The 57,671-nt window shown below is 59.1% G+C and carries 46 protein-coding genes and 1 pseudogene (2 of these 47 only partly in view); 30 read left to right on the top strand and 17 right to left on the bottom strand.

What is annotated here, in order from left to right; genetic code table 11:
* Positions 1 to 289, bottom strand: the 5' portion of a protein-coding gene (locus GH722_06030) for a heme-binding protein (GenBank protein ID MRG71316.1). The gene continues 203 nt to the left of window position 1, outside the view; only the first 289 of its 492 coding nucleotides appear in the window; its start codon is at positions 287 to 289; its stop codon lies off the left edge, out of view.
* A gap of 179 nt (positions 290 to 468) precedes the next feature.
* Here GH722_06030 and GH722_06025 point away from each other — a divergent pair, with 179 nt between their 5' ends.
* The 6 genes from GH722_06025 to GH722_06000 all read left to right on the top strand — a co-directional run bounded on the left by GH722_06025 (position 469) and on the right by GH722_06000 (position 8,875).
* Positions 469 to 2,463 (top strand): TRAP transporter fused permease subunit, encoded by a 1,995-nt coding sequence (locus tag GH722_06025; GenBank protein ID MRG71315.1) that lies wholly within the window; start codon positions 469 to 471, stop codon positions 2,461 to 2,463.
* Positions 2,463 to 3,425, top strand: coding sequence for a TAXI family TRAP transporter solute-binding subunit (locus GH722_06020; protein ID MRG71314.1), 963 nt, complete (start codon positions 2,463 to 2,465; stop codon positions 3,423 to 3,425). Before GH722_06025 ends, GH722_06020 begins: the two co-directional genes overlap by 1 nt.
* A 193-nt stretch (positions 3,426 to 3,618) precedes the next feature.
* The gene (locus tag GH722_06015; GenBank protein ID MRG71313.1) at positions 3,619 to 4,320 is read left to right on the top strand and encodes a response regulator; all 702 of its coding nucleotides are present in this window, start codon (positions 3,619 to 3,621) and stop codon (positions 4,318 to 4,320) included.
* 88 nt (positions 4,321 to 4,408) lie between these two features.
* A complete protein-coding gene (locus GH722_06010) occupies positions 4,409 to 6,097 on the top strand; it encodes a HAMP domain-containing protein (GenBank protein MRG71312.1) in 1,689 nt (562 codons plus the stop codon).
* A gap of 44 nt (positions 6,098 to 6,141) precedes the next feature.
* Complete coding sequence (locus GH722_06005) at positions 6,142 to 8,058, top strand: sensor histidine kinase (GenBank protein MRG71311.1); 1,917 nt, start codon at positions 6,142 to 6,144, stop codon at positions 8,056 to 8,058.
* 46 nt (positions 8,059 to 8,104) lie between these two features.
* The gene (locus GH722_06000; GenBank protein MRG71310.1) at positions 8,105 to 8,875 is read left to right on the top strand and encodes an FCD domain-containing protein; all 771 of its coding nucleotides are present in this window, start codon (positions 8,105 to 8,107) and stop codon (positions 8,873 to 8,875) included.
* Positions 8,876 to 8,890: 15 nt separating this feature from the next.
* On the opposite strand, the gene GH722_05995 is transcribed toward GH722_06000, so the two are convergent.
* The 4 genes from GH722_05995 to GH722_05980 form a co-directional block, all read right to left on the bottom strand.
* Complete coding sequence (locus GH722_05995; GenBank protein ID MRG71309.1) at positions 8,891 to 12,301, bottom strand: acyl-[ACP]--phospholipid O-acyltransferase; 3,411 nt, start codon at positions 12,299 to 12,301, stop codon at positions 8,891 to 8,893.
* Positions 12,301 to 12,915: a TetR family transcriptional regulator gene (locus tag GH722_05990; GenBank protein ID MRG71308.1), complete on the bottom strand. Its 615-nt coding sequence runs from the start codon at positions 12,913 to 12,915 to the stop codon at positions 12,301 to 12,303. The genes GH722_05995 and GH722_05990 overlap by 1 nt, the downstream gene beginning before the upstream one ends.
* 122 nt (positions 12,916 to 13,037) lie before the next feature.
* Entirely contained in the window at positions 13,038 to 13,661 is a 624-nt protein-coding gene (locus GH722_05985) for an ABC transporter substrate-binding protein (GenBank protein ID MRG71307.1), read from the bottom strand.
* A gap of 3 nt (positions 13,662 to 13,664) precedes the next feature.
* Complete coding sequence (locus GH722_05980) at positions 13,665 to 14,489, bottom strand: VacJ family lipoprotein (GenBank protein ID MRG71306.1); 825 nt, start codon at positions 14,487 to 14,489, stop codon at positions 13,665 to 13,667.
* A gap of 265 nt (positions 14,490 to 14,754) precedes the next feature.
* Here GH722_05980 and GH722_05975 point away from each other — a divergent pair, with 265 nt between their 5' ends.
* From GH722_05975 to GH722_05955, 5 genes and pseudogenes are all read left to right on the top strand, one after another.
* Positions 14,755 to 15,759, top strand: coding sequence for a metalloregulator ArsR/SmtB family transcription factor (locus tag GH722_05975; GenBank protein ID MRG71305.1), 1,005 nt, complete (start codon positions 14,755 to 14,757; stop codon positions 15,757 to 15,759).
* The gene (gene metF / locus GH722_05970) at positions 15,756 to 16,709 is read left to right on the top strand and encodes a methylenetetrahydrofolate reductase (protein MRG71304.1); all 954 of its coding nucleotides are present in this window, start codon (positions 15,756 to 15,758) and stop codon (positions 16,707 to 16,709) included. Before GH722_05975 ends, metF begins: the two co-directional genes overlap by 4 nt.
* A pseudogene (gene metH / locus GH722_05965) lies at positions 16,706 to 20,415 on the top strand (methionine synthase). The gene metF and the pseudogene metH overlap by 4 nt, the downstream one beginning before the upstream one ends.
* Before the next feature lie 97 nt (positions 20,416 to 20,512).
* Positions 20,513 to 21,481 carry a response regulator gene (locus GH722_05960; protein MRG71303.1) on the top strand — a complete coding sequence of 323 codons (969 nt, stop codon included), beginning with the start codon at positions 20,513 to 20,515 and terminating at the stop codon, positions 21,479 to 21,481.
* Between the two features lie 58 nt (positions 21,482 to 21,539).
* The gene (locus GH722_05955; protein MRG71302.1) at positions 21,540 to 22,703 is read left to right on the top strand and encodes a M24 family metallopeptidase; all 1,164 of its coding nucleotides are present in this window, start codon (positions 21,540 to 21,542) and stop codon (positions 22,701 to 22,703) included.
* On the opposite strand, the gene GH722_05950 is transcribed toward GH722_05955, so the two are convergent.
* Positions 22,694 to 23,599, bottom strand: a complete 906-nt coding sequence (locus GH722_05950; protein MRG71301.1) for a hypothetical protein — start codon at positions 23,597 to 23,599, stop codon at positions 22,694 to 22,696. The two genes, GH722_05955 and GH722_05950, sit on opposite strands and share 10 nt — an antisense overlap.
* A 94-nt stretch (positions 23,600 to 23,693) precedes the next feature.
* Here GH722_05950 and GH722_05945 point away from each other — a divergent pair, with 94 nt between their 5' ends.
* The 11 genes from GH722_05945 to GH722_05895 all read left to right on the top strand — a co-directional run bounded on the left by GH722_05945 (position 23,694) and on the right by GH722_05895 (position 35,953).
* Positions 23,694 to 24,176: a thioesterase-like protein gene (locus GH722_05945; protein MRG71300.1), complete on the top strand. Its 483-nt coding sequence runs from the start codon at positions 23,694 to 23,696 to the stop codon at positions 24,174 to 24,176.
* A 112-nt stretch (positions 24,177 to 24,288) separates the two neighbouring features.
* A complete protein-coding gene (locus tag GH722_05940; GenBank protein MRG71299.1) occupies positions 24,289 to 25,350 on the top strand; it encodes a diguanylate cyclase in 1,062 nt (353 codons plus the stop codon).
* Positions 25,351 to 25,489: 139 nt separating this feature from the next.
* Positions 25,490 to 27,193 (top strand): CBS domain-containing protein, encoded by a 1,704-nt coding sequence (locus GH722_05935; GenBank protein MRG71298.1) that lies wholly within the window; start codon positions 25,490 to 25,492, stop codon positions 27,191 to 27,193.
* Positions 27,147 to 28,622, top strand: coding sequence for a DUF1800 family protein (locus GH722_05930; protein MRG71297.1), 1,476 nt, complete (start codon positions 27,147 to 27,149; stop codon positions 28,620 to 28,622). Before GH722_05935 ends, GH722_05930 begins: the two co-directional genes overlap by 47 nt.
* 4 nt (positions 28,623 to 28,626) lie before the next feature.
* Positions 28,627 to 29,784 carry a DUF1501 domain-containing protein gene (locus GH722_05925; GenBank protein MRG71296.1) on the top strand — a complete coding sequence of 386 codons (1,158 nt, stop codon included), beginning with the start codon at positions 28,627 to 28,629 and terminating at the stop codon, positions 29,782 to 29,784.
* Between the two features lie 83 nt (positions 29,785 to 29,867).
* The gene (locus GH722_05920) at positions 29,868 to 32,120 is read left to right on the top strand and encodes an AAA family ATPase (protein ID MRG71295.1); all 2,253 of its coding nucleotides are present in this window, start codon (positions 29,868 to 29,870) and stop codon (positions 32,118 to 32,120) included.
* Complete coding sequence (locus GH722_05915) at positions 32,117 to 33,010, top strand: 50S ribosomal protein L11 methyltransferase (GenBank protein MRG71294.1); 894 nt, start codon at positions 32,117 to 32,119, stop codon at positions 33,008 to 33,010. The genes GH722_05920 and GH722_05915 overlap by 4 nt, the downstream gene beginning before the upstream one ends.
* A gap of 6 nt (positions 33,011 to 33,016) precedes the next feature.
* Entirely contained in the window at positions 33,017 to 33,583 is a 567-nt protein-coding gene (locus tag GH722_05910; GenBank protein ID MRG71293.1) for a sigma-70 family RNA polymerase sigma factor, read from the top strand.
* Entirely contained in the window at positions 33,568 to 34,302 is a 735-nt protein-coding gene (locus GH722_05905) for a hypothetical protein (GenBank protein ID MRG71292.1), read from the top strand. Before GH722_05910 ends, GH722_05905 begins: the two co-directional genes overlap by 16 nt.
* Positions 34,303 to 34,489: 187 nt before the next feature.
* A complete protein-coding gene (locus GH722_05900; protein ID MRG71291.1) occupies positions 34,490 to 34,906 on the top strand; it encodes a hypothetical protein in 417 nt (138 codons plus the stop codon).
* A gap of 177 nt (positions 34,907 to 35,083) precedes the next feature.
* On the top strand, positions 35,084 to 35,953 hold the full coding sequence (locus GH722_05895; GenBank protein ID MRG71290.1) for a helix-turn-helix domain-containing protein: 870 nt from the start codon (positions 35,084 to 35,086) through the stop codon (positions 35,951 to 35,953).
* A 7-nt stretch (positions 35,954 to 35,960) separates the two neighbouring features.
* Here the strand turns inward: GH722_05895 and GH722_05890 are convergent, their stop codons facing one another.
* From GH722_05890 to GH722_05845, 10 genes are all read right to left on the bottom strand, one after another.
* On the bottom strand, positions 35,961 to 36,785 hold the full coding sequence (locus GH722_05890) for an extracellular solute-binding protein (protein MRG71289.1): 825 nt from the start codon (positions 36,783 to 36,785) through the stop codon (positions 35,961 to 35,963).
* A gap of 28 nt (positions 36,786 to 36,813) precedes the next feature.
* Positions 36,814 to 37,566 (bottom strand): ATP-binding cassette domain-containing protein, encoded by a 753-nt coding sequence (locus GH722_05885; GenBank protein MRG71288.1) that lies wholly within the window; start codon positions 37,564 to 37,566, stop codon positions 36,814 to 36,816.
* A complete protein-coding gene (locus GH722_05880) occupies positions 37,553 to 38,260 on the bottom strand; it encodes an ABC transporter permease subunit (protein MRG71287.1) in 708 nt (235 codons plus the stop codon). Before GH722_05880 ends, GH722_05885 begins: the two co-directional genes overlap by 14 nt.
* A gap of 122 nt (positions 38,261 to 38,382) precedes the next feature.
* Positions 38,383 to 39,615, bottom strand: a complete 1,233-nt coding sequence (locus GH722_05875; protein MRG71286.1) for an AMP-binding protein — start codon at positions 39,613 to 39,615, stop codon at positions 38,383 to 38,385.
* Positions 39,616 to 39,661: 46 nt separating this feature from the next.
* Positions 39,662 to 40,474, bottom strand: a complete 813-nt coding sequence (locus GH722_05870; GenBank protein ID MRG71285.1) for an ATP-binding cassette domain-containing protein — start codon at positions 40,472 to 40,474, stop codon at positions 39,662 to 39,664.
* Positions 40,475 to 40,517: 43 nt separating this feature from the next.
* Positions 40,518 to 41,828 carry an ABC transporter substrate-binding protein gene (locus GH722_05865; protein ID MRG71284.1) on the bottom strand — a complete coding sequence of 437 codons (1,311 nt, stop codon included), beginning with the start codon at positions 41,826 to 41,828 and terminating at the stop codon, positions 40,518 to 40,520.
* A gap of 86 nt (positions 41,829 to 41,914) precedes the next feature.
* Positions 41,915 to 42,991: a branched-chain amino acid ABC transporter permease gene (locus tag GH722_05860; protein MRG71283.1), complete on the bottom strand. Its 1,077-nt coding sequence runs from the start codon at positions 42,989 to 42,991 to the stop codon at positions 41,915 to 41,917.
* Positions 42,992 to 43,005: 14 nt separating this feature from the next.
* Entirely contained in the window at positions 43,006 to 43,902 is an 897-nt protein-coding gene (locus GH722_05855; GenBank protein ID MRG71282.1) for a branched-chain amino acid ABC transporter permease, read from the bottom strand.
* A gap of 33 nt (positions 43,903 to 43,935) precedes the next feature.
* Positions 43,936 to 44,730 carry an ATP-binding cassette domain-containing protein gene (locus GH722_05850; protein MRG71281.1) on the bottom strand — a complete coding sequence of 265 codons (795 nt, stop codon included), beginning with the start codon at positions 44,728 to 44,730 and terminating at the stop codon, positions 43,936 to 43,938.
* Positions 44,727 to 46,682 carry an AMP-binding protein gene (locus tag GH722_05845; GenBank protein ID MRG71280.1) on the bottom strand — a complete coding sequence of 652 codons (1,956 nt, stop codon included), beginning with the start codon at positions 46,680 to 46,682 and terminating at the stop codon, positions 44,727 to 44,729. The genes GH722_05850 and GH722_05845 overlap by 4 nt, the downstream gene beginning before the upstream one ends.
* 258 nt (positions 46,683 to 46,940) lie before the next feature.
* Between GH722_05845 and GH722_05840 the strand changes: the two genes are divergently transcribed.
* On the top strand, positions 46,941 to 48,272 hold the full coding sequence (locus GH722_05840) for a hypothetical protein (protein MRG71279.1): 1,332 nt from the start codon (positions 46,941 to 46,943) through the stop codon (positions 48,270 to 48,272).
* Here the strand turns inward: GH722_05840 and GH722_05835 are convergent.
* Positions 48,226 to 49,494 carry an MFS transporter gene (locus GH722_05835; GenBank protein MRG71278.1) on the bottom strand — a complete coding sequence of 423 codons (1,269 nt, stop codon included), beginning with the start codon at positions 49,492 to 49,494 and terminating at the stop codon, positions 48,226 to 48,228. The genes GH722_05840 and GH722_05835 overlap by 47 nt on opposite strands.
* Before the next feature lie 85 nt (positions 49,495 to 49,579).
* On the opposite strand from GH722_05835, the gene GH722_05830 reads away from it, so the two are divergent.
* From GH722_05830 to chrA, 7 genes are all read left to right on the top strand, one after another.
* A complete protein-coding gene (locus tag GH722_05830) occupies positions 49,580 to 51,148 on the top strand; it encodes a 2,3-bisphosphoglycerate-independent phosphoglycerate mutase (GenBank protein MRG71277.1) in 1,569 nt (522 codons plus the stop codon).
* Complete coding sequence (locus tag GH722_05825) at positions 51,135 to 52,358, top strand: peptidoglycan DD-metalloendopeptidase family protein (protein MRG71276.1); 1,224 nt, start codon at positions 51,135 to 51,137, stop codon at positions 52,356 to 52,358. The genes GH722_05830 and GH722_05825 overlap by 14 nt, the downstream gene beginning before the upstream one ends.
* A complete protein-coding gene (locus GH722_05820) occupies positions 52,358 to 53,662 on the top strand; it encodes a PDZ domain-containing protein (protein MRG71275.1) in 1,305 nt (434 codons plus the stop codon). The genes GH722_05825 and GH722_05820 overlap by 1 nt, the downstream gene beginning before the upstream one ends.
* A 25-nt stretch (positions 53,663 to 53,687) precedes the next feature.
* Entirely contained in the window at positions 53,688 to 55,253 is a 1,566-nt protein-coding gene (locus GH722_05815) for a hypothetical protein (protein MRG71274.1), read from the top strand.
* A 12-nt stretch (positions 55,254 to 55,265) separates the two neighbouring features.
* The gene (locus GH722_05810) at positions 55,266 to 55,781 is read left to right on the top strand and encodes an RNA pyrophosphohydrolase (GenBank protein ID MRG71273.1); all 516 of its coding nucleotides are present in this window, start codon (positions 55,266 to 55,268) and stop codon (positions 55,779 to 55,781) included.
* Positions 55,768 to 56,259 carry a peptidylprolyl isomerase gene (locus tag GH722_05805; protein ID MRG71272.1) on the top strand — a complete coding sequence of 164 codons (492 nt, stop codon included), beginning with the start codon at positions 55,768 to 55,770 and terminating at the stop codon, positions 56,257 to 56,259. Before GH722_05810 ends, GH722_05805 begins: the two co-directional genes overlap by 14 nt.
* A 257-nt stretch (positions 56,260 to 56,516) precedes the next feature.
* Positions 56,517 to 57,671, top strand: the 5' portion of a protein-coding gene (chrA, locus tag GH722_05800) for a chromate efflux transporter (GenBank protein ID MRG71271.1). Its footprint extends 162 nt past the window's final position; only the first 1,155 of its 1,317 coding nucleotides appear in the window; its start codon is at positions 56,517 to 56,519; its stop codon lies beyond the right edge, outside the window.

Here is a 57,671-nt window from a genome sequence, read left to right as displayed (position 1 = left end):
CAATGGCGCCCTGAAATGCCGGGCGGTCTTTCAGCCGGTCACGGAGTTCCCGGCTTGAAACACCCATGCCGAGAGCCCCATGCGCCTTGCCCAGCGCGACTGCCGAGCGGGCGGTGCCGCAGCCATCTTCCCGTTTCAGAGCCACAATATTGCCACCGGAATCCAGCACGGCAATTGTCAGCGGCAGCAGATCAGCCTCACGGGCCGCTGCGCGCGCACCGTCCAGTATGTTCTCGGCTTCCTGAAGCGTCAGGCTGGAGACAATATCTACCAGAAAATATCCACTCATGCTCAGAGGCTCCTGTCATTTGGCATGTGATTCGGCCGTGATCGGGACAACAGCCTACCGGTCGTCCCCTGATCAGCCCACCGATTATATATCGACGAATAAAACATTGGACCAGATAATATCGATATTATAGGGTTATGTAATAATAATCGATAAAATATCGTTGGGCCAGGAAACAGATGAGATCGAATGACCACCCGGGCAGAGCTATTTCCGATGGTGAAGCGGAGACACTGACGCCCGTCAGATGGCCCGTTCTGTCTGCAGTGGCAAAGATTCTGACCGGGACGATGGTGCTGCTCAGTCTGCTCTGGGCCTTGCAGATCGCGCCGGAAGTGGGGCTTGAGATATCCCGCGAACAGTTTCTGTCTGCGGTGCTTGGCTGTGCGCTGGCGGCTGCCTTTTTTCAGGCGGCGGCACAAAATGACAGTGGGCTCCGGATGGCGCTGCTGTCTGTCATTGGCCTTGCTGCCGTGGTGCTGCTGTTTCTGATCAGCTTTGGCTACCCGAAATACCAGATGAGCTTTGCCTTCCGCACCGTCGAGATGCAGGCCATCAGTATCGTGGTGACCTCGGTGGTCATGATTGCCCTCTGGCGGCTGACCGGGATGATGATGTTCATCGTTGTCTCTTCCTTCATGCTTTACGCGCTGATCGGACATCTGGCGCCGTCTCCCCTGACCGGGATTGAAACCAGCCTGCAGGACCTGCTGCTCTATCTCACCTTTGATCCGAACGCGATGCTGGGGACACCTCTGGCGGTTGTGGCCGAGATCGTCATTCTGTTTGTCTTTTTCGGCGGTGTTCTGGTCGCCAGCGGCTGCGGCGAATTTTTCATCGAACTTGCCAGCGCCTGCCTGGGCCGTCAGGTCGGCGGACCGGCGAAGATTGCAGTGATCGCCTCTGCCCTGTTCGGGTCTGTTTCCGGCAGTGCTGTCTCCAACGTGGTGACGACCGGGGTTATCACCATTCCCCTGATGCGTCGTTCCGGCTACAGCCCGGAGGATGCGGGCGGAATCGAATCCGTGGCCTCTACAGGTGGTCAGCTGATGCCGCCGATCATGGGTGCAGCGGCATTCCTGATGGCGACCTTTCTGGAAGTGCCATATGCGGATGTGGCGCTGGCGGCCCTGCTTCCGGCAGCTTTCTATTTCATCGCAGCGTTCATGCAGGTTGATCTGCTGGCCCGCCGCGACCGTTTGCGCCCGATGGACAGCCAGCCGCGCCCGGTCGGCACCATCCTGCGGGAGGGCTGGCATTTCATCGGGGCCTTTGCGGTTCTGCTGGGGTCGCTGTTCATTCTGCGCATTCCGACGGAGGTCTCGGCGATCTACGGCACGATCGCGATTGCGGTCCCGGCCCTGTTCAAATCCTATCGGGGACAACGCCTGACCCTGCGGGGTTTTGTCGACTGTATCTCGGCTGCGGGCAAAACCGTCGTTGACCTGGTTGTCATTGTGGCCTGTGCCGGTTTCATCATTGGCATTCTGAACATCACGGCCGGCGGGTTCGCCGTTACCATGGCTCTGGCCGAACTGGGTGAAGGACAGATTGCCCTGCTGCTGCTCATGGCGGCACTGGTCAGCATCGTGCTGGGTATGGGCATGCCGACAACCGGCGTCTATGTGCTGCTGGCAGCACTGGTGGCACCGGCGCTGGTGGCCGCCGGTATCCAGCCGATGGCGGCGCATCTGTTCATTCTGTATTTCGGCATGATGTCGATGATTACCCCGCCCATTGCGCTGGCGGCGTTCGCGGCCTCGACAATCTCCGGGTCTGACCCTGTCCGTACCGGGTTCAGTGCCATGCGTTTTGGCTGGATCGCCTATGTGGTGCCAATCGTCTTTGTCGGAAATCCGGCCCTGCTGGGTGACGGCACAGCGACTGAAATCATCATGGTCTGCGCCAGCCTGATCGTCGCTGTGCTGCTTATCGGCAGCGCGCTGGCGGGCTATTTCGTACAGAACTTCTCCCCCGCCCTCCGGATGATCTGGGGTGTGGCTGGTCTGGGGGTCGCCCTCGCTGCAGCCGGGGTGGCTGGTGAGGATCATCTGATGACCGGACAACTGCTGGCCTGCGTTGTGGGCCTGACGGTCATTGCTGTCGAACTGCTTCTGTTCTTCCGCTCAGGCGGCAGGGCCAAACTATATCATAACTGGATGAGGAATCGATAATGTCAGTCAGAAACACAGTCCTGGCAGCTTTTGCCGGGGTCATCGCACTGGGCGGTCAGGCTTTCGGTCAGACCGTTACAATTGGCACCAATCCGCAGGGTGCGCTGTTCTATTCGATGGGTTCTGCCATTGCCAAGGTGGTCAGCGAGAAGACCGGGAAACAATATCGCGTGGCACCGTTTGCAGGGTCGTCCACCTTTATCCCGATGATCAATCAGGGCCGGCTGGACTTCGGTCTGGCAAATGGTGGTGAAGCCGCTTTCGCTCATAAGGGTGAGGGTGTGTTTGACGGTCTTGCCAACCCGAACATTCGTATGGTTGGTGTTGCGTTCCCGACGCAGACTTCCTTTGCGGTTGCTGCCGGTTCACCCTTCAAGTCACTGGCCGACCTGAAAGGTGCGAAGATCGCCAGCGGCTATGCCTCGGGCCGGATTTTCCATTATTATACGGATGCGGCACTGGCCAGCGGTGGTCTGACGCAGGACGATTTCAAGAAAGTCCCGATGCCGAATTTTGTCTCCGCGATCAACGCCTTGTCACAGGGCAAGATTGATGCGGCGCTGATCCCGATGAATGTCGGTGTCGGCAAAAAGGCCATGGCGGAAATGTCCGGTGGCTGGCGCTATCTGTCGCTGGGTGATGAAGCGGGTGCGGCGGAGGCTGTCTCGAAAGCCCTGCCGTCGGGCCGCATTGTTGCCAAATCCCCGTCGAAGGCACTGACCGGGGTCGTTGATGACCCGACCCGTATGATCGAGGTCGACTTTTTCGTCATCGTTGGTGCGCATGTGTCCGAGGATACGGTCTATGAGCTGACCAAGGTGATGTACGAAAACAAGCCGGACCTTGCCGCCGCTTTCGGCGCGTTCAATCGTTTTGCGCCGAAGTCCATGCATGAAGCCAACCCGGTTCCCTACCATCCGGGTGCTCTGAAATTCTATAAGGAAGTCGGTCTGGTGAAGTAGCCGGACAGCAGATAACAGCTTCTGTCCCGAACTGTAGCGGGGCGTGGTTTTCCCACCGCGCCCCGTTCTTTTTTATCTGAAACGGCCAGTTTCAGCCGGAATTCTCCGAATAACCCCATGGTTGCTTTATTTCAGCCATATTGCGGGGCGACAGACTATACTCATATGAAGGGCCTGTTCAGGAGGATTTCCCATGGCGCATACAGTTGCACTTGTCGATGACGATCAGAATATTGTCGCTTCCGTGTCGATGGCACTCGAAGCCGAAGGTTTCAAGGTGGACACCTATGCAGATGGTGAGGAAGCGCTGGCCGGTCTGATGCGCAAGCCGCCGGAGCTGGCGGTCCTTGATATCAAGATGCCGCGGATGGATGGCATGGAGCTGCTTGGCAAGCTGAAGCAGAATTCCTCCCTGCCGGTTATTTTCCTGACCTCGAAAGATGATGAGATTGATGAACTGCTCGGCCTGCGTATGGGGGCTGACGACTATATCAAGAAGCCGTTCTCCCAGCGCCTGCTGATCGAGCGTATCCGGGCGGTAATCCGTCGTTATGAAACGCAAAGCGTCGCTGATGCGGAGGAAAGCTCGAAGAACGTCATCCGTCGTGACGGGCTGATGATGGATCCGGGTCGTCATCTCTGCACCTGGAACGGTGAGCAGATCGATCTTACGGTAACCGAATTTCTGATTCTGCAGGCGCTGGCCCGCCGGCCCGGTCACGTCAAGAACCGTGACCAGCTGATCGATGCGGCCTATGGCGAACATATCTATGTTGATGACCGGACCATCGACAGTCATATCAAGCGGCTGCGGAAGAAGTTCCGGGTGGTGGATGACGAGTTCGGCCAGATTGAAACCCTGTACGGGGTCGGGTATCGCTACAAGGACAATTGACGCGACGGAATAGTCACGTCGCCGGGGAAGGGGCAGTTGTTTGAGCGGACTGGAACGAACGGAATCGGGACGAGGGAAGGTGCGGCGTATGCCGTCCCTTGGTCGTAACCGTTCGGCTGAACCGTCGCTTGCCGCCAAACCGGAAGACCGGCTCTACAGCTCCCGCTTCAAGTCACGCCCGCGTGGTCCCGGGCGGCGGGGTGCCTTTTCGCCTCTGACCCGGCGTATTCTCTATGTGAATGCGGTAGCCCTTTGCCTGCTGGCGGCGGGCCTGCTCTATCTGGATGAATATCGCGACAGCCTGATTGCCTCGGAAACCGAGGCATTGCGGGTGCAGGGCGAACTGTTTGCTGCCGCCCTTGGTGAAGGTGCTGTCACCACGGATGCCGCCGCCGTCCAGGAATTCCGCTCTGATATTGTCAGCGGCATGGTGCGGCGTCTGGTGCAGACGACGAAAACCCGTGCACGCCTGTTTGCAACCAATGGTGCGCTGATCGCCGACAGTCAGGATCTGCTGCGGTCGGGCCGGCTGGTGGTCATTGAGGATCTGCCGCCGCCGGAACGGGAATCCGTGCTCGAACTGACCTTGCGGTTTTTCTATCACATCATCGCCATGCTGGTGCCGGATGAAAAACAGCTGCCGGTCTTCGTCGACCGGGGGGATGTCAGTCTGGATGACTTCGCGGAGGCAGAACGTGCCCTGCGGGGAGAACCGGCCGAGGCACTCCGTCAGACTCCGGCAGGCCAGCTGGTGATCAGTGTCGGTGTGCCGGTCCAGCGCTACAAGAAGGTGCTGGGTGTGCTGGTACTGACCAAGGGCGGGGCCGAGATCGAGCATAATCTGTTCGAGGTGCGGACCACCATCCTGCAGGTATTTGCCGGTGCCTTCGGTATCACGGTGCTGCTGTCGATCTATCTCGCCAGCACCATTGCCCGCCCGATCAAACGCCTGTCATCCGTTGCCGAGGCCGTGCGCCGCCAGCAGGGCGGGCGAATGGAAATACCCGACCTGACCGCGCGGGGTGATGAAATCGGCGATCTGTCCGGTGCCCTGAAAGACATGACCGAGGCGCTCTGGCTGCGGATGGATGCGATCGAGAGTTTCGCCGCCGATGTGGCGCACGAGATCAAGAATCCGCTGACCAGCCTGCGCAGTGCCGTCGAAACGGCGGCACGGGTGAAAGATCCGGAACAGCAGAAACGCCTGATGTCGATCATCATGGCGGATGTGAAGCGGCTGGACCGGCTGATCAGCGATATTTCCGATGCCTCGCGGCTGGATGCGGAACTGTCCCGGGCGGAAAGCGAGCCGGTTGATATCGGCCGGATCCTGGAAACCCTTGTCGATGTCCATCAGTCCAGCACTGAAGACGGTGGTCAGCGTATGGTGCTGCATCTCCACAGCAACCGCCTGATGGTCTCCGGCATGGAAGGCCGGATTGTGCAGGTGCTCCGCAATCTGATCGGCAATGCCATTTCCTTCAGCCCGCCGGATGGTGTGATCGAGCTTTCCGCCCGTATGGAAGGCGGCGAGATTGTCATTCTGATCGAAGATGACGGGCCGGGCATCCCGGAAAACAAGCTGACCGGTATTTTTGACCGGTTCTATTCCGACCGCCCGGAGGGTGAGGATTTCGGGAACCATTCCGGTCTTGGCCTCAGCATTTCCCGGCAGATCGTCGAAGCTCATGGTGGCAGGATTTACGCCGAGAACCGCCGGAATGAGGAAGGGGCGACATCCGGTGCGCGTTTTGTAGTCCGCCTGCCGGCAATCTGAGAAATGCCGCATGCGTCAGGGCATAACTGCGCTATCATGATGCCATGAGCAGACGTTTCAGCCTTTTTGACTCGGTCCGTGGCAATGCGCCGGAGACTTCCCTGCCGGAAGACAGGGATAACACCGTTCCTGACGAGGCCGCACCGCAGGCCGCGCCGGACCGCGCGCCCCTGCGTCTGGCGCTGGCCGCAAACATGAATCCGGCCTGGGCGATGGACCTGACCGGACGGATGGTTGTGGAAAATGATGCCTTTGTCGCGCTTTCTCCGCAGATGGCAGAGGGCCTGCGATTGTTGTCGGCTGATCTGCTGGGGACAGATGACGAAGATATCTTTGATCTCGCTGGTGGCGAGGGAACGCTGAATCTGCTCTGGCGTTCTGATGGTGAGGTGACCGTGTTCAGTGCCCGCTTTGACCGGCCTGCACCCGAGTCTCTGCCGCAGACGGCACCAGTCATGCAGCCTGCCAGTGCCGGTGATTTATCCCCGGCCCTGCAGTTCGATGCAGTTGATCTGGCCTGGGCCCGGTATGACGAAACCACAAACCTGATCGACGCAAACCAGACATTTTGCAGCATGTTCAGTCTGGACGAGACATTTGTTGCGGCAAAACCGCGTTATTTTAAGGTTCTGGAGCATTTCCGCTCAACCCGGCAGATCGAGGAACAGGTTGATTTCAGGGCCTTCCGGGATGGCGAGCTCGCTTTGTTTCAGCCCGGTGCGGTTCCCCGGGATCAGAATTTCTATCTGCCGGATGGGCGGGTGCTGCGCCGGCTGGTGGTTGATGGCGGAGATGGCGGGCGGTGTTTCCTGTTCGAGGACCAGACCGCGCGGCTGGATCTCCAGACCTCCCTGAACGCGGTTGCTGCGGTTCAGCAGAAGACGCTGGATAACCTGTTTGAAGGGGCGGTGCTGTTCGGTGAAGACGGCCGGGTCTTGCTGACCAACGCCCGCCTGCGTGAATCCTGGCCGGATTTCGGGGCGTTACTGGAAGCCGAAGGTCTGTCGCCGCATATCGATGACTTTCTGCACAGCCTGCAGACGGGCATGGCGGATGCGGATGACCATGAAGCCCTGCGCCAGTTGTTGCTGTCCTGCCTGTCCGGACGACAGGATGGCCGCCTCCGGCTGAACTTTACAGACGGGCGTTCCTTTGATGCGCTGGCCGTGCCGTTACCGGATGGCGCGATCCTGCTGTCGTTGCTGGATGTTACCAGCGATGTGCAGATGCAGGCGGCGCTGGAAGATCGGGCAGAGGCATTCGCGGCGGCAGACCGGCTGAAGTCGGAATTCATTGCCAATGTCTCGCATGAAGTCCGGACCCCGCTGACCGCTCTGCAAGGTTTTGCAGAGGTTCTGCGCGGCGGCATGTTCGGTAAACTGCAGGGGCGTCAGGTTGATTATGTCGATGCCATTCTGCGGTCTGGCCGTGAACTGACGTCGCTGGTGGACGATATTCTTGATCTTGCGATTGTTGAGGCCGGACAGGTTGATCTGGAGATCAGCCGCGTTGATATTCACGCTCTTGTCGTTGGTGTTCTGAACCGGACCCGGGCACTGGCTGACCGGCGGCGGATTGCCCTGAACTTTGATGTCATGCCGGATATCGGCTGGCTGAAGGTGGATGAACGCCGGATGCAGCAGGCGCTGTATAATCTTGTCTGTAACGCCCTGGCACTGACGCCTCCCGGCGGTCGCGTTTCGATTACGGCCTGGCGAGATGAAGACGGCGACGGATCGCTGGTTCTGGCTGTTGGCGATACGGGACTGGGGCTGCAGGGGCGCAACCCGGAAGATCTGTTCGGCAGCTTTACCGGCCCCCGGGATGGCGCGGGCGACAGCCCTGCCACGGGTCTGGGCATGACCATTGTCCGCAAGTTCGTCGAACTGCATGGCGGCACTGTCACGGTGCGCGACCGTGAACGCCACGGGCTGATGGTCGAATGCCGTCTGCCGGCATGATGGCCGCTATGTACCTGATACTGAATCGCGTGGGACAGAAAGAAAGATGACCTCTTCAGCAGAGACCCGGCAGTCCGGTGATCGTGGCGGAACGAACCTTGAATTCGTGACCCTGAAGCTGCGTGACATGATCTTGTCCGGCGCGTTTCAGCCGGGAGAGCGGATCGCGGAAATTCCGGTTTCGGCGCAGCTGGGTGTCTCGCGGACACCGGTGCGACTGGCGCTGAACATTCTGGAACAGGAAGGCCTGCTGACCGGCGCCAGCCGTCGCGGTTTTGCGGTTCGCGCCTTCTCCATCGACGAGGTGGCGGATGCCATTGATACCCGGGGCGTGCTGGAAGGCATGGCGGCAAGGCTGGTGGCTGAAAAAGGCCTGTCCGACGCGCACCGGGAGGAACTGGAAGCCTGTATTACCGGCAGCGACGGGATTATGGAAAAAGGCTACCTGTCCTATGAGGATACGGCGGAATGGACGCAGCTGAATGTCAGCTTTCACGACATCATTGTCGAAGCCAGTGGCAATGCGGCCCTGGCCAAGGCAATCGAGACCAATGACCGGATCCCTCTGGCGTCGGCCGGTGCGCTGGCTTTCAACCTGCACGCACCGGACCTGATGCTGTCGGCGGTGCGGACCAGCCATGACGAACATGTGAAAATTCTTCAGGCCCTGATCCGTGGCGAAGGGGCCCGGGTTGAGGCCCTGATGCGGGAACATGCCTACCGCTCCCGGGAGGCCAAACGCCGGGCCTTTGATGACATGAAAGCCCGTCGGGGATTTACCGAGATTCCGGGACTGGATCTGGTGACGTCGGACTAGCCGGATATCCGGCCTTCATTTCTGCTCCTCTCCGGCGGCAATCTTGCCCAGCGAGACGTAATCCAGTTTGCCGGTGCCGAGGACAGGAAGTTCATCGCGCTGGATGATCTGCTTCGGGACCATCAGTTCGGTGCCCCCCTGCTTGCGGATGAAGTCGGAGAGGGTCTTTTTTCCGGCGCGCTTTTTCTCGGTGATCAGCACCAGCGCCTCGCCTTTTTTCGGGTCACTGATGCTGACGACGGCATGGGCGTGATCAGGCCACAGCTTCGATACATGATTCTCCACGGCGTTCAGCGAGATCATCTCACCGGCAATTTTGGCGAAGCGCTTGGCACGGCCGATGATGGTGACGAATCCGTCATCGCTGACCGTGACGATATCACCGGTATCATATTCATCCCCCGGCGGCGGTTGCAGATCACCGGGTTTGTCGGATTTCAGATAGCCGAGCATGATGTTGGGTCCGCGGACATGCAGTTTCCCGCCTTCCTCAACACCGGGGACCTCTTCCAGCCGCCAGTCTATACCGGGCAGCACGCGGCCAACCGATCCGGCACGGTGATGCATCGGCGTGTTTGCGGCGATGACCGGCGCGGTTTCTGTGGCACCATAGCCTTCAAGAATGCGGATGCCGAAGCGTTCAGACCAGGTCCGGCGTGTTTCATCCTTCACTTTTTCCGCGCCGGCGAAAACATATCGCAGGCTGTAGAAATCATAGGCATGTGCAGAACGGGCATAGCCATTGAGGAAGGTGTCGGTTCCGAACATGATCGTCGCATTGGTGTCATAGACCAGTGCCGGGACGATCCGGTAATGCAGGGGTGAGGGATAGACGAAGGTTTTGACCCCCGACAGCAGCGGCAGCAACATCCCTCCGGTCATGCCGAAGGAATGGAACAGCGGCAGGGCGTTGAACACGATGTCCGTCGGGTTGAAGTCCAGCACGGCCCCCATCTGGTAGCGGTTGGCCAGCAGGTTCCGGTGCGACAGAACAACTCCCTTGGGCGTGCCTTCCGAGCCGGATGTGAACAGGATGACAGCAGGATCGTTGGCCGCAGCCCGGCTTTTCCCGATGCCGAGACGATAGAGAGTGGAACGGATGGCGGCCTTCAGTTTCGCGGCTTTGCCGATCAGTTTTGCCAGATCTTCCAGATAGACGATGCGAACTTCTGCCTCCAGACCGGCGACGGTTTCTTCCATCTTTGCCATTTCAACAAAGCGACGGGAGGTGATGACCACATCAATTCCGGCAGCCTTGCAGCCATGCAGCATGTTGGTCAGGCCGGTCGAGAAGTTCAGCAAGGCCGGGGTCCGGCGAATAGATTGCAGGGCGAAGAAGGTGACGACCGCAGCGGAGGCATTTGGCAGCATGACACCAACAGATTTTCCCGGACCGGCCAGACGGGACAGCGGCTGGCCAAGCGCCAGCGCGGCGGTGGTCAGACGGCGGTAGCTCATGGGCCGGCGTTCTGTATCTTCCAGAATTTCGTGTTTGCCGCCATGAATCCGGCGGGCGGTCAGCAGGGCATTGAACAGATTGCTGTCGGTGTCACAGGTCTCGAAGACCATGCGCGACATCACGTCATAGAGTTTGTCTGCTGCGGCCCGCCTGCGATTCCGCCCAACCAGATCATCGGCCAGCTCAAACCTGCGAGGTTCCAGAACAACAAGACGGACCTTCGGAAACCAGCGCAACCGCATCTTGCCCTTCAGCCGTGACAGAGGCGTGTACTGGGCGCCATCGATACGGACGGGAATAACCATGGCATCGGCCTTGTCGGCGATCAGCCCCGGCCCTTCATAGACTTTCATCAGGGCGCCAGTGACGGTAATCCGGCCTTCCGGGAAGATGACGCAATGACGGTCTTTCTTTACCTCGGCAACCAGGGCCTTCATCGCCATCGGATTGGTCGGGTCCAGCGGGAAGGCATCCACCAGTGCAAGGAACGGTTTCACCCACCAGCGGCGGGCGATATGCGTGTTGATGGCAAAAACCGGATTGCCGGGCAGGAAAGTCGCCAGCAGCAGACCATCAAGGAACGAGACATGATTGACCACGATGACGGCCCGGGGGCCGGCTTTCCCGATATTGTCGAGACCGCTGGTTCGCACCCGGTAGAGTATCTTGAGGATGCCCTGCATGACGGCCCGCAGCATTTCAGCGGGCATCAGCCGGCAGACATAAAGGGCGACAACGGCATTGAGGACGGCGATACCCAGGAAGAGGTCGGTGATGCCATGCCCGGCGGCCAGTGCGGCTCCGGCCGCCAGCGCCCCGGCAACCATGAACAGGGCATTCAGAATGTTGTTGGCGGCAATCATCCGGGCCCGGTCGGCATTGCTGCTGCGGGCCTGCAGAATGGCGTAGAGCGGTACAATGAAGATACCACCGGCAATGGCGATGCCGGTCAGGTCGACCAGCAGCCGTATGCCGCCGGTGGCACGAATAAACTCTGCGGCAGAGATCAGGCCTTCGTCGGGGAGGGAGAGGCCGCGTGCTGTCAGCCAGAGATCAATAGCGAACAGCGTAATGCCGATCGCACCGAAGGGAGTCAGACGGGCGGATATCTCGCCGCGGGTCAGCCGGCTGCAGAGGGCTGATCCAATGGCGATACCGACAGAGAAGGTGGTCAGAAACAGGGTAACGACGGTTTCATCACCGCCGACAATATCGCGGGAGAATGCCGGGAACTGGGCAAGGAATGTCGCGCCGACCAGCCAGAACCAGCTGATGCCGAGGATCGACAGGAAGACAGACCGGTTACGCGCGGCCTCCCGCAGGATGCGGAAGGTCTGGCCAGCCATGTCATAGCTGACCTTCATGTCCGGGTTCTGCGCGGCTGTTGCAGGGATGGCACGGCTGGCCGCCCAGCCGGCAACGGCCAGTATCATGATGATCACGGCAAACAGGGTGAGTCCGTCATCCGTCAGGATAATCAGTCCGGCGGCAATGGTCCCGGCAAGGATCGCAAGAAAAGTTCCGGCCTCAATCAGGGCATTGCCTGCAACCAGTTCCTTCTCGGCCAGCAGCTCTGGCAGGATGGCGTATTTCGCCGGTCCGAAGAAGGCAGACTGTGTTCCCATCAGAAACAATACGGCCAGCATGATCCGTATATCACCGGAGAGGAAGGCGGCGACGCCCAGTCCCATGATCAGGATTTCAGCAAGTTTGATCCAGCCGATCAGGCTTGATTTTGATATTCTGTCAGCCAGTTGCCCGGCAAGGGCGGAGAACAGAAAAAACGGCAGGATGAACAGGGCCGCGGCAATATTGACGATCTCGCTGCCGTTCACCCCGGCTTCTCCGGCAAGCCGGAAGACCACCAGAACAAGCATGGCATTCTTGAAGAAATTATCGTTCGCCGCACCGAGGAACTGGGCGATGAACAGCGGCAGAAACCGCCGGGTGTTAAGGAGTGTCGGCATCAGCGCGTCTCCGTATCCGTGGTTGCCATGCCCTGAAGAAGGACTGTGATCAGCCTGTCGACGGTTTCCATGAGCGGAACATCACTCACAATGCCCAGTTTGCCGCTGGTCGACAACGAGCAGACACCATGCACCGCACTCCAGAGCATTCGGGCAGAAGAACGCCGGGTCTCGAAGGCATCGATGGGAAACAGGGGAGAGAGGGCGTCTTCCACCATGGCCATCATCCGGTCGATCCGGGCAACATACCAGTCCGGCAGTTCCAGACCGTCCGCAAGCCGGTGATCAAACAGGACATGCCAGAGTTCGGCATTATCGTTGATGAAGCTGACATAGGCACGACCGAGCGCCAGGATATCAGTCCGGGGATTTCCGGACAGTCCGACCTGTCGCATTTCCGCATCGAGGCGACCCAGTGTGCGGGCGTTCAGATGGATGATGAGGTCATCCTGATTGTGGAAAATGTTGTAGAGTGTACCGGCGGCATAGCCGATTCTGGCCGCGACCTTGCGGGCTGTCAGTGCGGGGAAGCCGTCTTCGCGGACAATGCTTTCGGCTGCGTCGAGCGCCATGACATAGAGTTCGTCACGGCTGTGATCAGATCTTCTTCCCATGAAGCTATCCTTAAATGAACAATGTTCAATTTAGCGATATATGATTTCCGATCAAGTAAATTCTCTCCCGGTATCCGGGGATGTCCTGGTCGCCTGGGGTTATTTGTGAAATTCCGGCGGCTTTATATGTTCGCCAGAATTTTTTTCAGGGCGTCGATAATGGTTTCAACCTTACCACCACCGCGCCGGATGACGGAGGCAAACTCCGACCGCTGGGTGACGCCCATGCTGACCCCTTCGACGACAACATCAACCACCTGGTAACTGCTGCCGGCGGGCTGGAGCTGCCAGTCGATCCGTACCGGTTCACCACCGCCCGGTGATTGAAGGACAGACCCGACCATTACGGAGCCTGAAGCGGGGTCCTGGCGTGCGCCATTCACCTGAAGCTGTTCGCCCTGATAGGCGTCAAAGCGTTTGGCGTAGGAGTGGACGATATAGTCTTCAAACAGGCGCAGATATTCGGCACGTTCTGCCTCAGTCGCCGCGCGCCAGTATCGCCCGAGGACAAACTGACCGATACCCTGAACATTAAAGCCCTGATTCAGCAGCGCCCGGAACTGTTCGATCTTCTGGGGCTGGGCAATGTTCTGGTTGGTGATGGCAATGGCCTGCCGGGCCAGGTTGTCGATGAACTGTTCAGGGCTGGCAGCTGAAGCCGGTCCGGAAAGGCTGGCGGAAACCAGCGTAACCGCCAGAGCAATCGATTTCAGTAAGGCCAGCGGGGACCGGAGGACGAGGTCCATGGCCTAGTTCTTCAACAATGTCTCGTTCCGCGGCTTGCCATCATCAAACTGGAAGGTGACGCCCGGAGCGGTGGTATTGGCGCCAGGCTGGCCGTTCAGGATTTCGTCCGCCCGACGCTGGCGATACAGGTTTCGAAGGGCAGAATAGAAGTCGAGGGAGGTTTTTTCGAGCTCATCAAGCAGTTCAAGATTACGTGACCGCTTGTCGAGCGCCGTCAGGCCCGTCCGGGTGTAATTTGCCCATTCGTAGCCGATATTGTCGAAGTAGTAGGTGAACGGATTGCTGAAGCTGTCGACAGCCAGGCCAACCGCGTCACGGATGTTGGACGGACCAAACAGCGGCAGCATCAGGAAGGGGCCTTCGCCCGCACCCCAGACGGCAAGCGTCTGGCCAAAATCTTCATCATGGCTTTTCAGGCCGAGGTCGCTGGCAACATCGAACAGGCCACCAATACCGATGGTGGTGTTGATGCAAAACCGCATCGTGGTCTGGAATGCCCGTTCCCATTCGCCCTGCAGCAGATCATTCAGGAGAATGACTGGCGAGCGAAGGTTGTCGAGAGCGTTTCGGATCCCGTCCCGGGCCGGCTCAGGAAGGACAAACCGGTAACCCTGCGCGAGTGGCTTCAGCAGGATATCATCAAAAAACAGGTTTGCTTCGAGGATGACGCGGTTCGTCGGCTCAAGCGGATCGTTGATTTCATTATATTCAGCGACGGCTTCCGGATCGTCGGCAGGCGGCGGTGTTGCACAGGCAGAAAGTGCCAGCATCGCGATAACTGCAAGGCCTTTGATCCAGCTATAATTGTTTGGAATCAACAACTTCATAGACGTGCGGCCCCGTTTCATCGCCATAAACCAACCCTGATTACGCCAGCAGGAAAAGACAACAGACGTAAAGCTGACGCCTATTTCCGCAGACATAGTAGGGGATAGGTATCACAGAGGCCTTAATCTCGCCAACACCTAAAATGTCATCAGGCGATGCTCTGCTGCATCACTGTTGCAGATTTGTCGCGCGGCAGATTCTCAAATCATCTTGTCCATCATATAAAGATATGTTTATATCGGCATAGAATTATTGGAGCATGCGATGCTAAACCAGCTTCTTGCCGCCTTGCGGGCCTCGGCAGAGCCCAGCCGACTTCGTCTGCTGGCTCTTTGTGCCGATTCTGAACTGGCTGTCAGCGATCTGGTCCGGATTGTCGGACAGAGCCAGCCACGGGTTTCCCGGCATCTGAAAGTGCTCTGTGACGCCGGGCTCCTGGAACGTCATCGTGAAGGCAGCTGGGCCTATTACCGGCTGGCACAGCATCCCCGCAGCGGCGGTCTGGGGCCGGGTGCGCTGGCGGGTGCGCTGATTGGCCTGCTGCCGGAAGATGACCCGGTTATCCGTCGTGACCGGGAGCGACTCGAGGCTGTAAAGACTGAACGTTCGGCGCTGGCTGACGAGTATTTCCGCCAGAATGCAAAGCAGTGGGACATGATCCGGTCGCTGCATGTTGGCGACCTGCGGGTGGAAGAAGCCATTGCCGACCTGTTGCCGTCGGATGGGGTAGAAGATTTTCTGGATATCGGTACCGGTACCGGACGGATGATTGCCCTTTTCGGAGAGCGCAGCAGCCGGGCCGTCGGTGTTGATACCTCCCGAGACATGCTGACTGTCGCCCGCTCCAATCTGGAAAACACGCCGCTCAGCAACTGGTCGCTCCGGCAGGGCGACATGTATGAGTTGCCGATGGCCGATGCGACCTTCAGCGTCGCCGTGATCCATCAGGTGCTGCATTATGCCGAACATCCGGATGTGGCAATTGCCGAGGCGGCACGGGTTCTGCGACCGGGTGGTCAGCTGATTGTTGTCGATTTCGCACCGCACGAACTCGAAGACCTTCGGGATACCCATTATCACCGCAGGCTTGGTTTCTCGGATGATGTCATTGAAGGCTGGTTCCGCCAGGCCGGTCTTGTGCCGCACCGGACCGTGCATCTGCCTGGTGAGCCGCTGACTGTCGGCCTCTGGTCAGCAACCCGGGCCGGGGACGACCGGAATTCCGAAGATATTCCTGAACATGAAAACGTTACAAAGTTACACCGATGAATGCATCGACACCTGATCGCGATCTGAAGAATCCTGTCACCTGGCCATTCGAGCTTTCCTTTCAGGGAACACCCGAGCCGCCAACGGTTTCTTTCGAGTTCTTCCCCCCGAAAACCGATGCGCTGGAAGCGTCCCTGTTGACGGCGGCACGTCGTCTCGAATCGCTGGGGCCGGAATTTGTTTCGGTTACCTATGGTGCCGGGGGCTCAACCCGGGACCGGACGCACAGTATCGTCCGCCGTCTGGTTGATGAAACCTCCCTGAAACCGGCAGCACATCTGACCTGTGTTGCGGCGACCCGTGAAGAAGTCGACGCGGTTGCCCGGGATTACTGGGATGCCGGTGTGCGCCATATCGTGGCCTTGCGTGGCGACGCGCCGACCATCGGCAAGGCATATGAGCCACATCCCGGCGGCTATCCTTTTGCGGTGGATCTGGTGTCGGGTCTGAAACGCGTTGCCGACTTTGACATCACGGTTGCGGCTTATCCGGAAGTTCATCCGGAAGCCCGTGACGCGGATTCCGATCTCGACAATCTGAAGCGCAAAATTGATGCCGGTGCCAGCCGGGCGATCACCCAGTTCTTCTTCGACCCGGAAGTGTTTCTGCGGTTTCGCGACCGGGCCGCGGCGGCAGGGATCACCATTCCGATTACACCGGGCATCCTGCCGGTCACCAATTTCGGGCGGCTGAAAAGCTTTGCCGGAGCCTGTGGCACGGCGATCCCCGACTGGGTACATGACCTGTTCGAGGGGATTGATGATGACCCGGAAACCTGTCGCCTGGTTGCGGCCTCGCTGGCGGCGCAGACCTGTCAGCTGCTGATGGCGAACGGGGTTTTTGAATTTCATTTCTACACATTGAACCGGGCCGAATTGTCCTACGCCATCTGCCATATGCTGGGTGTGCGGCCAAAGACCCGGTCTGACTCCGGAGGGCAGGCAGCATGACGAACGAAACAGATATCCAGTCACGGCTGGATGAGGCGGCCCGTTCCGGCATTCTGGTGCTGGATGGCGCGATGGGAACGATGATTCAGGGCCTCCGGCTGTCAGAAGCCGATTTCCGGGGGACGCGTTTCGCCGATCACCCGAGCGATCTGAGAGGCAATAACGATCTGCTGAACCTTACACAGCCCGATGCCATTGAAGGCATTCACCGGGCCTATTTTGACGCCGGTTCGGATATCGTCGAGACAAACACCTTCAATGCGAACAGGTTGTCGCAGGCGGATTACGGCCTGCAGGACGCCGCTTATGAGATCAATGTCGAGGGCGCGAGGATTGCCCGCAAGGCCGCAGCAGCGGCAGAGGCGGCAGATGGCCGGCCGCGATTTGTCGCCGGTGCCATGGGGCCGACCAACCGCACGGCCTCGGTCTCGCCGAAGGTTGAGGATCCGGGGTTCCGCAATACCTCCTTCGACGAACTGGTCGGCGTCTATAGTGAGGCCGCGAATGGCCTTATTGATGGTGGCTCGGACATTCTGATGGTTGAGACAATTTTTGATACCCTGAATGCGAAGGCTGCCCTGTTCGCTATCGAGGAAGTTTATGAAAGCCGGGGCGCTCGCCTTCCGGTCATCATTTCGGTAACGGTGACAGACATGTCCGGGCGGAATCTGTCCGGGCAGACGGTTGGCGCGTTCTGGAATTCCGTCCGTCATACCCGCCCCTTTGCGGTGGGGCTGAACTGCGCCTTTGGTGCGGCTGACCTGCGGGCGCATGTGGCTGACCTGTCGCGTGTCGCCGATACCCGGGTCAGTGCCTACCCGAATGCGGGCCTGCCCAACGAACTGGGTGAATATGACGAGCGGCCGGAAACGACGGCAGAGCATCTCGGGGAATGGGCGAAGTCGGGGCTGGTGAATATCGTCGGCGGCTGCTGTGGCACGACGCCGGACCATATCCGCTGCATTGCAGAGGCGGTTCGTCCTTTTGCGCCGCGGGCGATCCCTGAAGTGCCACCCCGTCTGCGTCTTTCAGGACTGGAAGCCTTTGAGGTGGTGTCATGATCGGTAACTTTATCAATGTCGGTGAGCGCACGAACGTCACCGGTTCGGCCAGATTCCGGAAGCTGATCCTGAACGGTGATTATGAAGCCGCGGTCGAAGTCGCCCGCCAGCAGGTTGAAAACGGTGCCCAGATCATCGACGTCAATATGGATGACGGGATGCTGGATTCGCAGGGCGCAATGGTTCGCTTTCTGAACCTGATCGCTTCCGAGCCGGATATCAGCCGGGTGCCGGTGATGGTCGATTCCTCGAAATGGCCAATTATCGAGGCCGGTCTGAAATGCCTGCAGGGCAAGGGTGTCGTCAATTCGATCAGCATGAAGGAAGGCGAAGCCGCATTCATTGAGCAGGCCAGACTGGTACGCCGTTACGGGGCTGCTGTTGTTGTCATGGCATTCGATGAAGAAGGTCAGGCCGATACGGTCGACCGCAAGGTCGATATCTGTACCCGGGCCTATGATATTCTGGTCAATCAGGTCGGCTTTCCGCCGGAAGACATTATCTTCGACCCGAACATCTTCGCCATCGCGACCGGCATTGATGAGCATAATGATTATGCCAACGCCTTTATCACGGCGACCCGCAAGATTCGCGAAACGCTGCCGGGCGTGCATGTTTCCGGCGGCCTGTCGAACGTCTCTTTCTCGTTCCGGGGAAATGATGCGGTCCGCGAGGCGATGCATTCTGTGTTTCTGTATCACGCCATTCCGGCGGGTATGGATATGGGTATCGTCAATGCCGGACAGCTGGCCGTCTATGAAGATATCCCGCTTGATCTGCGCGAAGCCGTTGAAGATGTCGTCCTGAACCGGCGTGACGACGCAACCGAGCGGCTGGTCGATCTGGCAGAAACCTATCGCGGGGCGGGCAAGAAGACGGAAGTTGACCTGCGCTGGCGTGAAGCGCCGGTGACGGAGCGGCTGACCTATGCGCTGGTTCACGGTATCGGGCAGTTCATCGTCGAGGATGTTGAGGAAGCCCGTCTGGCATCGACCCGCACGCTGGATGTCATCGAAGGCCCGCTGATGGATGGCATGAATGTGGTCGGCGACCTGTTCGGGTCCGGCAAGATGTTCCTGCCCCAGGTGGTTAAAAGCGCCCGCGTCATGAAACAGGGTGTCGGCTATCTGCTGCCCTTCATCGAGAAGGAAAGCGAAGGCGAGGAACGTCAGGCCAAGGGCAAGATCCTGATGGCGACGGTCAAGGGCGACGTGCATGACATCGGCAAGAACATCGTCGGTGTTGTGCTGCAATGTAACAATTATGATGTGGTTGATCTGGGCGTCATGGTACCGGCCCAGAAAATTCTTGATGAGGCCCGCAAGGAAAAGGCCGACATCATCGGATTGTCCGGACTGATCACGCCCAGTCTTGACGAGATGTGCTATGTGGCGTCGGAAATGCAGCGGGCAGGCATGAACCTGCCGCTGATGATTGGTGGCGCGACAACCTCGAAGGTGCATACGGCCGTCAAGATCGACCAGAATTACGATCATCCGGTGATCTATGTGCCCGATGCCTCCCGCGCTGTCGGTGTTGCCAGCCGTTTGCTCGGCTCCCGCGAGGAGATCGCCGGCGAGGTTTCAGCAGAATACAGCAAGGTCCGCGAAGCCTATGCCTCGCAGGGGGAACGAAAAGAACGGGTCGCAATCGAAGCCGCCCGGGCCAATGCCTTTGCACCGGACTGGAAGTCCTATACTCCGCCGCGCCCGGTATTTACCGGCACGCGGGTATTTGCGAATTACGACAAGTCCCGTCTGGTTGATGTCATGGACTGGCGGCCGTTCTTCTCTGCCTGGGACATGAAGGGTCGTTATCCGGAAATTCTCGAAGACTCGGTCAAGGGTCCGGCAGCGCGGGAACTGTTCAGTGATGCGCAGGAGATGCTGAAAAAACTGGTCGCTGATGACCGTGTGGCACCGGCTGCGGTGGTCGGATTCTGGCCGGCCGCTTCCTGTGACGAAGATATCGTGATCTACAGCGACGACAGCCGTCAGTCAGAACAGCGCCGGTTTCATATGCTGCGTCAGCAGATGGCGCGCCGGGAAGGTGGCCGGGCAAATTTCTGTCTGGCTGATTTCATCGCACCGGCTGATGCCGGTCAGCCGGACTGGCTGGGCGGCTTCACGGTGACAGCAGGGCCGGGCATTGACGAGATCGCCAGCGAATATGAGGCGGCAGGCGATGATTACAGTTCGATCATGGTCAAGGCGCTGGGCGACCGGTTTGCCGAAGCGCTGGCAGAAGACATGCACCGCCGGGTCCGGACAGAATTCTGGGGCTATGCTGCTGATGAACAGCTGAGCAACGACGAGCTGATCGAAGAAGGCTATCGCGGCATCCGTCCGGCACCGGGTTATCCGGCCTGCCCGGACCATACGGAAAAACGAACCCTGTTCGAGTTACTGGATACGGAAACCGCCATTGGCGCAGCGCTGACGGAGAGTTTTGCCATGACCCCGGCGGCCAGTGTTTCGGGGCTCTATTTCAGCCATCCGGACAGCCGCTACTTCGGCGTCGGGGGGATCGAGCGGGATCAGGTTGAGGATTATGCCCGTCGCAAGGGGATGGATGTCAGCGAAGTCGAACGGTGGCTGGCACCGTCTCTCAACTATGATCCGCTGAAAGTCCGGGCGGCTGCCTGACATATCCGTGGCGAGGCTGCGGGGAGGTTTGCCAGACTGCAGGGCCACGCCTATGGTACTTCTCATGGGGTGAATGACTGTGGGTTGACCGGGCGTTATGGTGCTGGAAACTAATGATCTTTCCAAAATGGGCTTCGGCGAGGTCAGCGTGCTGCTGGCAGAACCGTCGGACCCCGTAAGATCGATGGTTCGCTCTGCGCTGCAGGATATCGGTATCCGCGATATTCGCTCACCGAAGACCGCAGAGGAATTTCGCGAGGACTGGACGAAATCGATCCCGGATCTGGCGATTGTTGATGTCGATTTGCCGCCAGGTGAAATCTGCCAGTTGATCAATCAGATTCGTCATAACTGGGTCGGGTCGAACCCGTTTGTGCCGATCATCTGCACCACCTGGGAAGCCAGCAAGGATATCGTGCGGGCGGTGGTGGAATCAGGCGCTGACGAGCTGCTGGCCAAGCCGATTTCTGTCCAGCAGCTGAAAGACCGGATTCGTGTCCTGATCCGCGCCCGCAAACCGTTTGTCGTTACCTCTGATTATATCGGCCCGGACCGGCGCAAGCAGGAAGACCGGGATTCAAATGTGCCGCTGACGGTGGTGCCGAATGTTCTCGCTGCCAAGGCGACGGGTGAAGAGAGCCTCGAAGAGGTGCAGGAAAAAATTGATGCCACGGTTCGGGTCATCAATGAACAGAAGATGGAACGGTTATCGTTTCAGGGGGCGATGCAGGTCCGTCTTGTCATGGACGCCTATCAGAAAGGCAATATTGATGAGGAGATCGAAGAGCATCTGACCAGCATGCTGGATGCGGCGCGTGATCTCAGCCGCCGGATGGAAGGCACCGAATTCGAGCATATCTCGGAACTGGCCCTGACCCTGATCCGGGTTGCGACGGCGGTCCGGAACGACTGGCGCAATCCGCCCCCGAAAGACCTGAAGCTGCTGTTGCCGGTATCACAGGCAATTCAGGCAGCCTTTCACCCGGACCGGGAAAAAGCTGCCTTTGCGACGGATATTTCCGCCGCGATTGATGTCTACAAGTCCAAGAGGTCCCGCGTATCCTGAAGTCCCGCCTGTTTTTTGAAGTCAAATCTAGTCCAGTCAGTAAGTTAAAGGAGCCATCATGACGACCATGGAAGATCTGTATCCACTGCCCTTCTCTGTTGAGGAATTCAGGGCGCGCAATGATGCCGTTCGCCGACGGATGCAGGAAGCAGGCGTTGACGTTCTGCTGCTGACCTCGCCGGAGAACATCTATTATCTCTCCGGGTATCATTCGCTCGGTTACTTCACCTTCCAGATGATGTTCCTGCCGGTTGATGGCGAGCCCTTCATCCTGACCCGCTATCTGAATACGGATACGGTCCGGATCATGGCCTGGTTCGACAATGTCGAAGGCTATCAGGATACGGAGAACGTTTTTGATGCCACCTGGCGCTGTCTGGAAAAATACGGTCTGCAGAATGCGCGTATCGCCAGCCAGGACGATGCCTGGTTCTTCTCGGTAAAACAGTACCGCGACCTGGTTGCCCGTCTGGGCCGTGAACCGGTTGACTGCTCCGGCATTGTCGAGCAGGTCCGGATGATCAAGTCGGACGCTGAAGTGGCCTATATCAGGCGGGCCGGTGAATGCTGTGCGGCCTCAATGACTGCGGCGATGGATGCGATCCGGCCGGGCGCGACCGATAATGATGTATCGGCAGCCGGTCATTACGGACTGCACAAGGCAGGCAGTGAATATCTCGGGCATTCTGCCCAGTTTGTGACCGGCATTGCTGCGGGCACGGCCTTTGAATGCGCCAAGCGCCGCCCGATCCGCGATAATGATGTCTTCTATATTGAGGCAGGCGGCACCTATGAGCGTTACAACGCGATGCTGTCGCGCACGGCAATTATCGGCAAACCGGATCAGCGCTGGGTGGATATGGCGCTGGCGTCGCGCGATTCACTGAATGCCGGTCTGGCGGCGATCAAGCCGGGTGCGACCTCCGGTGATGTCGACAAGGCCGCCCGCGATGTGATCGAGAAAGCCGGGTTTGCAGAGGGCTTCCGTCATCGTACCGGTTATGCCATCGGTATCGGTTTCCCGCCGGACTGGGGCGAAGGCCGCATTGCCTCGCTGCGTGAAGGTGATCCGTTGGTGCTGGAGCCGAACATGGTGTTTCACCTGATTCCGGATATCAAATATCCGGGCGAGGGCGGCGTCGTGTTCAGTGAATGTATCCGTGTGACCGAAACCGGATATGAGCTGCTGACGCCTTACAGTCAGGAGATCGTCTACCGCTGAGCGGCGCGGCGATAGATCGGGGCAAGGATGGCGGGCAGCATGTAAATCGGCAGCTGCCCGATAGCGAAGTACAGGGCTGACTCCGGGGCTGCGGTGCTGCCGAGCACGGACAGCAGCAGCCCCATGTTGCGATTGCCGGACGGCAGCGCCATGGAAATTGCACCCCGCCATCCAAGCCAGAAGAAGCTGGCGGCACCGATGAGTTGCAGACCGATATTGGCAATGAAGGAGATCGCCACACAGTAAATGACGAAAAGCGGGTCAGCGAAGGCAGCGTTGGTGACTCCGTCCATGATGGCAATTCCGAATGTCAGCATCAGCACCACCGTCACCCCGTCCAGTGCCTCGGCATGGCGTGCCAGACCTTCTTTGCCGAGCAGGCGTCTGATGATGAGGGAGCCGGCCAGCGCGCTGCCGACCATCAGTGCGAGGCGTCCGGACAGTTCTAGAACGGACAGTTCAATCGGCAGGCCCAGCAGTTCCAGCGATAAGGGTGGCAGGGTCAGCGGGACAATCAGGGTGGCGGACAGGGTGCCCAGCAGAACCAGTGCTGCATCCAGCCGGGAGATCAGGGCAATCGCAATTGATGATGTAACCGGCGGCGCGGCGGCCATCAGAACCAGCGCGGTGGTGAAGGCGGGTGGCAGATCAATCGCCCGGCAGATAACCCAGGTGACCACCGGGGAAATGACGGTCAGCCAGAGCAGGACTGAAAGGCTGAGCCGCAGCCGCCGCCCGTGGATCAGCACCTGACTCCAGTCAATCCGGACCATGGCAACAGACAGCAGCAACGCCACGGCAGGTGCCAGCAAGGGTTTCAGAAGCGCGGCAACGGGCGGAAACAGCAGTCCGATGAAAACGCCGACGGCCAGAAACCGGGCGGCATGTACGCCCATGAAGCCCAGAATTCGCAGAATGGTCCCGTCCTCCTGTCATCAGGCCGGTGGATTTGGCCTGTGCCTGAACAGACTGAATTGATACTCTGCCGACATGACAGATAACCAGCTTTTCAATCTGCACCGCGCGAAGGTGCAACCCGAATGGATCGATTACAATGGCCACATGAATGTGGCGTATTACGTTCTCGCCTTTGATCACGCGACAGATACGTTTCTTGATCATGTCGGAATTGATGAAAGCTACCGGCTGGCGACGAACTGTTCGGTCTTTGTTTCGGAGACGCATGTCAACTATCTGCGCGAATTGCGGGAGGGCGCGTCGCTGTCGGTGACAACCCAGATTCTCGGCCTGAACGAGAAACGGGTTCACCTGTTTCATCAGATGTATCATGCAGGGGACGGCTATCTCGCGGCATCGACGGACATCATCGTCGTACATGTTGATCTTGAACGCCGCCGCAGTGTCGACTGGTCAGGAAAGCCGGCTGAAAAACTGCAACAACTTCATGTGACACACAGGGAAATCCCCTGGCCGGGAAAGGCCGGGCGACATATTGGTCTTAAGCCGGGCTGACGCTGCCCGCGTCGATTGAAAAGAGGCTTGGCCTCACGGTTACATGGCGTAATCTAGGGGATGGGGAATCGTGGGGTTCTGGGAAATATATTAAGATGGGGGCCAGATAGAGGTGGAATTCTCCGATAGTCTTGAACAGGCGGAAGAATATTCCGGGCAGGCGCTTGCCCGGATGGAACAGCTTGGCGTGCCCAAAACCCCGTCGAATTTTATGGTGTGGTACTGTTATGTCTCGGAAAAGTTCCCCGACCTGAAACGCACCATTGATGTCCTGATCAGCAACGAGCGCGAATTCAATGCGCGGGTGAATGATGAACTGCATTCAAAATTCTTCAGCTTCCAGAAAGAATCCGACCGTCTGAATACGGCAGCGAAGAAGTTTGAAACCATGATGGCTCAGCTGGCGACCCAGATGGGGCAGAGCACCGAAGGGGCCGAGCGCTATGGCGAAGCGCTGGAGAATTTCTCCGGTGGGCTGGCCAAGGGATCAGACGGCGATGTCAAAAAGATGGTTTCCAACATTCTGAGCGAAACCCGCCAGATGAAGGAAGTGAATGATCAGCTTGAAACCGAGCTGAGTGCATCAAGTCAGGAAATCCGGCAGCTGAAGGCGGATCTGATCAATATGCGCAAGGAAGCGATGACCGATGCCCTGACCGGTATTGCCAACCGCAAGCTGTTTGATGCGACTATCCGGGATGAAGCCGGACAGGCAATGGAAGCGGGAACCGATCTTTGTCTGCTGATGTCGGATATCGACTTCTTCAAGAAATTCAATGATACCCACGGCCATCAGATGGGCGACCAGGTGCTGAAGCTGGTGGCCCGTACCATGACCGAATGCGTCAAGGGACAGGACACGGCGGCCCGGTATGGCGGGGAAGAGTTCGGTATCATCCTGCCGAAAACCAAGCTGGATGAGGCGATCAAGGTTGGTAATCAGCTTCGGGAACGTCTGGCCTCCAAGAAGATGGTGAACCGGAAGAACGGAACCGATCTCGGCACGATTACCCTGTCTCTCGGGGCGGCAAAGTACCGTTATGGTGAACCGTTATCGCAGTGGATCCAGCGTGCGGACGAGGCGCTGTATCTCGCCAAGCACAGCGGTCGCAATCAGGTCAAATCTGAAGTTGATCTGGACGAAGGTGCCCTTGATCTCAAGGACAGTGCCTGATCGTCGCTAAGGGTTTTTTCATCGCCTTACTGTTAACTGCTAAGAATTCATCACCGGCGCGGGAGCCGATATAGTGCGCTGGAAGCCTGGATATAGCCTGATTCTGTTGCGACGTTTCTTTCGAAACGATCAACTTGTCATGGCGGCGCTGGCGCTTCTTGTCGGCGGCGCGGCTGCTGCGGGGGCTGTTGCCCTGCGTGAAGCGATTGCTCTTGTCCAGTGGCTTTACATGGGGTTTTCGACAGAGCAGGTCGTCAGTTTTGCCCAGGATCTTCCCTGGTGGCGTATCCTGATCACCCCGATTCTGGGCGGGCTGACCATCGGTCTGTTCTTTAAGTATGTCATGCCGAAATCGGGTCCGCAGGCGGTGACGGATGTCGTGGAAGCCGCCGCCCTGAAAGACGGCCAGATGACCGGAAAAGCGGGCATTGCGGCATTTTTTGCCAGTGTTGTGTCGATTGGCTCGGGCGCTTCCGTAGGCCGGGAAGGTCCGGCAGTACATCTTGGTGCGGTTCTGGCCTCGGTTATTTCAAAGCGGTTGCGGCTGCGACGGACAAATATGCGCACCCTGCTGGGCTGCGGGGTGGCGTCCGCTGTTGCGGCCAGTTTCAACGCGCCGCTGGCGGGGGCCCTGTTCGCCCATGAAGTCGTCGTCGGACATTATGCCCTGCGCGCTTTCGCACCGGTGGTCATCGCCAGTGTTACCGGAACGCTGGTGACGCGTAGCTGGTTCGGCGATTTCCCGGCCTTTGTGCTGCCGATTTACGATATCCGGTCGTTCTGGGAATTTCCGGCCTTTGCCCTGCTGGGTATTTGCAGTGCGATATTGGCGATCAGTTTCATGAAATCGGTCACCATTGCAGAAGATGTGGTGAAGAAAACCTCGATCCCGGTCTGGCTGCGTCCGGCAGCCGGTGGGGCCGCGGTTGGCCTGATTGCCATCTGGTTTCCCCATGTGCTGGGTGTTGGCTACGAGACGACGGATCTGGCTCTGAATGACCGGCTTGGTCTGTGGCTTTTGATTGCGGTGCTGGTGGCAAAGACAGCAGCAACTGCGATCAGCCTGGGCTGCGGTTTCGGAGGTGGTGTGTTCTCCCCAGCGCTGGTGATGGGGGCGATGCTGGGCGGGGCCTTCGGTGTCATCGCGACCGACTTTTTTCCGCATCTGTCATCGGGGCATGGTGCCTATACGCTGGTTGGTATGGGGGCGACGGCAAGTGCCGTGCTGGGCGCGCCGATTTCCACCACCCTGATTATCTTCGAGATGACGGGGGATTACTCAATCACCATTGCCGTGCTGGTCGGCTCGGTGATTGCCTCGGTGGTGACTGATCAGTTCCATGGCCGCAGCTTCTTCGAAATGATGCTGGTGCGTAAAGGCATCAGTCTGGAAGGTGGCCGTGAACGGCGGATGGTCAAATCGACCCATGTCCGTGATATCATGAAGTCGGATTTTGTGACCGTCCATACCTCCGCCGATATCGAGCAGGTACGCGGTCTGCTTTGTGTTGCCCCGCATGGCGAGCTGTTTGTCATTGATGACAAGGACCGGCTGTTCGGTACGATCATGCTGTCTGATCTGCAGGAAGTGGCTTTCGATCATTCCATCGACGGGATCGTCAATGCAGGCGATGTGGCCCGGCAGCACCCCCCTGCACTTTGCGCCGATGAAGATATTGAGGCGGCCCTGAAGATTATGGAGGATACCGGGGAGGAGCATTTGCCGGTGATCGCTGATGAGGACTCTCAGGAAGTTGTCGGTTTTGTTCACGAACTGGATGTGCTGAACAGTTATAATGCGGCTCTCCGCCGGTTGCGTGCGGAAGACAAGGGCCGGGCCTGAGGACCAGTCAATCATGTTGAGCGGCGTTCGCGTTGCATGGGGATGGCCGGGGGTGCTGATCTGCTCCCTGATTTTGCTGTCCTGTGTCACACGGCCGCAGGCAGATTCATCTTCCCGGGCCATGGGCCTTTCCGAGGCCCGGCATCTGCTGTCCCGCACCGGCTTTGGTGTGGCAACAATTACCGATATCCGGGACTATGCGTCGCTCAGCCGGCAGGAAGCCGTTGACCGGTTGTTATCGTCAGTCCTTCGCCAGCCGGTCACGCCGCCGCCTGTCTGGGTTGATGACAGGCCGGTAACGGGTGCTGAACGCCGGGACATGACCGGGCAGGAACGGCAGTTGCTGCAGCAACAGCGCAAGCGCCGGGGCGAAATGCTGAAAGGCTGGTGGTATCAGGAGATGGTGGTCACACCCTCCCCCTTTACAGAACGGATGACGCTGTTCTGGCATAACCATTTCACTTCATCGCTGAAGAAAGTCAGGGAACCGGTTTTCCTCTATCGGCAAAACCTGCTGTTACGTGCCGGGGCGTTTGGCGATTTCCGGGAACTGGCCCGGATGATCGCCCGTGATCCGGCAATGCTGATCTATCTCGACGGCAACCGGAACAGTGCGGACGCTCCGAACGAGAATTTTGCCCGGGAACTGTTCGAGCTGTTTACCCTTGGTCCGGGCAATTATACGGAAAGGGATATCCGGGAGGCCGCCCGGGCGTTCTCCGGTGTCCGGTATAACCAGCAACAGGGTGTGGTCCGGCAGAGCCGCAAGCTGCATGATGACGGCATCAAAACCGTTTTCGGACAATCCGGCAGCTTCTCGGTTGATGAGGTCCTTGATATTGTCTTTCAGCAACCGGCAGCGGCCCGCTTCATCGCGGCGAAGCTCTGGCGCGAGTTTGTCTCAGCGGAGCCGGATTTGCAGGAGATCGAAGCGATTGCCGGAACCCTCCGCCGCTCCGGCTATTCCATCACGGCGGCGCTCCGCCATCTTCTGACGTCGGATGGTTTCTATGATCTCCGGCATCGCGGCATGCTGGTGAAATCGCCGGTGGAGATACTGGTCGGAACCATCCGCCTGTTCGGGCTGGTTCCGGAGAGTACGGAGCCACTGGTGCGGATGGGCCGGGAACTGGGGCAGGATATTTTCGACCCGCCGACGGTAAAAGGCTGGGATGGCGGGACTGACTGGATCAACAGCACGACCCTGCTGACACGACAGGACCTGATACGACGTTTCAGTATGGGGGCTGGCAGAAACAGGATGGCAGGGCGGCAGCGCCTGACGGAACTGGTGGAAAGTGATCTGTCAAAGGCCGAACTGGTCCGGCTGCTGCTGCCGGTGCCGCCACTGACGCCAGTTCCGGCAGACGCCTCCCGGGTGAAGCTGCTGACGATGACTTTGTCCGACCCGGTCTTTCAGCTGAAGTGAGGCAATGATGGATATCAGTCGTCGACATCTGCTGGCCGGTATGGGGGTGCTTCCCTTACTGGCGCTCAGTCCGCGGATGGCTCTGGCAGGGAACTGGTCGCGGATTCTGGTGCTGGTCGAACTGGCGGGCGGCAATGACGGGCTGAACATGATCGTTCCGCAGACTGACCCGCTTTATCGCCAGCTTCGCCCCGGTATTGCCCTGTCCGGCGACCGGCTGGCCCGGCTGGATGAACGGTTTGGCCTGAATACGGCGCTGGCATCACTGATGCCGGCCTGGCGGGACGGGGACCTGGCGGTGGTGCAGGGTGTCGGTTATCCCGATCCGGACCGCAGTCATTTCCGGTCCATCGATATCTGGGACACGGCATCTGATTCTGCCGAGGTGCTGACACAGGGCTGGCTGGCACAGCTGTTCAGCCGGGAAGCGCCGCCCGGCGATTTTACGACAGAAGGGCTGGTGCTGGGGCATGACGGAGCCGGACCGCTGGCCGGTGCGAAGCGGTTTGTTGAACTGCGCAACCCCGGTCGGTTTGTCAGGGATGCAAAACGCAGTCCGGCACTGTCGGCAGAAGCCGGATCAAACCCTGTCCTGCAGCATATTGTCCGGGTGCAGGCAGAGATCGACCGTGCGGCGGCAGGTTTGGCCGGTGACGGCATTGCTGCAACAGCCCCGGGCCTTGCCTTCCCGAAGACCGGGCTTGGTCAGCAGCTTGAACTGGCGGCGCGGGTCATTGCGGGACAGGCACAGGTTGCCGTCATCAAGGTGACGCTTGGCGGATTTGATACGCACATTAATCAGGTTTCAACGCAGCACAGGCTGCTGGAGGAGGTCGGCGCGGCGCTGGCCGCCTTCCGGGGGTCAATGCTGGCGGCGGGTCTGTGGGACCGGATACTGGTAATGACCTATTCGGAATTTGGTCGCCGCGCGGCCGAAAACGGTTCCGGTGGTACTGATCACGGGACAGCGGCCCCGCATTTCCTGCTGGGTGGCCGGGTCCGGGGCGGGTTTCATGGTCAGGCTCCGTCACTGGCATCGCTGGAGAATGGCGATCTGCGATATACGACGGATTTTCGTCAGCTCTACAGCACCATTCTTCAGTCATGGTGGGAGGTGCCGTCGCTCTGGCCTGACCAGCCGTCGCTTGGGCTGATAGCCTGACCTTCCACGTCTGCGCCGGGCTATGCGAAAATAAACTCCGTCACGGCATTAACCACGCCGGAATGCCATGCTATAGAGGCGATATGACCGATCCTTTTGCCCTCTCGGATTTCGATGATGCGCCGCCCGTCGGCAGTGTCGCTCCTCCTGTCGCTCCCGCCTATCTGGATGGTTTGAATCCGGAACAGCGGGAGGCTGTTGTGACCACGGAAGGCGGCGTGCTGGTGCTGGCAGGTGCGGGAACCGGCAAGACGCGGGTGCTGACCACCCGTTTTGTGCATTTGCTGACGACGCAGAAAGCCCGGTCCGGGGAAATTCTGGCGGTGACCTTTACCAACAAGGCCGCCCGCGAGATGAAGGACCGTATCGCCGGGATGCTGGGCCGCCCGATCGAGGGCCTCTGGCTTGGTACTTTTCACTCCCTGTCTGTCCGTATTCTGCGTCGCCATGCAGAACGGATCGGACTGAAATCCAACTTTACCATTCTGGATACGGACGATCAGCAGCGGTTGCTGAAACAGCTGATGGAAGCTGAAGGCGTCGATTCCAAGAAATGGCCGGCCCAGAGTCTGATGGGTGTGATACAGCGCTGGAAAGACCGTGGTCAGGGGCCGGACAAGGTCAGCGACTCGACAGATGGCGGTGAAGCGGCGGACGGACGGATCGCCAGACTCTACGCCCAGTATCAGGAGCGGCTGCGAACCCTGAATGCGGCAGATTTCGGCGACCTGCTGCTGCATTGCCTGACCCTGTTCACCGAACATACGGATGTGCTGGAAGAATATCGTCACCGCTTCCGCTATCTGCTGGTCGATGAATATCAGGATACCAACGTTGCTCAGTATCTGTGGCTTCGCCTGCTGGCCGGGAACAAGGGGAATATCTGCTGTGTCGGGGATGACGATCAGTCGATTTTCTCCTGGCGCGGCGCGGAAGTCGGTAACATCCTGCGGTTTGAGAAGGATTTCCCGAACCCGACCGTGGTGCGGCTGGAACGGAACTACCGGTCGACCCCGCATATTCTTGGTGCGGCTTCGGCGGTCATCGCCAACAACACCGACCGGCTTGGCAAGACACTCTGGACCGACATTGATGATGGCGAGAAGGTCGAGATTCACAGCGTCTGGGATGGCGAAGAGGAAGCCCGGACCGTCTGTGACGAGATCGAGAGCCTGCAACGCAAGAAAATCCCGCTGTCTGAAATGGCCGTGCTGGTGCGTGCAGGCTTCCAGACCCGTGAATTTGAAGAACGGCTGATAACGCTGGGTATTCCCTACCGGGTTATTGGCGGCCCAAGGTTCTATGAGCGGATGGAAGTCCGCGACGCCATTGCTTACCTCCGTCTTGTTGCCCAGCCAGATGATGACCTCGCCTATGAACGGATCATCAACAAGCCGAAGCGCGGGCTTGGTCCGGCAACGATGCGGGAAGTCCATATGCTGGCCCGCGCCAAAGGTGTACCGCTGTTTGAGGCCACAAGGCTGATTGTCGAGACCGAGGAACTGAAGCCGAAGGCCCGAAAGACGCTCTCAGATCTGGTTGAGAATTTCCTGCGCTGGCGCAGCCTGCTGAACGGTATGCCCTCCGGCGAGCTGGCGGCGACCGTGCTGGAAGAAAGCGGCTATACGGAGATGTGGCAGTTCGACAAGTCACCGGAAGCACCGGGACGGCTGGAGAACCTGAAAGAATTCGTTTCGGCGCTGGATGAGTTCGAGAGCATTGAAGGCTTTCTCGAACATATCTCGCTGGTGATGGAGAATGATGAATCCGGCGATATCGAAAAAGTCACGGTGATGACCCTGCATGCAGCCAAGGGTCTGGAATTTGATACGGTTTTCCTGGTCGGCTGGGAAGAAGGGCTGTTTCCGCATCAGCGTGCACTGGATGAAAGCGGTGTTGCCGGGCTGGAGGAAGAACGCCGTCTTGCCTATGTCGGCATTACCCGCGCCAAGCGCCTGTCGAAAATCTTCCATGCGGCCAACCGGCGGATTTACAACCAGTGGCAAAGCGCCCTGCCATCGCGCTTTATTGAGGAATTGCCGGAAGATCACGTTACCCGGATGTCCGGGATGGGATTCAAGGACCGGCAGACCAACAGCTGGGGCTGGAACCCGGCTGCCACACGCCGTCCCTTTGCCGGGAAAACCATTGAGGCTTCGGCATGGGAAGTGGCGGACCGGCCAAAACGCCAGGCCGCTTTTGATGTCGGCGAGCGTGTGTTTCATCAGAAATTCGGGTATGGCGCGGTGATCTCCGTTGAGGATAACCGGCTGGAGATCAGTTTTGAGAAAGCCGGCGTGAAAAAAGTCATCGATTCTTTTGTGGAAAAACCATGAGCCGAAAACCTGTCCATGCTGCCGTCTGGCGTATTGAATTTGATGTGCCGGAGGGTATGGAGGGCATGTTTGCCGAGTTTATATCGGATGCCTCTGACAGCATGGCGATGATGAAGGATGAAGTCGCCGGCCTCTGGCGCTTCACCAGCATTTTTCAGGACAGGCCGGATGTCCGCGCCTTTATCTCGGATCTTTCGGTGATTTCTGCGGCCTGCCGGATTACCCCGCCGCAGATCAGGACCGAAGAAATACCCGGCACCGACTGGGTCATGGAAAATCTGCAAAGCTTCCCGCCGATGCAGGCCGGCCGGTTTTTCGTTCACGGCTCACACTGGGCGGAACGCCCGCCGGTTGGCAGCATCGCCCTGAAGGTGGATGCGGGCGCGGCTTTCGGGTCGGGCGAACATGCAACGACGCGGGCCTGCCTGATGGCGATCGACCATCTGGCGCGCCATGAACGCCGTCCCGAATACACACTGGATCTGGGTTGCGGTACGGCGATTCTGGGCATGGCGGTGGCCAAGCGCCATCTTCGACCGGTGGTCGCTTCGGACATTGATCCGGTGGCGGTGGAGGTCGCACAGGAGAATGCCTGGCAGAACGGCGTCGGGCCGCTGCTGACCTGCCTGACAACGGACGGGCTGAAGCATCCGACAATCCGTGAGACGGCACCTTATGATCTGGTGGTCGCCAATATTCTGGCCCGCCCGCTGATCCGTCTTGCCGGGGATATCGTTACCAGTCTGGCACCCGGCGGTAATCTGGTGCTTTCCGGCCTGCTCAATCATCAGGAACAGCGGGTGCTTGCCGCTTACCGCCCCCGCGGGCTTCGCCTCGTCCGGCAGTTTCGGATTGACGGCTGGACTGCTCTTGTCCTGCATCGGGACTAGCGGAAGATGACAGACCTGCTGCCGAGGGGCCGGACCGTCAGCGATGTTGCTGATCTGCTGGCACAGGTGGCTGCGGGTGACCGGAATGCGTTTGCGGCGCTCTATGATGCCACATCCCTGAAACTATTCGGTATCCTGCTCCGTATCTTGCACCGACGGGACAGGGCGGAAGATCTGCTGCAGGAGGTCTATCTCAGAATCTGGGAGCGTGCGGGCAGCTTTGATCGCGAGCGTGCCTCCCCGATCACCTGGATGGCGACGATTGCCCGCAACCGGGCGATTGATGAGGTTCGGCGACACCAGCTGTCAATTGTAGGTGGCGATGACGACCTGCCGGAAATTCCCGATGAGACACCGGGGGCGCTGGACGCAATGGAACAAAGCGAGGATGCCCGACAGCTGGAAGCCTGTCTGGACGGTCTGGAAGCCGACCGTGCCGATATGGTCCGGCAGGCTTATCTGAACGGCATGTCGCGGCAGGAACTGGCCGACAGGTACGGGCAGCCCGTGAATACGATCAAGACCTGGCTCCGCCGGAGCCTGGTACAATTACGTGAATGCCTTGGGTCATGAGCGATATGGAACCGGAAACTCTCGACGAACTGGCAGGTGAATATGTGCTGGGGACACTCGACGCCCGTGAGCGGGCCGATGTCGAGCGCCTGCGCCTGACCAGTCCGGATCTGGATGCAGCGATCCGGGACTGGGAAAACCGGTTGTCGCCGTTGCTCGATCAGGTTGCGGATGCCGCACCCTCACCGGATCTGCTCGCCCGGATTCAGGCCCGTCTGCCATCAGCCCCGGCGACGGAAACGGGTGGCCATACCGTTGTACATCTGCATCGGCGGGTCGGGCGCTGGCGTCGCTCGGCTATTGCCGCCTGGGCCGTCGCCGCTGGTCTGGCCGCTTTTGTCATCTATGGTGAGGCGACCCGTATTCCGGTCGACCAGCAGTTCGTTGCAGTGTTTCAGGAAGGCGATCAGGCACCGTCGTTCCTGCTGTCAGTCAATCTGGAAACCCGGGAACTGACGATCCGCCCGGTTGCAGCCCGGCCCGCAGAGGACAAGGCGTTTCAACTCTGGATGATTGCTGACGGTCTGGGTGAGGGACCGCAATCTCTGGGCTTGCTGGCCGGTCCCGAAAACCCGACCCGCAAACGCCTGCCCGAACTGACACGAGAATCGATCATGTCGGCGACTTTCGGTATCAGTATCGAGCCGCCCGGCGGTTCTCCCACCGGCAAACCGACAGGCCCGGCCCTGCACGGACACCTGCTGCCAGCATCGAATTAAAGCCTGCCCCGGTCTGCCGGGAACGATCCGGAACAAAATTTTTCCGGGTTTCTGAAACTCCGTCAATACAGCCCCGTATCTTCATCAGGTTCGCAAAGCGGGCTGGCCTGCAACGGGGGAGATGGCACATCTGTGCCGTACCTCGTTCCACAGGGCTGAAACTGACATGTGAAAACGGAGTTTATCCATGCTGAACAAGAAATTCTTTATCACCATCGCGACCGCCACCTCCCTTATCGGTGCGGCGCATGCTGCTGATCACGCGCTTGCTGTCAAAGCCTCGGACCAGGATGTTTCCTCCGGGACAGTGACCGCTTCCGAAATCATGGCTGATGCGAATGGCTGGCTGGTTGTCCATCGCACCGACGCCTCGAAAAAACCGGGGCCGGTTGTTGGTCACGCCCCGCTCAAGATGGGCAAGAATACCGATATTGCGGCTATTCTGACCGAGCCGGTGAAAAAGGGCGAAATGCTGATGCTGATGCTGCATGGCGAAAATGGCGGCAGTAAAACCGGTATTTTCGAATACAGCCTTGGTGCCAAGGAAGACGGGCCGGTGAAGGTCGACGGCAAACTTGTGATGAGTGTTATCACAGCAAAATAACCGCGCCTGATCATGATCAGGGTCTATGACCCGCCGGACAGGCGGGCTGGTGAAAGCCCCGGACGTCACTTTGTCCGGGGCTTTCCTGTTTTGTGCCTCCGGTGACCGGGCGCCTTGCTGTCGGACAGTCTATTTGCCAGACTCGGGCACGCTCAACAGTCTGGTCCTGCCACGCCGATGTCTGATTATCTGACAACCAGTGAACTTGCCGAGTTGCTCCGCATCAAGGAGCGCAAGGTCTATGACCTCGCCGCATCGGGTACGGTGCCCTGCACCCGGGCGACCGGTAAGCTGCTGTTTCCGCGCGAGGCGATTTCTGCCTGGCTGGCAGAGCATCATTCCGGCCCGGAAACAGCCGGGGCTCTGCCAACGGTGATGCTGGGCAGTCATGACCCTCTGCTGGACTGGGCGATCCGGGAAAGCCGCTGCGGGCTGGCCGCGTTGTTTGATTCCAGTACGGATGGTCTGACGCGCTTTGCCGACCGGCAGGGTGTCGCCACCGGTCTGCATCTTCTGGACGCTGAAAGTGACAGCTGGAACCGGGTTGCAGCCGGGGCCTATTGCGCCGGAATGCAGGCGGTGCTGATTGGCTGGGCCAGCCGACAGCGCGGATTGATCCTGTCGGAATCCGCGGTTGGCAGGGTCACGGATATCAGGTCGCTGGCTGGCCGGAAGATTGCCGCTCGCCAGCCCGAAGCCGGTGCGCAGGGCCTGCTGTTGCATCTGCTGAAACAGGCGGGTTTGTCAGCGTCGGATGTGGAGATGAGCCGTCCGGTGCGCAGTGAACAGGATGCCGTCCTGATGGTGCGTGACGGCAAGGCAGATGCGGCGCTGGGGCTGGCCAGTCTGGCCCGTCAGCACCGGCTGAGCTTTATTCCGCTGGTTGAGGAACGGTTTGACCTGCTGGTTGACCGGCGGGCCTGGTTTGACCCGCCGATGCAGAGCCTGCTGGCATTTTGCCGTCAGCCGGACTTTGCCGCCCAGGCCCGCGATCTCGGTGGTTACGATCTCGCAGAACTGGGCGTGGTCCGTCTGAACGGTCTGTAGTCTGGTTTCAGGATGCCGGTTTGGCGTTCGGGAAGAACAGGTTCTTGCCGTCGATCTGATAGCTGCCAATGGTTTTCTGGCCGTCTTCTGACAACAGCCAGTCAATAAAGGCCTGACCCTCTGCCTGCTTCACTTCCGGGCATTTCTCCGGGTTCACCAGAATGACCCCGTACTGGTTGAACAGATTCCGGTCGCCTTCAACGATGATCTCAAAGTCAGCCTTGTTCTTGAAGCTGATCCAGGTCGCCCGGTCGGTCATCACATAGGCTCCCATGCCGACGCCGGCATTCAGGGTTGCCCCCATGCCGGAACCGGTTTCACGATACCATTTCCCGGATGCGGCTTTCGGGTCCAGCCCGGCCGCTTTCCAGAGCTGGAGTTCTTTCTTGTGTGTTCCGGAATCATCCCCGCGTGAGGCAAAGGGTGCCGCAGCTTCCGTGATTTTCTTGAGGGCGGCAGTGACGTCTTTCATGCCGTTGATGCCCGCCGGGTCCGCTTTCGGTCCGACAATGACAAAATCATTATACATCAGGTCGGTACGTTTCACGCCGTAGCCGTCTCTGACGAAGGCTTCCTCGGCCGGTTTCGCGTGTACCAGCAGCACGTCACCGTCACAATTTTGGGCATTCCTGATCGCTTGACCGGTTCCGACCGCGACTACATTAACGGTGATACCGCTCTTCTTCTTGAATGAGGGCAGCAGATAGTCATACAGCCCGGAATTGGCAGTCGACGTGGTGGACTGGACGATGATCGAGGGGTCGGCGGCATGTGCCACCCCGGAAATCAGGCCGATCATTCCGGCGATCATTGTGGTTCTGAGATTTACCATTTTGCTCTCCCTTTTCGAATAATGTTGTTCAGATAACGATCCTGCCATCCAGAAAAGCGGCGGCGGCAGGTGATGCGGGTTGACGGAAAAACTGTTCGGCAGGGGCCTGTTCCGCGACTTTCCCGCGATGCAGGAACAGCACGTCGTCGGCCAGTCGCCGGGCCTGTCCAAGGTCATGGGTGACAAAAATCACCTTCACCCCGGCGGCGCTGACTTCCTGCACGATTTCTTCGATTTTCAGGACAGATGCCGGGTCCAGACTGGCCGTGGCCTCATCCAGAAACAGGACTTCCGGTTCGGTTGCCAGCGCCCGCGCCAGCGCCAGACGTTGCTGTTCCCCGACCGACAGCAGTCGGGCCGGCTGGGCGCCCCTGTCGCCAAGCCCGATGCGGTTCAGCAGCGCCTCCCGCCGATCAGCGATGTCACTTTTTCCCTGCCGCTTCAGAACGAAATCCAGATTGGCGGCGACGGATCGGCGCAGCAGGACAGGCCGCTGAAACACCATTGCCTGACGCCGCGACTCGCCACTCCGGCGTTTCTGCCAGCGCACGGCACCGGCTGTCGGCGTAATCAGTCCGTGCATCAGTTTCAGCAACAGGCTTTTACCGGCACCATTGGGGCCGAGGATGATGGTCCGTGACGGATGGTCGAGGGAGAATTCGATCTGGTCAATAAGCCGCTTCCCGTCGATCGCCAGTGTCAGTTCCCATGCGGAAACCAGCGGGGTGTGCTGTATATTCGACTGGGGCGGGGTCATGGTCTGGTCATCAGGCATAGGCATACCGCCTTGCCGTCATCCGCAACCCCATGACACAGGCATTCACGCTGAGGGCGATGGCCAGCAGGATGATGCCAAGCGCCAGCGCCAGCGCCAGATCACCCTTTGAGGTTTCCAGCGCAATTGCCGTGGTCATGACCCGCGTCAGATGATCGATATTGCCCCCGACAATGATGACGGCGCCGACTTCCGCAATTGCCCGGCCGAACCCGGCCAGTGCCACGGTCAGCAGGGAATAGCGGGCATCCTGAAGTAGCGTTCCGATGGTCTGTAACCGGGTCAGGCCCAGCGAGCGGAACTGCTCGTCATATTCGGCATGCAGATCCTCCAGCACCTGCCGCGACAGGGCGGCGACAATCGGGGCAATCAGGATGGTCTGGGCGATAATCATCGCTGTCGGCGAATATAGCAGACCAAGCCAGCCGAGTGGCCCGGAGCGGGAGAGGTAAAGGTAAACCACCAGCCCGACCACCACGGGCGGCAGGCCCATCAGCGCATTCATCAGAATGATAACCGCACCCCGGCCCGGGAACCGGGTGATGGCCACCAGCGCGCCAATCGGAAAGCCGATGGCACAGGCAAAGCCCATCGCTGCCAGACTGACATGCATGGACAGGCCGACAATTTCCAGCAGGTCCGCATCCAGCGAGATCAGCAGATCAAAGGCAAGGCTAAAGGACTCTGCAAAATTCTGCATAATTTACGTATTATTGATTGTTCCGTAAATAATGCAAACTTCTTTCAGCGATCTGGCCTGCGATAAATGCCCCTTACCCCGGAATTCGCTTGGGAGATCCTTTCTGGCGTGGTGCGGCGGGATTACCGGTTGCGGGCGTCTTCGATAACGATGCCGTCGTTGGGCAATGCGCCGGGGGTGGTAAAATCAACCTCCGCGCCGAGTTTGGTGACAGCGCGGATGGAGGCGGTGATAGCCTCGCGCAGGCTGTCACCACCGCTATCGGTTTCACAGGTCAGGGTCATGATGTCCGTATTGTTGTCACCGGTGACAACAAGGCGGGCACGGATGATTTCCGGATGGCGGCTGATAATGGCGGCGACCTGCGGCGGATGGACGAACATGCCTTTGACCTTGGTGCCCTGGTCGGCCCTGCCCATCCAGCCTTTCAGGCGTTTGTTGGTCCGGCCACAGGAACTGACGCCGGGCAGGAAGCAGGACAGGTCACCTGTGGCAAAGCGGATCAGCGGATAGGCATGGGCGGATGTGGTGACCACAACCTCGCCGACCTCGCCTTCTGCGACCGGCTGGCCGGTGCCGGGGCGTACGATCTCGACGATTACACCTTCATCGACGATCAGGCCCTCCTGCGATTCTGATTCATAGGCAATATTGCCCAGATCGGCGGTGCCATAGAACTGACGCACCGCAATGCCGCGATCGGCAAAGCCCTGCCGGACCGCCGGGAACAGGGCCTCACCGGCGACCAGTGCCCGTTTCAGCGACGGCAGGGATTCCCCTATCTCGTCGGCTTTTTCCAGAATGATCTTCAGAAAAGAAGGTGTCCCGGCATAGCCGTCAGGGGAGAGGGAGCGGATTGCCTGTATCTGCTGTTCTGTCTGTCCGGGCCCGGCGGGAAAGACGGCACAGCCAAGTGCCTGCGCGCCGGTCTGGATCATCGCGCCGGCCGGGGTGAAATGATAGGCGAAACAGTTATGAAGAATATCACCCCGGCGAAACCCTGCCGCAAACAGCGCACGGGCAACCCGCCAGTAATCCGCATCCCGTCCTTCCGCGTCATTGATCGGCCCCGGTGACTGGTAGATGCAGGCCAGATCACCGGCAGAAACAGCGGTCAGCCCGGCGAAGGGAGGATTTGCCGCCTGTTGTTCGATCAGATCGCTTTTGCGGGTCAGTGGCAGGGCGGCCAGTGCTTCCGGATTGGTAATTTCTGCCGGGTCATGATCGGCGAGAAGGGCGGCATAAGCCGGTGCCGATGCCTTTGCATGGGCAATGATGGCCGGGAGTTCCTGTGCCATGTCGGCAGCACGCTGATCTGCCGACCGGGTTTCCAGATTATCATAATGCTCGTTCACGCCCGGCCCCTCTCAAATGCTATCCTGAAATGATGGATATTCTGATCTACAGCCAGCGTTTACGGCGTTTGTAGCTTTTCAGATTCTTGAAGCTGCGGCGCTCGTCACCGCCACCGCCAAGATAGAATTCCTTCACATCTTCGTTTTCCATCAGTTCCGACGCCTCGCCATCCAGCACCACACGGCCATTCTCCAGAATATAGCCGTAGCTGGCATAGCGCAGCGCCAGGTTGGTGTTCTGTTCGGCCAGCAGGAAGGAGACACCCTGTTCGGTGTTCAGTTTCCGGATGATTTCGAAGATCTGTTCGACCAGTTGCGGGGCCAGACCCATGGAGGGTTCGTCCAGCAGGACCAGTTTCGGTCTGGCCATCAGGGCGCGGCCAATCGCGCACATCTGCTGTTCACCGCCGGAGGTATAGCCGGCCTGTGACTTGCGGCGTTGTTCGAGCCGCGGAAAATAGCTGTAGACCATTTCGAGGTCAGCCTGAATGCCCTTGCGGTCGTAGCCGCGGATATAGGCCCCGGTCAGGAGGTTTTCCTCGATGGTCAGATGTTCAAAACAATGGCGGCCTTCCATTACCTGGACACAGCCGCGTTTGACGACTTCGGTTGCGCCGATGCCGTTGATGGTTTCGCCGTTCAGGCTGATTGAGCCTTTCACGACTTCACCGCGTTCCACCTGCAGCAGGTTGGAAATCGATTTCAGCGTCGTCGACTTACCGGCGCCGTTAGCGCCGAGGAGGGCAATGATACCCCCCTCGGGCACTTCCAGTGTGACGCCTTTGAGCACGAGAATGACGTGGTCATAAATGACCTCGATATTATTGATCTCGAGTATTTTATTGGCACCCGTGCTCATGGCGTCCTTCTTTTTCTATTCAGCAAAGCGGATCAGCAGGCGATCAGCTGCATTCCCGTTCCGGAATGCCGTTCTCAGCGGCATAGGAACCGGAATCTTCGGCAATCAGCGGACCGGTAATGTCGCGCATCGGTTCATAGAACTTCGTCACGATCTTCCACTTTCCGGCCTTTGCGTCCCACTGTTGCAGGGCGACATTACCGGAACCACCATGGTTGGCGCAGGTCACCTTCACCGGAATGGTGAAGCCCGGCAGACCAAGCTCGGTCAGGCGCTTTTCATCGACATTCAGCTGCTCGAAGCCGTCGCGCACCATGGCACCGTTTACTTCGGCGGTGTTGTGGATCTTCTGTGCATTACGGATTGCTTCAGCCGTCCACATCGCGGCGACAATACCACGATTGTACAGCACTTCGCCGATCCGGTCGCGATCACCGAGACCCTTGTTGGCGTCATAGAGATACTTCTTGATGTCATCATGCAGCGGGAAATTGTCGCCCGGTGCATGGAACGCACCCGAGAGATAGCCATCGGCTGCTTCACCCGCCGGGGCAACATCGTTTTCGGAGCCGGACCACCAGACACCGATGAAATGATCCATCGGATAGCGGATCGAGGTGGCTTCCTTGACAGCGACCTGGTTCATGACGCCCCAGCCCCACATGAAGACCCAGTCCGGCCGTTCACGACGGATCTGCAGCCAGGTGGCTTTCTGCTCCTGACCGGGATGATCGACCGGCAGCAGCTGCAGCGAAAATCCGTACTTCTCGGCGGCAACTTCAAGCGTCCGGATCGGCTCCTTGCCATAGGCGGAGTTGTGATAGACCAGCGCGATCTTCTTGCCTTTCAGCTTGTCCAGACCGCCCTCTTTTTCGGCAACATATTTCACGAAAACAGTCGCCTGATCCCAGTAGGTTGCCGGCAGGTTAAAGACCCACGGAAAGATCTTGCCGTTGGAGGCCGATGTCCGGCCATAGCCCATCGAGAAAATCGGAATCTGGTCGTAAGCTGCTTTTGGAATCAGCTGATAGGTAATACCGGTCGACAGCGGCTGATAAACCAGCGCCCCGGAGCCGATATTCTTGGTGTTCTCATAGCACTCCACACCCTGCTTGGTATTGTAGGCGGTTTCGCACTCCACCAGATTGATCGGCACGCCGCCGATACCGCCATCACGGGCGTTGAGCAGGTTGAAATAGTCGCCATAGCCGTTGGCGAACGGAATGCCGTTCGGGGCATAAGGCCCGGTTCGGTAAACCATCGACGGAATCACCAGTTCTGCAGCCGTCGCAGCACCGGCAATACTGATCGATGCCGCAGCAACGATACCCAGAGTCAGTCCTTTAAGGTTCATCTCTTTCTCCTCCTTTTGCGCCGCTTCTGATGATGCGGCTTTTGAACACTGACGGGTTTCAGAGCACCGGCAGCGTAAAGACGTGGTCAGTACGGGAACGGCCAGCGCCGCAACTTTTCCTTTCCGAGACGCCAGAGCCGGGCCAGTCCATGCGGTTCCATGATCAGGAAGACCAGGATCAGCACCCCGAGAATGACAAATTCCATATGTTTTGCGCTGACCGCAGTCATGCCAAGGCCGTCAACCATGGTCTGTTTCAGCGCAATCGGCATCAGGATCATGAAGAACGCACCGAGGAAGGATCCGAGGATCGAGCCCAGACCGCCGATGATGACCATAAACAGAACAAGGAATGACTGATCGATATTGAAAGCTTCGCCGGCTTCCACAGCCCCGAGCCAGATGGTGAAAATCATCGCCCCGGCCATGCCGATATAGAAGGATGACACACCGAAGGCGGTCAGCTTGGTCTGCAATGGCCGGATACCGATCAGTTCGGCGGCGATGTCCATGTCGCGAATGGCCATCCAGGTCCGGCCAACCCGGCTGCGCACCAGATTCTTGGCCACGAGGGCAAAGAACGTCACGAAGGTCAGCACGAACAGATAGGTGGCTGTGGGATGCGCTGCCGGTCCGGTGATCTGGAAGCCGAAGACATCCCGCGGCGGTGCCGATATCTGACCGGTGGCATTGTCGTTATAGAACCAGCCGACCTTGTTGAAGAGCCAGATGATAAAGAACTGTGCGGCAAGGGTTGCGACCGCAAGGTAGAACCCCTTGATCCGGAGGCTCGGCAGTCCGAACAGCATCCCGACAGCGGCGGTCACACCGCCGGAGAGCAGGATCACCAGAATGAAATTCAGCTCCGGGAAGGCGGTCATCAGCTTGTAGGATGAATAGGCCCCGACAGCCAGAAAGGCCCCTGTTCCGAGCGATATCTGACCGCAATAGCCGACGAGAATATTCAGCCCGAGGGCCGCGAGGGCATAGACCAGAGCGGGAATGAAAACCGCGTTCAGCAGATAGTCATTGAGGATGAACGGGACACCGCCAAAGGCGACTGCGATAATGACAGCGATGCCGATCCGGTCCTGACGGATCGGAAGGATGGCCTGATCCTCGCGGTAGGATTTCTTGAACTGGCCGGATTCGAAATAGAACATTTTTTGCTCCCGACCTAGACGCGTTCAATGATTTTTTCGCCGAACAGACCTTGTGGTCTGACCAGCAGGAAGGCGAGCGCGAGAATGTAGGCGAACCAGTTTTCGATGGCACTGCCGATATAGGGGCCGGCATAGATCTCGGCCACTTTCTCACCAACACCGATGATCAGGCCGCCGACGATGGCACCGGGGATCGAGGTGAAGCCGCCGAGAATCAGGACAGGGAGGGCTTTCAGTGCAATCAGCGACAGCGAGAACTGCACCCCTGATTTCGACCCCCACATGATGCCGGCAACCAGCGCCACGAAACCCGAGACAGACCAGACAATACGCCAGATACCACGCAGGGAAATGCCGATCGAAAGGGCGGCCTGATGGTCGTCGGCAACAGCGCGGAGTGCCCGGCCGACACGGGTTTTCTGGAAGAAGAAAGCAAGCACCACAACCAGCACGGCGGCGACCACAGCAGCGACGATTTCCAGCTTCTCGATATAGAGGTTGTAGTTGTCGAGCAGGTAGTCGCTGGCCCCGGACGGCAGGCCGATATCCAGCACCTTGACGTCGGACCCCCACATGATGTCGCCGACACCTTCCAGCACATAGGCCAGGCCGATGGTCGCCATGAACAGAATGATCGGCGGTTCATTTACCAGATGGCGCAGGATAAAATAGTCGACCATGTAGGCGACAATGATCATCACGCCCATTGTCACGGGGATAGCCACCCAGGCCGAGACGCCGAATTTCTCCATCACGCCGACCAGGGTCAGCGCCGCGAACAGAGCCATCACGCCCTGCGCATAGTTGAAGACCCCGGAGGCCTTGAAGATCAGGACAAACCCGATGGCGACAAGTGCGTACATGACCCCGGCCATCAGGCCGCTGATAACGGTTTCAAGGAAAAAAATCATCTTGCCGCCCCTCCGCAGATCATCATCCGGTGATCAGTCATGGGATACCCCCAGGTAAGCATCAATGACCTCCTGACTGGCTGAAACCTCGTCCGGTGTGCCGTCAGCAAGCTGTCTGCCGTAATCCAGCACGACCACGCGGTCGGACAGATCCATGACAACGCCCATATCATGTTCGATCAGGGCGACGGTGGTGCCGAACTGTTCGCGGACTTCCATGATATAGCGGCTCATATCCTCTTTCTCTTCGAGGTTCATGCCGGCCATCGGTTCGTCCAGCAGCAGCAGTTCCGGTTCTGCCGCCAGCGCCCGTCCGAACTCGACCCGTTTCTGGAGACCATAGGGCAGGCGTCCGACCGGCTGGTTGCGAATGGCCTGAATCTGCAGGAAATCGATGATGTTCTCGACGAATTCCCGGTGCTCGATTTCCTCGCTGCGGCCGCGACCGAAATAAAACGCCTGTTCAATCAGCGAGGCTTTCTGTTTCAGCACCCGGCCGGTCATGATGTTGTCGAGGGTCGACATCCCCTTGAACAGGGCAACATTCTGGAAGGTCCGGCTGATACCCTGTGCGGCGGCTTCATGCGGCAGCATTCTGGAGCGGGTCTTGCCGGCAAAGGTGATCGTGCCTTCCTGCGGATGATAAAACCCGTTGATGACATTCAGCATCGAGGTCTTGCCGGCCCCGTTCGGTCCGATGATGGCCCTGACCTCGCCCTTGCGGATATCGAAGGTGACGTTGGAAATCGCCTGTACTGCACCGAAGGACAGGGAGATGTTTTCCACGGCGAGGAGAACGTCGCCTTCTTTCAGGTCGCCTCTGCTCATGCTGATTTCCTCATCCCGCTCTCGTCTGCGACACCGCCATCCTGTCCCAGGTCAACGACCACGAGATCAGTGACGATGCGGGACTTCGCGCCGTCCTGAAACGTGATTTCGGTGTCGACATGGACAGATTTCCGGTCGGAATAGAGCGTGTCGATGATGTCCGCATGGCGCTCATTGACGACACTGCGCCGGACTTTCCGGGTACGTGTCAGCTCGCCGTCATCGGCATCCAGCTCCTTGTAGAGCAGCAGGAATTTCCGGACACGCTGGGCTTCGGGCAGGGTGGCATTCACCTGCCGGACTTCCTGCTCGATCATGTCATAGACTTCCGGGCGGGCTGACAGGTTGGTGTAGTTGGTAAAACTGACCGCATTCTGTTCGGCCCATTTCGCGACAATATCGAAGCGGATACAGAGGATTGCGGTGAGGTAATCCCGTTTGTTGCCCAGAATGACCGTCTCACCGATGAAAGGTGAGAACTTCAGCTTGTTCTCAATGAACTGCGGAGAGAAGCGGATCCCGTGGTTGGTCTCGGCCAGATCGGCGATACGGTCGATAACCACCAGATGGCCGTCTTTCGGGCGGATATAACCGGCGTCGCCGGTATGCATCCAGCCATCCTTCACATCGGCGTCGGTGGCTTCCTGATTCTTGTAGAAACCGAGGAACATCCCGCCGGTGCGGGTGACAATCTCGCCGACGCCTTCCGGGTCGGGATTATCGATTCTGATCTCGGTGTTGTCGAAAGGCAGACCGACCGTATCAAAATCGACATCATCCGGCTCATGCAGGGTATAGGCTCCGGCCAGCTCGGTCTGACCATAGAGCTGGCGCAGCGGCACACCCATGGCGAGGAAGAACTTGAAGGTCTCCGGTCCCAGTGCCGCACCACCGGTCGCCGCAGAGGTGACCTGCCCCAGACCAAGCCGGTCACGGAGCGGATTGAACAGCAGGAAGTCGGCCAGCCAGTCCCGGCGTCCTTCCGCGAAAGCTTTCATTCCCCGTTCGACACCCCAGTTGAACAGCTTCTGCTTGAAGTCGCTGGCATCCATCATCCGGGTTCGTACATCGGCGACCAGTGCTTCCCAGGTGCGCGGAGCCAGCAGCACAAAATTCGGGGCGATCTCGCGCATATCGGCCATCATCGTGTCGTTCTCTTCGACAAAATTGACGATGTTCCGGCAGACAAGGGAATGCCCGATGGCATAGACCTGCTCCATGATCCAGGGCAGGGGCAGGACGGCGCAGTAGTTGTCGGTTGGCAGTTTCGGATCTTTCGTCAGATAGGCGACGCAGTGTTTCAGAAACGGTCCGCCCTGCAGCATGGCCAGTTTTGGCCGTGAGGTCGTGCCCGACGTGGTGCAAAGGATAGCCACGTCTTCCGCTTTGCCGAGGGCTACCTCCTGATCATACTCGTCCGGGCTGGCGGCAATCCGCTTGTCGCCCAGTGCCTTCAGATCCGACAGTTTCATCAGCCGGGGGTCGTCGTATTTCTCGATTCCCCGTGGGTCATCATAAAAGATTTTCTGTACTGACGGGATGCGGTCGCCAAGTTCCAGCAGCTTGTCGACCTGCTCTTCATCCTCGGCCATGATCATGGTCAGTTCAGCATAATTGATGAGGTAATCCGCCTCATCGGCCATGCAGTCGCGATAGATGCCGATACTCATGCCGCCGAGCGCCTGACCGGCGATTTCAAACTGGATCCATTCCGGCCGGTTATCGCCGATCATGCCGACAACCTGACCGCGCTGAAATCCCAGTTCCCGGAGGCCCATCGCGATCTGCTTTACGGCAGTATTGTAATCGGACCAGGTATATTCGATCCAGATGCCGTAATCTTTCTCGCGCATGGCAACTTCGCCGGGCCAGTTGGCAGCGTTGTAGGCCAGCACTTTCGGGAAAGTGTCATATCTGCTGACATCGCAGAATTCAGGTTTCGACAGGCTCATCTCACCCCTCCACAGGAAAGGTGCCTGAGATTTTTGCGTCGGAATCGAGTTTTGCCAGCCAGCGAAATATACGCCATCCGTCCCGTCTCTCCCCTGATCGCGTGAAATTTCACGCGTTTATTCGATGTGACTTTTCGTCACTTGCCACAATTAACGTCAGCCTGACCGATTAATGCAAGCGCTTGTTCTATGGCTTTATTTGCCCGGACAAGTTAGAGAGGGGTAAATAAATGTCTTATCTAGCGGACAACCTCCTAAATGCATCTCCTGACTGTTCTCGCACTTCGTATTTTAATGACGCTGTTGTTCTGCGTCGGATTACTGCGCGTCGTCGCCGACGGACCGGAACCGGTTCTGGCCGGCGTTATCCTGCTGATCGTCTATCTGGTGCTGTCTGTTCTGGCGGGCCGCTGCCGGCCGGATACGATGATTATCAGCTTCGTCGTCGGCGCGCTGGCGCTCGCAATTACGCTCTATACCGGCCATTGGTCGGTACTTTATGACGGTGTTGCATTTGCGCTGATCTTCACTTTCTTCCTGCCGGCCATCCAGTTTGTCCGGGCGACGGTTCAGGCCAGTCCCGAGGTCGGGCAAAGCCGCGAGGCGTTCGAGCAGATGAAGGAAGGTGAACGCACCGGCGGCATGTTTCTGGGTGCCCATGTTCTGGGATCGGCGCTGATTATCGGTGCCTATCCGATACTGGCGCCGCTGGTTCCCGCCGACGCGGATCTGGCGGAACGTGCCCGGGCGGCACGGACCAACTGTCGTGGTACCAGCCTTGTTCTGTACTGGTCTCCCTTTACGGTCGGCATGGCCTTTGTTCTGACAGCCTGGCCGGAATTACCGTTATGGCAGATTGTTGCCGCAGGATTTCCCCTGTCGGCCATCGGCCTGTTGCTGGGTGTGACCGCATTCGGCCCGCCCGGTGCGGCCCGCGGGGTCAAACTGGCCCTGATCGGTTTTGGCCCGCTGATCCTGCCACTGGGAACCGCGACGATTATCGTGACGGCGATTGCCAGCCTGACGACACTCGGCACGATCCGCACGGTTGCCATCTTCATGCCGCTGCTCTGTCTTGGCTGGGTCATCTTCCGGCTTGGCGGAAAACTCCGTCCGATTGTGCACAGCGCCTGGGACGGGCTGGACAGTCTTGGCAATGACCTGCTGCTGTTTTCCAGCGCAATGATGCTGGGCAAGGCGATTGAGGCCAGCGGTGTTCTCGACCTTCTGCTGACCAATGCAATATTCATGTCCTTGCCGCCGATGCTGGTTGTCGGCGTGCTGATGCTGCTCAGCCTGATGGCGGCAATGATGACCCTGCATCCGATTGTCACGGCAGCCGTGTTCGTGCCGATTCTGCAGGGGTTCGAGCCGGGGCTGGCACCGCTGGTATCCGGTCTTGTCCTGCTTTACGCATGGATGTGCGGATCAATGCTGGCACTGTCGTCGCTGTCCGTGGTGCTGGCGGCAAGGGTCTATAATGTTCCGGCAAAAGGTATCGCCTACGGGCGGAACCTCTCCTACATGGCCGGGCTCGGGGTGATCAGCTTCGTTCTGTTGTGCGGGCTGGAATATGTTCTCGGGGGCTGAGCCGCAGGGCGCAGAACGCGCCGATCAGCCCGGTGATCAGCAGTGGCAGGAAAGCAAGCTGATAGGCTTCGGCGTGATAGATCCGTGCGCCGTCCAGCATGTCACCGGTCCAGTTGAAATCCAGAATGCTGCCGAGCAGGGGCTGGGCGATGGCGCCGGATCCGACAACGCAGGTATTGACGATACCCAGCGCCAGTCCGGTTGACGCGGCAGAGTTGCTGGCCCTGGCCGCGGCGAAGGTCAGGATCATGGAGGACGACCCGAAACCGTTAATGGCCAGCAGCAATACCAGAACGGTCACCGGCAGAGGTGGCAGCCAGACCACCAGTGCCAGCGCGACGGTCATGCTGACAGCCCCGGCGAAGAGAATGGGCCGGCGACGGCCCCAGCGGTCGGACAGCCAGCCGGTCACCGGCGCACCAACGCCCCAGCCAATGAACAGGGCTCCGGTGACGGCAGCGGCTGTTGGCCGGTCATAGCCATAGATACTTTGCAGGAATGGCACACCCCACAACCCGCCAAAGGCCAGCATCGGCGCAGTCAGGGTGCCGCCGACAATGGCAGCAAGCCATGTCTGGGGATTGCGGCAGACCTGTACCAGCCCGCTGAACATGCTCCCCGTCACCGGTTCGCTTGTCTCGTTCTGTCCGGGCGGATCGCGCAGCACCATCCAGGCGGCAAGGCCAACCAGTGCGGCAAACAGCCCGCCGAACAGCAGGGGATCACGCCAGCCGGAGGCATCGACCCAGAGACCGAGCGGGGCCTGCCCCAGCAGGGCACCACCCATGCCGGCGGCCTGAACAATGCCGCTGAGAAACGAAAACTTCTCCGGCGGGCAGCACTGATGAATGACGGTCAGCGCCCCGACAAAGCTGAAGGCGGCACCAATACCGATCATCAGACGCCCGGCATAGGCCAGTGCCAGGCTGTCGGCGACCGAGAACAGGACACTGCCTGCGCCGCAGATCAGGGCGGCGAATGTCATCAGACGCCGGGGGCCAAAACGGTCCATCATGGCGCCGACGACAATCTGCAGGCTGGCATAGGAATAGAAATAAAATGCCGAGAGATTGCCCATCACGGCACCGCTGGCATCAAAATCGCGCATCAGGTCGGTGACCATGACGCCGGGTGCCACACGCTGAACAAAAACATAGCCGAAGAACAATCCGGCGACGGTGACGGCAGCAGGCCAGTTGGATTGAATGCGCGGGCTGATCATTCCTCCCTGATAAAGCCTGCGTGAGCCCCCGGCAAATCGAATACCGGGGCTACCGTATCCGGTGCAGAGGGGTTATATACGGCATATGACAGAACAAGCATCCATACCCCGCCCTGTTGTCCTGTGCATCATGGACGGCTGGGGCGACCGAGCGGACCGCGAAAACAACGCGGTTTTACAAGCCAGTACGCCGGTCTGGGACCGGCTGACAGCCACCTGCCCGCGGGCCCAGCTGGACGCCAGCGAACAGCAGGTTGGCCTGCCTGCCGGGCAGATGGGCAATTCGGAAGTCGGCCATATGAATCTTGGCGCAGGCCGGGTCGTCATGCAGGACCTGCCGCGCATTGATGCCGCTGTTGCAGACGGAAGTCTGGCCCGGAACCCGGTGCTGGGTGATTTCATTACCCGGATGAAAGCCTCTGGCGGGGTGGCGCATATCATGGGGCTGATGTCGCCGGGCGGCGTACATTCGCATCAGGATCAGATGGCAGCGCTCTGCCGGATACTGGCAACGGCGGGTATTCCGGTTCGTGTTCATGCCTTTACAGACGGCCGGGATACACCCCCGCAGAGCGCCCTTGGTTTTCTGGGTCGCTTCTCCGATGCCATCAGCGGTCTGGAGGACTGCTGCATTGCGACCGTCACCGGACGCTACTTCGCGCTCGACCGCGACAATCGCTGGGACCGGGTCAGTCAGGCCTGGTCGGTGATGACGCTGGGGCAGGGGGCGCCAGTTGCGACAGCAGAAGTTGCGGTTCAGGCAGCCTATGACGAGGGTAAGTCGGACGAATTTGTCGCCGCCTCCGTGGTTGGCGATTACGCCGGCATGATGGATGGCGATGGCCTGCTGATGGCAAATTTCCGGGCCGACCGGGCGCGGGAAATTCTCCGCAGTCTGGTTGATCCGGATTTTGACGGTTTTGAACGTGACCGGCAGATCAGCTTCGCGGCCTGTACCGGCATGGTTGAATATGCAACGGACCTGAATGACCGCCTGTCGACCCTGTTCCCGTCGGTCGTGCTGGAAGATATTCTGGGTCAGGTGGTTTCCCGCGCCGGGCGACGCCAGTTGCGGATCGCCGAGACCGAGAAATATGCGCATGTCACCTTCTTCTTCAATGGTGGCGAGGAACGGGTCTATGAGGGTGAGGAGCGCATTCTGGTGCCGTCACCGGATGTGGCAACCTATGACCTGAAGCCGGAGATGTCGGCACCGGAAGTCACAGACCGGGTTGTCGAGGCAATCGAATCCGGCAAATTTGACCTGATCATTCTGAATTTCGCGAATACGGATATGGTCGGTCATACCGGCATCTTGTCGGCGGCCATTACCGCGGTTGAGACGGTTGATGCCTCGCTGGGCCGGATCGAAGCTGCGCTGGTTGCTGCCGGTGGCTCCATGCTGGTAACAGCGGATCACGGCAATGCAGAGCAGATGCAGGATGCAGAGACCGGGCAGGCGCACACCGCGCATACCCTGAACCGGGTGCCGCTGGTGCTGGTGAACGGGCCGGACTGGTGTGCCGGTCTGCAAAGCGGGCGACTGGCCGATGTGGCGCCAACCCTGCTGCATCTGATGGGGCTGGAACAGCCGGCGGCCATGACCGGGACGACATTGCTGGCCCCGGCCGGGGAGCAACGTGCCACGGCCTGATCTCTCATTGCTGATTGCGGCGCTGATCCTGTCGGCGCCGGCACCTTCGTTGTTTGCGGCTGAACCCCAGAAGCAGCTCAAGGAAGTCGAGCGTGCGCTGCAGGAAACCAACCGGGAACGGCAGAATTTTGAGAAGCAGGCCGAAAGTCTGGACCGGGAACTGCGGATTGTCCGCAGCCAGCTCGTCCGGGCAGCGAAAAGTGCACAGAGCTATGAGGAGAATGCCTCGTTGCTGGAGCGCCAGCTCCGCGAACTGCGGGCGGATGAGGCCAGTATTCTGACCACCCTGAGCAAGCGTGAGCGGCAGATGATTGGCGTGCTGACGGCGCTGCAAAGATTTGCCGGTCGCCCGACGGATGCCCTGATCGGCCGGCCGGGTGAACCGGTGAAAGTGGTCCGTGCCGCGATTCTGTTGCGATCGGCGGTCCCGGCTATTGAAGCTGAAGCGAAGGATCTGAAAGCCGAACTGGCATCGCTTGGCCAGGTGCGGGCGGATATTCGCCAGCGGCGTGATGCGCTTGACGACAACAGCCAGTCGCTGACCGCTGAACAGCAGATTCTGGAACGACTGGTTGCCCGCAAGGCACAACTGAGCACGGAAATGCGGGCGGAAAGCGATAAGGTCGCCCGTCGCGCCGAAAGCCTTGCAGCCAAGGCGGATAACCTGCGTGACCTGATCAGCAGTCTGGAAAAGGCGGCCCCGGTTGCCGCTCCCCGTGACCTGCCTTCGCGGAAGACCACAACGGCGGCCCTGTCCTCTGGTGGTGACAGTCTGGCGGTGCCGGATGCAGGCCAGCCGTTCAGTACGGTTAAGGGGGCATTGCCTCTGCCCGCCCGCGGGCGCCTGGTTGAGCGTTATGGCGAGAAAACGTCGGATGGCCGGACCAGCCGGGGCATGACCCTGCAGACCCGATATGGGGCACAGGTGGTCTCACCCCATGACGGGCTGGTGCTGTATGCCGGTGATTTTCGCGGGTACGGGCGTCTCTTGATCATTGAGCATGGCGAAGGCTACCATAGCCTTCTGGCGGGGCTCGGACGCATCGACAGTGTCGTGGGACAATGGTTGCTGGCGGGAGAGCCCGTCGGTGTTATGACTCAGGACGAGAATTCCGGCGCGCCGCGCCTATATATAGAGTTTCGTAAGGACTCCCAGCCTATAAACCCGACACCCTGGCTGGCAGCCAACCTCAACAATGCAGGTGGATAATGCGCAAGTACGTCATCGCCTTTCTCGTCATCGCAACGATGGCGGTCGCCGCTCCCTTTGCGCTGCAGCAGAATGCAGCCCGGGCACAGCAAACCAACAGCGACGAAACCTATCGGCTGCTGAACATGTTTGGCGATGTGTTTGAACGCATCCGCGCCGACTATGTCGAAGAAGTATCAGATGAGGAATTACTGGAAGCCGCTGTCAATGGCATGCTGACCTCGCTTGATCCGCATTCGAGTTTTCTGAACGCCAAGAATTTTCAGGATATGCAGGTGCAGACCCGGGGCCGCTTTGGCGGGCTGGGTATTCAGGTTTCGATGGAAGAAGGGCTGGTCAAGGTGATCTCACCGATTGACGATACTCCTGCCTTTCGCGCCGGGATCAAGGCCGGTGATTTCATCACCCATCTGGATGGCGAAGCGATCATGGGCATGACCCTGGATCAGGCCGTTGAGAAAATGCGTGGCCCGGTGGACAGCGATATCAAACTGGTCATCCGTCGTGAGGGAACGCCGGATCCGATCAATGTCACGCTGACACGCGCCATCATCAAGGTAGAGTCAGTCCGGCAGAGGGTTGAAGGTAATGTCGGTTATCTGCGGATCACCTCCTTCACGGAAAACACGGAGTCAGGCCTGAAAAAGGCCATTCAGCGGGTCAAGGAACAGGCAACCGGTGACATTGTCGGCTATGTCCTCGATCTGCGTAATAATCCCGGCGGTCTGCTGGATCAGGCAATTGCCGTTTCCGATGCCTTCCTGGAAAAAGGCGAGATCGTATCAACACGGCCCCGCGATCATGAGCAGAGCAGCCGCTATAATGCCCGCCCCGGCGATCTGATTGATGGCAAGCCGGTGGTCGTGCTGATCAATGGTGGTTCGGCCTCGGCTTCGGAAATTGTCGCAGGTGCCCTGCAGGATCATCGCCGTGGTGTCATCATGGGAACAAAAAGCTTCGGTAAGGGATCGGTACAGACGATTATTCCGCTGACCGGTTACGGGGCCATCCGGCTGACCACGGCGCGTTACTATACCCCGTCAGGCCGGTCGATTCAGGCCAAGGGTATCGAACCGGACATTCAGGTTGCACAGGCCCGGCTGGAAGAAATCAACGCTCCCCAGCGGACCAGTGAAGCCGATCTTCGCAACAGCCTGATCAACGATCAGGACGGGGACGAAAAGCCGGCCAATGATAATGAGCCGGTGACCGGTGAAACGGCTCAGCCGACGGACTATCAGCTTGCCCGGGCCATTGATCTGATCCGCGGCATTGCCCTGTTCGGCGGACGGGCGGCGAACTGATCACGGTCCGTCCGGATCTGATGTCATGGTGAAAATGCCCGGCATATCCCTTCCGAAGTTCAGCCTGCCCGGGCTTGGCAGGAAGAAGGCAGGGGATGCGCCGGGCGCGGCAGATGCGATTTCCGGTCGTATTGGCGACGCACCGAAGAAGAAACTTGCCGGCAAGCATATCGTGGGTATCGGCCTTGTGGGGCTGGTTGTGCTGGGCGGCGGGGCCTACGGGCTTTCGGCCCTGTTCAGCGGCCCTGAGCCGGAGATGGCCGAAGGCGACAAGCAAGATGCCGCTGCCGGCGATCACGGCATGCCATCGGAACCGGTAGAAACGATTGCCACGGAGATGCCGGACGGGACGATACATTTCGGCCCCCGCGCTGAACTGCGCCTGCCCCCCAAACGGCGACCGGGGGATGCTCCGGCTGCCCCTCCTCCCGAGCCTGAACCGGAAAAAATGACCGGCGAGCAGGCACCGCAACTGCTGGCACCACCACCCGAGATGGGATCAGCCGAAAGCGGCGACCACGCCATCGCCTCTCCGAAGCCGGAAGCCGGACAGGGGAGCGGGGACCAGGCAACAACAGAACATACCGCAGCGGAACCGGTTGCCGAGAAACCGGAGCCGGAGACTTTCGTGGCGCCGGAAGCAAAATCCACCGGGGACGAACCGCCGGTGCCGAAAGCAGCACCAAAACCGGCTGTGACTGTCGCATCAATCCTGCCCGCCAATCAGGTCTATCCGGAGACACCTCCCCGGTTTGAGGATCTGAATGCCTTTACGACCGACCCTGACCCGCTGGCCCCGGTTGACCCGGCCCTGACGGAGAAAGCACCGCAGGGTGATTTGCCGCGGATCGCTTCGGATGGCCGTGAGGTCTGGAAACATTATGCCCGCCCGGCAACCGCAGATACCGGTCGCCCGAAGGTGGCCATCGTCATTGTGCAACTGGGCATGAACAAACTGGCGACGGAAACCGCGATCCGTAATCTGCCGCCGGAAGTCACCCTCGCTTTCTCCTCGACGGAACGTAATCTGTCGCGCTGGGTGACACAGGCCCGTGAAATTGGCCATGAAGTGCTGATTGATCTGCCGATGGAACCGGAAAATTTCCCGCTTAACGATCCCGGCCCGAATACCCTGCTGACCACTGTTCCGGACAAGGAAAACCTGGAGCGGCTGGAGGCGACATTGTCTGCGGCCACCGGTTATATCGGTGTTGCGACCCTGACCGGCGGGCGGTTCACGGCCAACCGGGAAAAACTGCTGCCTGTGGTCGCGGCCCTCAAGGAACGGGGGCTGATGATGATTGATGGTTCTGTCGAGGCGGGCAGGGCAGTGCCGACCATGGCGGTTCAGGCCGGGGCGCCGGTTGCCCGGGCCGATGTGATTCTGGATAGCGTGCCCAGCCGCAAGGCCATCGATGCCCAGCTGGCCCGGCTGGAACAGATCGTGCGCAATAACGGGGTGGCGGTGGCGGTTGGTCATGCCTATCCCTCGACCTTCGAGCGGCTGCATAACTGGATCGCGCTGGCCCGCAAGGCAGGGATCGATGTGGTGCCGTTATCGGCTCTGGCCAATAAACAGAAAATCCTCTGAAGGTTCTCCTGAATGTCTGAAATTGCACTGGCTGACCGCCCTTATCGTCCCTGTGTGGGCATTACGCTGATGAACCGCACCGGAGAGGTGTTTGTTGCCCGGCGGGTCGATGATCCGGAAGGCTACTGGCAGATGCCGCAGGGTGGGATCGACAAAGGCGAGACAGCGATTGAGGCTGCGTTCCGGGAACTTGAGGAAGAAACCGGCACCGCCAAGGCGGAACTGTTGCTGGAGATGGCTGACTGGGTTGACTATGACCTGCCGCCCGGCCTCGCCGACAAGGTCTGGAAAGGCCGCTACCGGGGACAGAAACAGCGCTGGTTCTGCCTGTTGTTTACCGGTCAGGATAGCGACATCGACATAAACACCGCCCATCCGGAATTTACCGAGTGGCGCTGGATGGACTTGCAGGATGCGGTTCAGGAAGTCATACCCTTCAAGCGCGACATATATCGACATGTTGCGGATGCTTTTGCGCAGACTGCGCTCAACCTGAGAAATGGAGACGTGCCCCATGTTCGGCCGTAAGAAGGAAACGAAGACCCACGATGTACCGGCCGAGACGCTGGCAAAAGTAACCAGCTGTGTCATGGAAACAGACAAGGGCCGTATTGAAATCGCGCTCTATCCGGAAGATGCCCCGAACACGGTGGCGAACTGGTATGTGCTGGGTTCGGACGGCTTCTATAATGATCTGACCTTTCACCGTGTGATCCCCGGCTTTGTCGCCCAGGGCGGCTGCCCGCAGGGCACCGGCACCGGTGGTCCGGGCTGGAACATTGCCTGCGAAACCGACACAAGCGACCATGACCACAAGCAGGGTTCGCTGTCCATGGCCCATGCGGGCAAGGATACCGGCGGTTCCCAGTTCTTCCTGGTGTTCGAAGCCCAGCCGCATCTCGACGGCGTTCATACGGTCTTCGGTCAGGTGACGGATGGCATGGATGTCATGATGTCGCTGAAGCAGGGCGACCAGATCAAGTCGATCACCTTCCCGGGCGTCTGACACCGGTCTGAATAGTTTCGCCGGTCCTTCGGGACAGCACTTGCGTGTTTCCTCAGGATGAGGTGGTTTTACTCTTAAACCCCTTGTCCTGAGGAGCCGCGAAGCGGCGTCCCGAAGGACCGGCAACATTCTCTCCCGGTTCAGAATAACCCCGTTGCCTTGTTGCCCGGAATACGGCTATCAATACCGACGGGGTTAACGGCCACCCCGTAGGCATTTGCCCAAGCGCCGCCCGTTAACGCCGGGAGTAACTGGGCATGTCTGACGCTGAAACACCGACAACAATCAAAACCCCTTCCTTTGCCGAGATGTTTGCCGTCTGGGCGAAAATCGGACTGCTGTCCTTTGGCGGACCGGCTGGCCAGATTGCGCTGATGCATCGCGAGATCGTCGAGGACCGCAAATGGATTTCCGATAACCGGTTTCTGCATGCGCTGAATTTCTGCATGCTGCTGCCGGGGCCGGAAGCCATGCAGCTTGCCACCTATATCGGCTGGCTGACCCATGGTCTGCGCGGGGGCCTGATTGCCGGGTTGTTGTTTGTCATTCCCGGTGCTCTGGTCATCTGGTTGCTGGCCTGGATTTATGCGGCCTATGGCGAGACAAGTTTCGCCGCAGCAATTTTCTACGGGATCAAGGGTGCGGTGCTGGCGATTGTTCTCCACGCATTGTTCCGGATTGCCGGCAAGGCGCTGAAACGGCCGGTGGACTGGCTGACCGCTGTCTTCGCTTTCATCGCAATCTTCGCTTTTGACCTGCCATTTCCCCTGATCATTCTGGCTGCGGCTGTTGCTGGCTGGCTGGTTCACAAGCCGGGACCGGCCCATGCCGGTGATACAGTCCCCGCGGCGCCGGTCTCAGCCGGTGCGACGATACGGACAGTCAGCATCTGGCTGCTTGTGTGGTTGCTGCCACTGATTGCCGTCTGGTTCAGTTTTGGTGGCGATCATGTGTTCAGCCAGATCGGCCTGTTTTTCTCCAAGCTGGCGATGGTGACTTTTGGCGGTGCCTATGCGGTTCTCGCCTATATGGCACAGGAAGCGGTCGATGGTTATGGCTGGCTGAGTGCCCGCGAAATGCTGGATGCGCTGGGACTGGCCGAGACCACACCCGGTCCGCTGATTCTGGTGACAGAGTTTGTCGGCTATCTCGGGGCCTACCGGTCACAGGGAATGTCACCGGCCCTGATGGGGGCCATTGGTGCCCTGATCGCGCTCTGGGCGACCTTCGCTCCCTGTTTCCTGTGGATCTTTGCCGGGGCACCCTATATCGAGCGCCTGCAACAGGCCGGACGCATTGCCGGTGCCCTGAAGGGGGTTACGGCAGCGGTTGTCGGGGTGATCCTCAACCTCGCCGTCTGGTTTTCCGTTCAGGCGATCTTCCTGCGTACCATGCAGGTTGAGGCGGGTCCG

The sequence above is a fragment of the Alphaproteobacteria bacterium HT1-32 genome (genome assembly GCA_009649675.1).
Taxonomy (GTDB): Bacteria; Pseudomonadota; Alphaproteobacteria; order Rhodospirillales; family HT1-32; genus HT1-32.
Note: the sequence above shows the minus strand (reverse complement) of the source record. Positions and strands in the feature narration are given on the sequence as shown.

Excerpts from the sequence above, each read along its gene's own strand:
- GH722_05860 (MRG71283.1), bottom strand. The coding sequence starts at position 42,991 with ATGTTCTATTTCGAATCCGGCCAGTTCAAGAAATCCTACCGCGAGGAT.
- GH722_05810 (MRG71273.1), top strand. The coding sequence starts at position 55,266 with ATGTCTGAAATTGCACTGGCTGACCGCCCTTATCGTCCCTGTGTGGGC.
- GH722_05985 (MRG71307.1), bottom strand. The coding sequence starts at position 13,661 with ATGGACCTCGTCCTCCGGTCCCCGCTGGCCTTACTGAAATCGATTGCT.
- GH722_05885 (MRG71288.1), bottom strand. The coding sequence starts at position 37,566 with ATGCCTATGCCTGATGACCAGACCATGACCCCGCCCCAGTCGAATATA.
- GH722_05935 (MRG71298.1), top strand. The coding sequence starts at position 25,490 with ATGGCGGCGCTGGCGCTTCTTGTCGGCGGCGCGGCTGCTGCGGGGGCT.
- GH722_05915 (MRG71294.1), top strand. The coding sequence starts at position 32,117 with ATGAGCCGAAAACCTGTCCATGCTGCCGTCTGGCGTATTGAATTTGAT.
- GH722_05975 (MRG71305.1), top strand. The coding sequence starts at position 14,755 with ATGCTAAACCAGCTTCTTGCCGCCTTGCGGGCCTCGGCAGAGCCCAGC.
- GH722_05980 (MRG71306.1), bottom strand. The coding sequence starts at position 14,489 with ATGAAGTTGTTGATTCCAAACAATTATAGCTGGATCAAAGGCCTTGCA.
- GH722_05855 (MRG71282.1), bottom strand. The coding sequence starts at position 43,902 with ATGATTTTTTTCCTTGAAACCGTTATCAGCGGCCTGATGGCCGGGGTC.
- GH722_06020 (MRG71314.1), top strand. The coding sequence starts at position 2,463 with ATGTCAGTCAGAAACACAGTCCTGGCAGCTTTTGCCGGGGTCATCGCA.
- GH722_05945 (MRG71300.1), top strand. The coding sequence starts at position 23,694 with ATGACAGATAACCAGCTTTTCAATCTGCACCGCGCGAAGGTGCAACCC.
- GH722_05895 (MRG71290.1), top strand. The coding sequence starts at position 35,084 with ATGTCTGATTATCTGACAACCAGTGAACTTGCCGAGTTGCTCCGCATC.
- GH722_06010 (MRG71312.1), top strand. The coding sequence starts at position 4,409 with ATGCCGTCCCTTGGTCGTAACCGTTCGGCTGAACCGTCGCTTGCCGCC.
- GH722_05900 (MRG71291.1), top strand. The coding sequence starts at position 34,490 with ATGCTGAACAAGAAATTCTTTATCACCATCGCGACCGCCACCTCCCTT.
- GH722_05890 (MRG71289.1), bottom strand. The coding sequence starts at position 36,785 with ATGGTAAATCTCAGAACCACAATGATCGCCGGAATGATCGGCCTGATT.
- GH722_05870 (MRG71285.1), bottom strand. The coding sequence starts at position 40,474 with ATGAGCACGGGTGCCAATAAAATACTCGAGATCAATAATATCGAGGTC.
- GH722_05930 (MRG71297.1), top strand. The coding sequence starts at position 27,147 with ATGCGGCTCTCCGCCGGTTGCGTGCGGAAGACAAGGGCCGGGCCTGAG.
- GH722_06000 (MRG71310.1), top strand. The coding sequence starts at position 8,105 with ATGACCTCTTCAGCAGAGACCCGGCAGTCCGGTGATCGTGGCGGAACG.
- metF (MRG71304.1), top strand. The coding sequence starts at position 15,756 with ATGAATGCATCGACACCTGATCGCGATCTGAAGAATCCTGTCACCTGG.
- GH722_05835 (MRG71278.1), bottom strand. The coding sequence starts at position 49,494 with ATGATCAGCCCGCGCATTCAATCCAACTGGCCTGCTGCCGTCACCGTC.
- GH722_05805 (MRG71272.1), top strand. The coding sequence starts at position 55,768 with ATGTTCGGCCGTAAGAAGGAAACGAAGACCCACGATGTACCGGCCGAG.
- GH722_06005 (MRG71311.1), top strand. The coding sequence starts at position 6,142 with ATGAGCAGACGTTTCAGCCTTTTTGACTCGGTCCGTGGCAATGCGCCG.
- GH722_05830 (MRG71277.1), top strand. The coding sequence starts at position 49,580 with ATGACAGAACAAGCATCCATACCCCGCCCTGTTGTCCTGTGCATCATG.
- GH722_05960 (MRG71303.1), top strand. The coding sequence starts at position 20,513 with ATGGTGCTGGAAACTAATGATCTTTCCAAAATGGGCTTCGGCGAGGTC.
- GH722_05840 (MRG71279.1), top strand. The coding sequence starts at position 46,941 with ATGCATCTCCTGACTGTTCTCGCACTTCGTATTTTAATGACGCTGTTG.
- GH722_05865 (MRG71284.1), bottom strand. The coding sequence starts at position 41,828 with ATGAACCTTAAAGGACTGACTCTGGGTATCGTTGCTGCGGCATCGATC.
- GH722_05905 (MRG71292.1), top strand. The coding sequence starts at position 33,568 with ATGCCTTGGGTCATGAGCGATATGGAACCGGAAACTCTCGACGAACTG.
- GH722_05850 (MRG71281.1), bottom strand. The coding sequence starts at position 44,730 with ATGAGCAGAGGCGACCTGAAAGAAGGCGACGTTCTCCTCGCCGTGGAA.
- GH722_05880 (MRG71287.1), bottom strand. The coding sequence starts at position 38,260 with ATGCAGAATTTTGCAGAGTCCTTTAGCCTTGCCTTTGATCTGCTGATC.
- GH722_05995 (MRG71309.1), bottom strand. The coding sequence starts at position 12,301 with ATGCCGACACTCCTTAACACCCGGCGGTTTCTGCCGCTGTTCATCGCC.
- GH722_05845 (MRG71280.1), bottom strand. The coding sequence starts at position 46,682 with ATGAGCCTGTCGAAACCTGAATTCTGCGATGTCAGCAGATATGACACT.
- GH722_05820 (MRG71275.1), top strand. The coding sequence starts at position 52,358 with ATGCGCAAGTACGTCATCGCCTTTCTCGTCATCGCAACGATGGCGGTC.
- GH722_05815 (MRG71274.1), top strand. The coding sequence starts at position 53,688 with ATGGTGAAAATGCCCGGCATATCCCTTCCGAAGTTCAGCCTGCCCGGG.
- GH722_06025 (MRG71315.1), top strand. The coding sequence starts at position 469 with ATGAGATCGAATGACCACCCGGGCAGAGCTATTTCCGATGGTGAAGCG.
- GH722_05920 (MRG71295.1), top strand. The coding sequence starts at position 29,868 with ATGACCGATCCTTTTGCCCTCTCGGATTTCGATGATGCGCCGCCCGTC.
- GH722_05950 (MRG71301.1), bottom strand. The coding sequence starts at position 23,599 with ATGGGCGTACATGCCGCCCGGTTTCTGGCCGTCGGCGTTTTCATCGGA.
- GH722_06015 (MRG71313.1), top strand. The coding sequence starts at position 3,619 with ATGGCGCATACAGTTGCACTTGTCGATGACGATCAGAATATTGTCGCT.
- GH722_05925 (MRG71296.1), top strand. The coding sequence starts at position 28,627 with ATGATGGATATCAGTCGTCGACATCTGCTGGCCGGTATGGGGGTGCTT.
- GH722_05955 (MRG71302.1), top strand. The coding sequence starts at position 21,540 with ATGACGACCATGGAAGATCTGTATCCACTGCCCTTCTCTGTTGAGGAA.
- GH722_05990 (MRG71308.1), bottom strand. The coding sequence starts at position 12,915 with ATGGGAAGAAGATCTGATCACAGCCGTGACGAACTCTATGTCATGGCG.
- GH722_05910 (MRG71293.1), top strand. The coding sequence starts at position 33,017 with ATGACAGACCTGCTGCCGAGGGGCCGGACCGTCAGCGATGTTGCTGAT.